Origin of the sequence: Streptomyces sp. AK08-02, assembly GCF_033795085.1 — a bacterium.
GTDB classification, from domain to species: domain Bacteria; phylum Actinomycetota; class Actinomycetes; order Streptomycetales; family Streptomycetaceae; genus Streptomyces; species Streptomyces echiniscabiei.
In genome coordinates this window covers 114,681-172,351 of the sequence record NZ_JARAZV010000012.1, presented here as the reverse complement: position 1 = coordinate 172,351, position 57,671 = coordinate 114,681, and the positions used below count along the sequence as shown (strand labels likewise).

The window sequence follows — 57,671 nt, the reverse complement described above, 5'->3', positions numbered from 1 at the left end:
GAGGGCATTCGGGTTGTAGGGGTCATACAAAGCCCGCACGGCGAGACCCCTGTCGCGCCGGATGAGGCTGCGACACAAGGAGTAACCGGTCGAGTACTCTACCGACAAGGTTGAACATTGAACGGAATAGAACTATGGTTACTCCCGTTGAACTGTTCAAGATTCAACAAAACGTCCCCAGGGAGTCATGTCATGAGCATCTTCGGCCGCAAGAACACCGCTGACAGCGACACCGCCACCTCGTCCGTGGCGACCGCGGAGGCCCCCGGGCTCGCCGCGCTGACCGGCGAGTACACGATCGACCCGTCCCACACGACGATCGGCTTCGTCGCCCGGCACGCCATGGTGACGAACGTGAAGGGCAGCTTCCAGGAGTTCGAGGGGACCCTGCACCTCGACGGCACCGACCCGGCCAACTCGACGGCGTCCCTGGACATCAAGATGGAGAGCATCGAGACGGGCTCGGCCGACCGTGACGGCCACCTGAAGAGTGCGGACTTCTTCCGGACGGACGAGTTCCCGACGATGACGTTCCGTTCCACCAAGGCGGAGTCCCTGGGCGGCGACGACTACCGCATCACCGGTGACCTGGAGATCCTCGGCACCACCAGGCCGATCTCCATCGACATGGAGTTCAACGGCGCGGCGAAGGACCCGTTCGGCAACGAGCGCGTGGGCTTCGAGGGCAAGGCGGAGATCCTGCGCTCGGACTGGGGCCTGACGTGGAACGCGGCGCTGGAGACCGGCGGGGTGCTGGTGTCGGACAAGATCAAGCTGAACTTCGACATCTCGGCCATCAGGAACGCGTGACGCGACGCGCGCCGCTCCGGATGCCACGACATCGGCTTCGCCGTCGGCATCCGCGGAACGTACGGAGCGGAAACGAACCGCCCGCCCGGTCAGGACAGTCGCTCCTCGACCGGGCGGGCGGACGTGTCTCCCGGACCTGTCGCGCCGTCCACCAGTCCGGCGACGGCCGCCGCGAGGCGAGCGGCCCGGCTGTCGGGCGTACGGGCCTTGAGCAGGGGCAGTACGACCTGGTACCGATCCGTTCTGCCGAGCGCCTCGAAGGCCGCCCTGGCGCGAGGGTCGCGCTCCAGCGCGGCGACGAGGTCGTCCGGGACGGAGGCGTTGCGCTGGGACTCGTACGCCGCCGCCCATCGGCCGTCCGCCTTCGCGGCGTCGACCTCCGCGAAGCCGCCGGGCCGCATCAGCCCGGCCGCCGCCAGCTCGGGCACCCTGCGCACGTTGACCATCGACCACTGGCTACCGGGTCGGCGCGGGGTGATCTTCTGGAGGTAGTGGGAGGCGTCGAGGCCCTTGCGATGACCGGTGATCCACCCATGGCAGAGCGCCACGTCATTGACCTCGGCGGCGGTGACCGAGGACAGTCCCGAGCCCTTCTTGGCGACCTTCACCCAGAGGGCGGAGTGCTGCGGCGCCGGGTGAGCGGTGAGCCAGCCGTCGAGGGCGGACGCGTCGGCGAAGGGCTCGACGGGGACGCCGTCGAGAGTGTTCTCGGGTTGGGTTGTCGTGTCGACGGGGTTGGGGCGCATGGCACCACGATAGGAGCGGTATAGGCCAGAAACTGGCCTATAGAGTCCTGATGGAGGCCTCTGTGGCATGCTCGGGGAGGGCGGCAACGGCCTCGCCGTCGCCCTGGCACCTGGGCCGCGTCCTGGAGTCCTGGATCTGGATCGGACGCCTGGATCGGATCTGGAGAGCAGAGAGCATGGATGACACCGAGTGGGTCATCATCGCCTCGTACGAGAACGCTCCCGGGCGGCCCGTCCCCCTTGCCGCCGTGCGCGCTTGACTGCGGGAGCGCGGCATCGACTGGATGCCGTTCGCGCCGGACGAGATTCGGTACGACCTCGCGTGCGGGCCGGGTGCTGATGGGTGCTGGCGCGGATGGTTCACCGTCTACGTGGCGGCGGACGCCCTGCGCGGGCTCGGGCTTCATCCCGCGCAGGCGACCTCGACCCGTGACGGGTTCTCGCCGCCCGCCTGGTGGCATGCCGCCGGGGAGCGGTACGGCCGGCGGTGGCCCGTTCGCCCCGCGCCGGAATAACCCGGTGCGACGGCCCCACCCGCGGGTTAGCCTCCGTCCATGACCTGGCTCCCCCGCGACTTCGCCCACCCGCTGCACGTCGACGTACCCGGCGGGTATCACCTGCGGCCGATTCGCGGAACCGACGCCGCCATCGACTACCCGACCGTCATGGGCTCGCGCGAGCGGCTGTGGAGCATCTTCGGGGAGGCCTGGGGATGGCCGGCCGCGACCATCACGTACGAGGCCAATCTCGCCGACCTGGAGCGGCACGCGGCCGAGGTCGACGCCCACGAGTCGTTCAACTACGTGCTGCTCAACGACGACGAGACCGTCGAACTCGGCTGCGTGTACATCGATCCGCCCGAGAAGGCCGGCGCCGACGCCGAGGTGTCCTGGTGGGTGGTGGACAGTGCCGTGGGCGGCGCGGTCGAGCAGGACCTCGACGCTCTCGTACCTCGGTGGATCGCCGACGACTGGCCGTTCGTCAAGCCCCGGTTCATCGGGCGGGATCTGTCCTGGGCCGAGTGGCTGCGGTTGCCCGACGCGTCCGCGTGATCCCGGCGCGTCCGATCGGGGCCGCCCGGCCGGCCCGACGACCGGCCTCACGAATGGCCCGATAGGGGCGGCCGGTTTTCGCCCCTTGTGGGTGCGCTCACAGCGTTCCCATAATCCTTCAACAGATTTTGACCAGCTCATGCCATCAAAAGCACGAGTTCTTTCTGTTTACTTGGCATGACCCTGACATTTCTGCGTATGTCCAACCCCCCACGGAAGGCATCACGTTGAAGAAGCTCATCACCGCGCTCAAGAGAACCGCGGCCGCCGGCGCCGCCGCGCTCGCGATCATCAGCCTTCAGCCCCTCTCCTCCGCGCAGGCCGCTCCGGCTCCCGTCGTCGGCGGAACCCGTGCCGCGCAGGGCGAGTTCCCCTTCATGGTCCGGCTCTCCATGGGCTGTGGCGGCGCGCTCTACACACAGCAGATCGTGCTCACCGCCGCGCACTGTGTGAACGGCTCCGGCGCCAACACGAGCATCACGGCCACCGCCGGGGTCGTGGACCTCCAGTCCACCTCCGGCCGGGTCCAGGTCAGGTCCACCCGGGTTCTGCAGGCCCCCGGCTACAACGGCACCGGGAAGGACTGGGCGCTCATCAAGCTCGCCACACCGATCAACCTGCCGACCCTGAAGATCGCCACCACCACGCAGTACAACACCGGTGACTTCACCGTCGCGGGCTGGGGTGCGGCGCGTGAGGGCGGTGCTCAGCAGCGCTACATGCTCAAGGCCACGGTGCCGTTCATCAGCGACGCCACGTGCAAGGCGTACGGCGGTCTGTACAGCGGCCTTGTCGCCGGCGACGAGATCTGTGCCGGGTTCGCGGCGGGCGGCGTCGACACCTGCCAGGGTGACTCCGGTGGCCCGATGTTCCGTAAGGACAACGCCGGTGCGTTCGTCCAGGTCGGGATCGTCAGCTGGGGTGACGGGTGCGCCCAGCGGAACGCGCCCGGTGTCTACTCCGAGGTCTCGACGTTCGCCTCGGCCATCGCCTCGGCGGCGTCGACTCTCTGACGCGCGTCGGCGGTATCTTCCGTACGACGTCCACGGGTCCGGCGCTTACCGGCGTCGGGCCCGTGCACGTGCCGCCGAGTGGATCGCCCCCGCCTCCCCTACCCGTCCCGTCCTCGGGGGCGCCGCCCCCGAACCCCCGCTCCTCAGACGCCGGAGGGGCTGGGTTTTCCCCGAGGTCGCTGGATCAGAACCCCCCGCCGAAGTCGCCGCCGCCCCCGAAGTCTCCGGGGTCGAAGTCCGCGCCGGACATGTCGCCGCCGTCGTAGCCGCCGGAGTCTCCGGGTCCGGCGCCGTAGTCGGCCGCGTAGGACGGGGTTGCCATCATGCTGCCGAGCATCGTGCCGACGAGGAGGCCGGGGAGGATGCCGCCGCCGAAGTAGCCGCCCGCCCAGGGGCCGTACGCCGGGCCCGCGTCCCAGTAGGGGCGGGGGCCCGAGGCGGTCTCCACCTCGCGGAACGCGGGGTCCAGGCCGTCGGCCAGGAGGGCGCGGTCGGCGGCGCAGACCGGAACCTCGCGGGGTGCGCCGCCCGTCGGTGTCCAGGTCGCGCCAGCGACCGAGGGGCCGTGGCGCGGGTCGAAGAAGCAGGGGCCCCGGCGTTCGGGCAGTGGGCGGCCCTCGCGGCGCGCGGCCAGCTGCGCCAGCGAGAACCGGCCGTCCTCCAGTGTCCGCGTCACCGCGCGCACCTCTTCCGGCCGCCGGGCGGCCGCCATCAGCGACTTCGCCTTCTCGTACGCGTCCAGCGCCCGCTCGTAGTCCGCGCGCATGGCGTCGTCGGCGCCCGCTTCGGCGGGGTGGAAGTCGAGCCGGTCCAGTTCCTCGCCGAACGCGGTGATGTCCTCTTCGACGACGACCGCCAGCTTGGCGAGCGCCGCCCGCCGCTCCTCCTCGCGCCGCCGCCGGTTGCGTCGGACCAGTGCGTACGCGCCGGCGCCGCCGGCCGCCAGTACCGCGCCGGTGGTGATCAGCACCCCCGCGTCCACGCCTCCACCGCCCGAGCCGCTCCAGGTGGCGGGCCCCGAACCGCCGACGTTGCCGCGCAGGGCCGCGTCGACGAAGTCGTTGAGCTGGGCCTTCGTGTCGCCGGCGGTCCCGGCCGCCGTCACCAGGTTGCGGACCGCCGACCGGCTGAGCACACTGCCGTCGGCCCGCGCGCCGAGACGGTCACCGACCCGAGCGACGTACAGGCCGGTGACGCCTGTCTCCGTGCGGAGGTTCGTCCAGAAATCCCGGGTCGGGTAGCCGGCCGGGAGGACGGCCACGAACACGGGTTTGTCCGCGCCCTTGATCTTCGCGGCGAGCGCGTCGGCGTCGGACGCCGACAGCAGGTCGGAGGCGGCCGGATCCACGTACACCGGGCTCGCCCTCAGCGCCTCGGCGACTCTGGAGAGGTCGGTGGCCGCGTGCGCGCCGGGGGCGGCCGTGAGCAGGGCGAGTACCGCGAGTGTCACGACGAAGGGCACCAGCAGCAGGCGTACGAGAGGGCGGACCACTACGGCCTTCATGTCTTCGAAGCTACCCGACAGGGGGAGGAAAGGGCACCAAAGGGATACGAAGCGGACATCGGTGCTGGTGAGGTGCCCTTCCCTCCCCCGCTCAGACCGCTGCCCGGTACGCGGCCCTCAGCTTCCCCACGGCCGCGCCGTACCGCCCGGTCAGCAGCAGATGGTCGGCGTCGGCGAAGGGTTTGGCGGCGGCCGAGGTGATGCGCTGCCCGATCTTCGCCTGCACGATCAACCGCGCCTCGGTGACGACCGCGCGACCGGCCTTCCCGTCGTGGGCCCGTTCGGCCGCGGCAGCCGCGACCGCCAGCGCCTTCAGGGTCTTGTCCCCACCTGTCGCCACCTTGGTCCTCGTCGTGAGTCCCCAGCCGTACGGGAACTGCGGATCGTACGTCGTGTCACCCACGTTGATCGGCAGCTGGGCCTCCGACTTCGGCCAGGTGAGCGGGAGTTGGCCGGTGAACGACCGCCTGCCGTAGAGGACGTCGGCGATGCCCTCGCCCTCGCTGCCCGGCAGCCAGGAGGCGACCAGGGCGTCGATGTCACCGAGTCGGTCACCGATGAGCTGGGGGCGCCCGGCGACCACCAGCACCGCGCACCTCATCGCCGCGCACACCTTGTCGACCGCCGCCTTGTCGGTGTCGCTGAGCTCCAGGTCGTTGCCGTTGCCGACGTCTCCGACGCCCTCGGCGTAAGGGGTCTCGCCGACGACCACGACGCCCACGTCATAGCCGGCTGTCGGGGCGGAGGCGTCCTTGGAGTAGGTGATGTCCCCGCCCGCCTTTCGCATGCCCTCCAGGATCGTCGTGCCCTGGGTGATGTTCCCCGAGGAGCCCTGCCAGGTGACGGTCCAGCCGCCGGTCTGGTTGCCGATGTCATCGGCGTTGGACCCGGCGACGTACACCTTCTGGGACTTGCCGAGCGGCAACAGGCCGTGCTCGTTCTTCAGCAGCACCTGGGACTTCGCCGCCAACTGCCGTGCCACCGAGCGATGTTCGGCCGAGCCGATGTCCGCCGCCCCGCTCGTGTCGGCGTACGGCTTCTCGAAGAGGCCGAGTTCGAACTTCTGGGTGAGGATGCGGGAGACGGCGTCGTCGATCCGCTTGCCGCTGATCCGGCCGGCGTTCACCTCGGCGACGAGGGTGGTGCGGAAGTCCTGGTAGGCGTACGGGACCATGATCATGTCGAGGCCCGCGTTGACGGACGTACGGACGTCGGAGGCGTGGTCGCCGGGGATCTGGTCGATGGCCTGCCAGTCGCTGATCACGAAGCCGTCGAAGCCCATACGGCCCTTCAGCACACCGTTGATCATGTCGGCGCGGGCGTGCATCTTCACCGGTCCCTGGCCGTCCCCCGCGATGTCGAGGGAGGAGTAGGACGGCATGACCGTGCCGACTCCCCGGTCGACGGCGTCCTGATAGGGGGCGAGGTGGATCGCCTCCAGTTGCTTCCGGGTGACCTGGGTGACGCCCTGGTCGATGGTGTACGAGCCGGTGGTGGAGGAGCCGTAGGTCGTGCCGCCGTCGCCCACGAAGTGCTTGGCTGTGGCGAGGACACGGTCGTTCCTCTTCAACTCCTTGCCGTTCGCGGGCCCTTGGAGACCCTGGATCACCGTCTCCATCGACTCGACGAGCGCCGGGTCCTCGCCGAACGACTCGTACGTCCGCCCCCAGCGTTCGTCACGGGCCACGCAGAGACAGGGCGCGAAGTCCCAGGGGATGCCGGTGGCACGGACCTCGGCCGCCGTCACCTTTCCTGCCCCGTAGGCGAGTTGGGGGTCGCGGGCGGCCCCGATGCCGATGTTGTGCGGCAGGATCGTGGCGCCGACCAGGTTGTTGTGGCCGTGCACCGCGTCCACCCCGTAGATCAACGGGATCTGGAACCGCGTTGCCTGTGCCCGGAGTTGAAAGCCGTCGATCATCTTCGCCCAGGCCGCCGGGGTGTTGGGCGTGGGCGTCGAACCGCCGCCCGAGAGCAGCGAACCGAGGTCGTAGGAGGCGATGTCACCGGGTGTCGCCGCGACAGCTCCGCGCTCGGCCTGCGTCATCTGACCGGCCTTCTCCGCGAGGGACATCCTGGAGAGGAGGTCGGCGACCCGCTGCTTCACCGGCAACTTGTCGTTCAGATACGGGAGCCCGTGGGCGTCGATGACGATCCGCGGGGTCTCGGCCGGGGCCTTGGCGCCGGTGACCGTGAGCTTGAGGGGGACTGTCTCCGCCGGCTCCGCCGACCTGTCCTTGCGGGTGGGGACCTGGATCGTGCGGGAGGTGCCGGAGACGGTGCCCGCCGGGAAGGTGAACTCGCCGCGGACGGGCGTGTAGTCGGTCCCCTCCGATGCCGTGCCGCCGGTCGTCGTCTCGTACGTGACCGTCACGGGGTCGGTCAGCGGGGCGGAACCGGTCGTGCCGATGCTGACGCCGACCTTCGCCGTGCCGCCCTCCTTCACCGGGTACACGGCGGAGTCGGTGGTGACGGACGCGCGCAGCGTCTGGTCCGCCCTGCCGTACAACTCGACGCCGTCCATGGCGAATCGGCCGCTGATTCCGACGGGGAGGGTGAGTGCGTATCCCCAGGTCTCGGTGAGGCCGAGGAGCTGGTCGATACCGCCGACCGGCTGGTAGTCCGTGCGGTAGACGAAGTCGGTGAAGGGGAGTTCGATCCGCTTCCAGCCGGTGAAGTCGTCCGTGAAGGAGGTCGTCCAGAGTTCGGAGGCCTCGCCGTTGGCACCGCCGTCCTTCAGCTCGAAGTTGACCTTCCTGCCGTTGTTCCGGCCGTCCCACCAGAAGCGGATGCCCTTGCTCGCCGACCAGTCGTGGGCCGGTTCGGCGAACGCGAAGTCATGGGTGAAGCCGCCGTAGCCGCTGATGTCGTAGGTGCCGGTGAGAACCTTGGTGCCCTCGGGGGCGTCCGCCCTCTCGGTGAGGGCGAGTTGGGGCGGATCGTCGCTGTCGCCGCCCCAGGTGAAGATGCCGCCGGCGGGCGGGGACGCGAAGGGGACCTCGCCCTCGAAGCGGTCCACCGGGACGGGGGTGGGGTCGTCGGCCCCGGCCGCCGATCCAGCGGCGGCCAGGGGCAGCAGCCCGGTGAGTAAAGTGGCGCAGACGAGCAGGGCGGTTCGTCGCATGGACCTTCCTCGGCTCTCGGGGTCCTTGGGGCCTCGAGTCCACTGGGGCACCTCGCGTGTACTCGCGGCTTGGAACACGCCGCGAGTCAACAAGCGCCCCTGTGAGCCGTCAAGGTGCCGAACAGGCCTCGCGCCACTTTGCCCGGATCAGGTCTCCCTACTTCGCGGGTTCCACGCCCGCCCGCAGCAGCCCGTACGTGTAGGCGTCGGCCAGCGCCTCCCAGGACGCGGCGATCACGTTGTCGGCGACGCCCACCGTCGACCACTCGCCCTTGCCGTCCGAGGTGGAGATGAGGACGCGGGTCGTGGACTGAGTGCCGTGCTTGCCCTCCAGGATGCGGACCTTGTAGTCGACCAGCTCCAGCTTGGCGAGCGGCGGGTAGATCTTCTCCAGGGCCACCTTCAGGGCGCGGTCGAGGGCGTTGACCGGGCCGTTGCCCTCCGCCGTCGCGACGATGCGCTCGCCCTTGGCGAAGAGCTTGACCGTGGCCTCGTTGGCGTGGCTGCCGTCGGGGCGGTCCTCGACGATCGCGCGCCAGGACTCGACCTCGAAGTAGCTACGGGCCTTGCCCTCGGCCTCCGCGCGCAGCAGCAGCTCGAAGGACGCGTCGGCCGCCTCGAACGTGTAGCCCTGGAGTTCACGCTCCTTCACCCGTGCCACGACCCGGCCGACCAGGTCGCGATCGTCGCCCAGGTCGACGCCGAGTTCCTTGCCCTTGAGCTCGATCGAGGCGCGGCCCGCCATGTCGGAGACCAGCATCCGCATGGTGTTGCCGACCTGCTCGGGGTCGACGTGCTGGTAGAGGTCGGGGTCGACCTTGATGGCCGAGGCGTGCAGGCCGGCCTTGTGCGCGAAGGCCGAGACCCCCACGTACGGCTGATGCGTGGACGGCGTCAGGTTGACGACCTCGGCGATGGCGTGGGAGATGCGGGTCATCTCGCGCAGGGCGCCGTCGGGGAGGACCTTCTTGCCGTACTTCAGCTCCAGGGCCGCCACGACCGGGAACAGGTTGGCGTTGCCGACGCGCTCGCCGTAGCCGTTCGCCGTGCACTGGACGTGGGTCGCGCCCGCGTCGACGGCGGCGAGGGTGTTGGCGACCGCGCAGCCCGTGTCGTCCTGGGCGTGGATGCCGAGGCGGGCGCCGGTGTCGGCGAGGACCGTGGCGACGACCGCCTGGACCTGGGCCGGGAGCATCCCGCCGTTGGTGTCGCAGAGGATGACGACATCGGCGCCGGCCTCGGACGCCGCGCGGACGACGGCCTTCGCGTACTCGGGGTTCGCGCGGTAGCCGTCGAAGAAGTGCTCGCAGTCGACGAAGACGCGGCGGCCCTGGGAACGCAGGTGGGCGACGGTGTCGCGGACCATCTCCAGGTTCTCGTCGAGGGTCGTGCGCAGCGCCAGCTCGACGTGCCGGTCATGGGACTTGGCGACCAGGGTGATGACGGGCGCACCGGAGTCCAGGAGGGCCTTGACCTGCGGGTCCTCGCTCGCCTTGGCGCCGGCCCGGCGGGTGGCGCCGAAGGCCACCAGCTCGGCGTGCCGGAAGTCGATCTCCTGCTGGGCACGGGCGAAGAACTCGGTGTCGCGTGGGTTGGCGCCCGGCCAGCCGCCCTCGATGAAGCCGACGCCGAAGTCGTCCAGGTGCCGTGCGATGGCCAGCTTGTCGGCGACGGTGAGGTTGATGCCCTCGCGCTGGGCGCCGTCGCGCAGGGTGGTGTCGAAGACGTGGAACGAGTCGTCGAGCTCGCTGGGTTCGCTGGGTTCCGTCATGATCTCAAGGCTCCTGAGGATGTCGATCTCGGTCTGTACCGGAATGACCGGCTCCACCGTCCCCCAATGATCCCGCGCGCTCCTTCTCCGGCTGAAGGTGGGCCAGAAAAGCGAAAAACCCCTCGCGGGTGCGAGAGGTCTGCGCGCGGGTCGAAGACGACGATGGCCGCCCGTACCGGGTAGTACGAGGCGGTCACTGCGGACCGGCGCGCCTGCTGCCAATAATCGTGGCGAACGAGAGCACGGAGGCAGTCTGGCACAGACCGCCCCCGTGCTCACCCTCCGTCTCAGGATGCGAGCACTGGGCTGATCACCGCAGGTGCCGTACGAACGCGTCGGCGCCGTCGTTGGTGTCGCCGGCCGGGATCAGAGTCGGGTCGGACGACTGGAAGGCGATTCGGCGGGCGCCGTCGGCGATCCGGCCGGGCAGGACCTCGGCGGTCGCGGTGCCGCCGGTGGTGTCGGGCGTGACCAGGGTGGTGGTGCCCCTCTTCAGGTCCCGCAGGTAGACGGGGTACTCCTTGCCGTACTGGCTGCCGGGTTCCGTCACCTCCGACGTGAACGTGAGATAGCGGCCGTCGGCGCTGATCGCGGCGGACCGGGTGTAGACCTCGCCGGGACCGCCCTGGGTGCCGTGGACTCGGCGGTTCCTGCCGGTGCGGATGTCGTGCACGAACACGTTCCAGCTGGCGTCGGTGTCGCCGGGGACCAGGTGGGTGTCGCGGGACTCGAAGACGACCGTGCGGCCGTTGCCGCTGACGGACGGGTTCAGGGATTCCTTCTCGGTCGGCGAGCCGTCGTGGGAGCGGTCGATCTGGGTGTGCTCGCGGGTGGTGCGGTCGTACATCCAGACGTCGCCCCAGTCGTCGCCGCGCGGGCCGTTCATGTAGTTGTACTGGTAGACGACGCGGCGTCCGTCGTCGCTGACCGTCGGCCGGAAGGCGTTGCGTGCCTCCCAGGTCGGTTTGGGGTGGCTGATCCGCTGGGTGGTGCCGGCGACCCGGTCGCGCAGGAAGACGACGCTGCTGTTGTTCTGCGCGGTCTCCTGGAGCGTGTAGACGGCGTAACGGCCGTTGGGGCTGACAGAGACCTCGGCGGGCTGCCCGGTGAAGCCGTCGGGGATCTCGATACCGAAGCCGACCCGCTTCGACGTGCCGATCTTCTGGATCCACACGTCGGTGTCCTCGGCGGACGGCGCGTACTCGACGTCGACGTAGCGGCCGTCGTCGAGGACCGCCACCAGGTCGCCGAATCCCGCGAAGCGGAGCTTGCCGGTGTGCGGATCGCGTACGAACATACCGCCGTGCGGCATGTTGGGGTCCAGATCCTCGGCGTCCGAACTCAGCGCGATATAGCGGCCGTTGCGGCTGATGACGAAGACGGGCGTGGCGCCGTTCCCCGCCTTGCCCGCAGGGGTGACGCTGATCGGCTCGGTGTACGGCACCCTGGGTGCGGCGCCCGCCTCGGGTGCGGTGAGAGCGGCCGAGGCGACGGCCGCGACGACGGCGACCGCGAGCGCGGCGCGACGACGCGCTTTCCCATAGGTGTTCTCGTACCTGTTCTCGTACGTGTTCCTGTGACTGGTCCTGTACGTGTGCATGGTTGATCCCCCGTGATCGAGCGTTCTCAGTGAACTGTCCAGAGGGAGACGCCCGTTACCCCACCGGTGTTCCCGTTCACCGTTCCCGTTCACCGGATCGGATGACGCCGGCTCGAACACCGTGCCGGTGCCGGACGGGGTCGCCGCCTCAGCGGGTGTCCCAGAACGCGCAGTGGTGACGGAGGCTCCCTGTGGAGGTGGGGACGACGTGGTCCGGTGCCAGGCTCAGTACCGCGTGCCGGGGCCAGTGCGGCGACGACGGGCCGTTCGGGTCGGCGGTGCGGGCGAAGCGGGTCCAGTAGTCGATCATGGTGTCGGCGAGCCGGTGCTGTGCGGCGGTCAGGTGACCGGGGCGGCCTCCCAGGTCGAAGAGGTAGGCCAGCTCGGTCGCGTGCGATGCGCCGAGCGGGAAGGGCGGTGTGCCCGAGGTGAGCTGTGGGGCGTGCTCGTCGGCGAACTCGTAGCGCCAGACCGGTACATGAGCCCGGAGCAGGCTGTCGGCACGCGCTGTCGGGCAGGCGAAGTCGGCGTCTCCGATGACCGCGCCGAACACCGGGCCCCCGTCGGTGCGGTGCACCGGGTACTCGCGCACGATCGCCCGCGCCTCCCCCGGCGCGGGGAAGAAGGCGGACACGATGTCGGGCCAGGTGTCGGGGGTCACGGGATGGCCGGCCTGGACGATCCCGGCTGCCCAGCCGTTGCCCTCGTCGTGGTTGTTGCCGATGAGGACGGGGACGTGGTGGAAACGGCCGCCGGCGATCGCCCGCGCGGGGTCGCTGGGCAGCAACGGAGTGGTGTGAGCGGGGTGTTGGTCGACGTCCTGGGCGGCGAACAGCTGGGAGACGTGCACGCGCCGCAGGCAGGACAGGACGTCGCGGGCGGATCCGCAGCCGACCTTCGCCGCGAGGTCCGCGCCCGTGGCGCGCGCCGTGGACAAGGGGACGGAGGACGGTGCGAACGGCCGGTCCAGGCGGCCTGTGCACGGGCCGCTCTCGATGATCGCCCGGTCGAAGAGCCCCGCCGCCGAGGGTGAGGTGAGCTGGGCGCAGACGCTGTAGCCGCCCGCCGACTCACCGGCCAGCGTCACGTTGCGCGGGTCTCCGCCGAAGGCGCCGATCTCGGCGCGGACCCAGCGCAGCGCCGCCTGCTGGTCGGCGAGGCCGAAGGTGCCGGAGCCGGGCAGTCCGCCGTACGCGAGGAAACCGAGGGCCCCGAGACGGTAGTTGACGGTGACCACCACGACGTCGCCCCGGGTCGCCATGCGGTGGGCGTCGTACGAGCTGCCCGCTCCGGTGGTGAAGCCGCCGCCGTGCAGCCACACGATCACCGGCCGGGGGTGTGCCGGGGCCGCGCCGTCGGGTGTCGTCACGTTCAGGTGGAGGCAGTCCTCGTCGGTGCTGCCGCCGGGCACCTCGCCGGACGGCTGCGGGCAGGCGCTCGCGGGCCGGGTCGCGTCCCGTATCCCGCGCCACGGGGTCGGGCGGTGCGGTGGCGTCCAGCGCAGGCCGCCGACCGGGGGCGCCGCATAGGGGATGCCCTCGAAGGTGCGGTAGCCGTCGTGGGCGGCGCCGCGCACCAGGCCGTCGTGGGTGCGAACCGTCGTGGCGGCGACAGGTGTGGTGGGCTCTGTCGGTGGCGCCGCGGACCAGGCCGTCGCGAGCACGGCGGTCAGAACGCAGCCCAGCATGGTCAGGACACGGTGCATGCTCGTCATCTCCCCGTCGGGTCGGTCAGCTGCCGCCCATGCCGCCCTTTGCGGCGATCATGGTCATCGGTAGATCGCGTACGGCTTTCTCCAGGCCGGGTGCGAGGTCGGTGAGACGTCCCGTGCAGGCGTCGATGCGCGCCCGGAAGGTCTTCTGGTCCTGCCGGGACACGACCGGGCGGACGGCGCCCGCCGCCGCCAGCGCCAGCAGCACGGCGTCGGCGAGGGGCATGTCCCGCACCGGGCCGTCCCCGTGCAGCGCCGTGGACACGCGGGTCCGGAGCGCGGCGGGCACGGCTCGGTCCGTCATGGTCAGCCGTCGGCGGCCGAAGGGGGTGCGGGGTGCCTTCACGGTGAGGAGTCCCGCCTCGGCGAGCCGGTCCTCCACCTCGGTCAGTGTTCGCCCGCGGTGGCGGCGTATGAGGTGCTTCCAGCTGTGTCCGCCGGCGGCGTCACGCAGAACGCAGTCCAGGGCGGGGATCCCGACCGGCTCCGTGCCGGACACGGTGACCGTGCCGCCCGTCTCCTCCAGCCGCCCGCGGGACGCGAGGTCGGTCAGGGCCGCGGCACGGACCAGAAGCTCCGTCCGGGAACGGTCGTAGGGGCCCTCGGCCGCGTCGTCGTGGGCGAGGAGATACATGAGGCAGGGCAGGTCGTCGGTCACACCTCGACGCTACGGCCGGCGGCCACGACCACGGATCGGCCGAAAGAACGGACCGGCCCTGGGAACGCGGGGGGATGGCGGCCCCGGCCTCCTCCTTACGGATGAGGCCGGGAGGGTGCCGGGCCGGTCAGGTTCCGCGTGCCCGCACGAGGCCGTGGTCGTAGGCGGCGACCACTGCCTGGACGCGGTCCCGCAGGCCCAGTTTGCGCAGCACAGCGGTGACATGGTTCTTGACGGTGGCCTCGGACAGCCGCAGGCGCTCGGCGATCTCCGCGTTCGACAGCGCCTGCCCGATCAGGGTGAGCACCTCCCTCTCGCGACCGGAGAGGCCGTGCAGCGAGGGCGCGGGCGCCGGATCGGGTGCGGTGCGCAGGAACCGGTCGAGAACGCGGCTCAGCACGGTCGGCGCCAGCAGTGCGTCGCCTCGCGCGGTGAGACGGATCGCGTCGACGAGTTCGGCGGGCCGGATGTCCTTCAGCAGGAAGCCACTCGCCCCGGCCCGGAGAGCGTCGACCACATGCGCGTCCACGTCCCAGGTGGTCAGCACGAGCACCCGGGCTCCACTGGCGGACTCCGCGATCCTCCGGGTCGCCTCGATGCCGTCGAGGACGGGCATGCGTACGTCCATCAGCACCACGTCGGGCGCCAGTTCCCGCGTCAGCCGCACCGCCTCCTGGCCGTCCGACGCCTCACCGACCACCTCCAGGTCGTCCCGGGCGTCGATGATCATGCGGAATCCGGTACGGACGAGGACCTGGTCGTCGGCCACCACCACGCGGGTCGTCATGGTGCGTCCTCCACCGGTAGTCGCGCCGCCACCTCGAAACCGCCTCCGGCCCGCGAACCGGCACGCAGGCTGCCGCCCACCAGCCGCGCGCGCTCCTTCATCCCCACCAGGCCTCGCCCCTCTCCCGCCGTGGCCGAACGCCCCTGCGGCGCACGCCCGTTGTCCACCACCGTGACCTGCACGCACCGCGCTTCGGCCGTCACACGCACGCTCACCTCGTCCGCGCCGACCGCGTGCCGCAGCGTGTTGGTGAGGGCCTCCTGGACGATTCGGTACGCCGCCAGATCCACCGCGGCCGGCAGCCCGTCGGTGGTGCCCTCGCGCCGCACACGCACGGTCATCCCGGTCGCGCGCACCGTATCGGCCAGTTCGTCCAGACGTGTGAGCGACGGCCCCGGCTCCCGCTGCTCGCCGGCCCCGTCCGGTTCCTCGCCTGCCCCGTCGTGCTCGTCGTCGGGCCTGAAGGCGCGCAGCAGCAGGCGTAGTTCGCCGAGCGCCGAGCGGGCGCCCGTCTCGATGGCCCGCAACGACTGACGGGCCTGTTCGGGCCGCTCGGTGAACACGTCGTCGGCGGCGCCCGCCTGAACGACCATCACCGACAGGGTGTGCGCCACGATGTCGTGCACCTCGCGCGCGATCCTCGCGCGCTCCTCCACCACGGCCCGGCGCGTCTCCGCCCTGGTCCGTTCCCGCTGCGCCCTGCGCCACTGACCCGCGGTCCACGCCAGGACGACCGTCAGCAGAAGGATGATCAGACCCGGGGCCCCGCCCGCCCCGAACGCGAGCGGGGCGGGCAGGCACATCGCCGCGAGCGCCCGCACGGACACCCGGCGCGGTCCGGTGGCCGACAGCACACACAGCGTGATCTGCGCGGCGAGCAGCGCCCCGGTCAGGGTCACCGCCGGCAGCAGCGCCCAGACCGCGAGCCCCGTCACCGCGTTCACGGCCAGGACGGCGACCGGGGCCCGCGTCTGCCGATTCAGGGCGCAGACCTGGGCGAGCACCAGAGCCAGGGCCACGGGCAGCCGTCGGCCGTGCTCCACGCCGACGACGATCACCGGGGTGCCCAGGACGGCGAGCACCGCACCGGCCGACCCCCACCACAGCGCCCGCGCGACCCGCAACGACAGTTCGCCCTGGGATTCCCCCGGGAACACGGCGCCGGGCCGTCCACTGCTGCGATCCACGCCCCGAGCCTAGTAGTGCGGCGCGGGGCGGGACCGTCCGGGAGACACCCGCCCGGCGGATCGTTCGCCCGGACAGGTGGGCGAGCAGGGGGCGGGTGGGCAGGTCCTAGCCGAGCCGGTGCATCCAGCCGTGCTTGTCCTCCGCCGTGCCGCGCTGGATGTCGAGGAGTGCCTCGCGCAGTCGCAGGGTGACCTTGCCGGGCTCGCCGCCGCCCTGCTGCCACTCGGCGCCGGTGCGCTTGACCGTGCCGACGGGGGTGATGACGGCCGCCGTACCGCAGGCGAAGACCTCGGTCAGCGTGCCGTTCTCGGCGTCGCGCTGCCACTGGTCGACGGAGACGCGGCCCTCCTCGGCGGTGTACCCGAGGTCGCGGGCGACGGTGAGGAGGGAGTCGCGGGTGACGCCCTCCAGGATGGAGCCGGTGAGGGAGGGGGTGACGATCCGGTCCCCGTACACGAAGTACAGGTTCATCCCGCCGAGTTCCTCGATCCACTTGTGCTCGACGGCGTCGACGTAGCAGACCTGGGCGCAGCCCTGCTCCGCAGCCTCGGCCTGGGCGAGGAGGGAGGCCGCGTAGTTGCCGCCGGTCTTGGCGTCGCCCATGCCGCCGGGGACGGCACGGACGCGGTCCTCGGAGAGCCAGATGGAGACGGGCTTGACGCCACCGGGGAAGTAGGCGCCGGCGGGGGACGCGATCACCAGGAACAGGTACTCGTTGGCGGGCTTGACGCCCAGGCCGACCTCTGTGGCGATCATGAAGGGGCGCAGGTAGAGGGACTCCTCGCCACCGTGCGCGGGCACCCAGTCGGTGTCCTGGCGGACCAGCGCGTCGATGGCCTCGATGAACGTCTCGACGGGCAGCTCGGGCATCGCGAGACGGCGCGCGGAGTGCTGGAAGCGCAGGGCGTTCTTCTCCGGCCGGAAGGTGGCGACGGAGCCGTCGGGCCGACGGTAGGCCTTGAGGCCCTCGAAGATCTCCTGCGCGTAGTGCAGGGTCATGTTCGCGGGGTCGATGGAGAGCGGGCCGTACGGGACGAGCTCGCCGTCGTGCCAGCCGCGGCCCTCGGTCCACCGGATCGTCACCATGTGGTCGGTGAAGTGGCGGCCGAAGCCGGGGCTGGCCAGGATCGCCTCGCGCTCCGCGCCGGAAAGTGGCGAGGCCGAGGGCTTGAGCTCGATCGTGGGCGTCGTCATGAGTGGGTGTCCTTCACCGGTTCGTGTGTGACGGGCCGCGCTCACGCCCGTACGGCCGCCGTACCGCGGCGGCCGGTATGAGGACGTCCGAGCATTCCCTCGGTCCGTGGCTCCGCGTTCGATTATCACGCGAAAGGGGCCATGGACGAAAAGGGCGTGAATGCGACCCAGGGGATGATGGTGACACCCGGCGGGGACATAAGAGAAGCCGCCGGGTGCATGTGCGACCCGACGGCTTCGAGAGGTTCTGGTTCGAGGAGCGCCGCGGGTCAGCCGGCTACTCGTACGGCGAGGGCGTCGCCGATCTCCTCGGTCGTACGGGTCGTGGTGCCGCGCTCCGCGAGGTCGGCGGTGACGGCGTCCTCGATACGGACGGCCTCCGCCTCGTAGCCGAGGTGGCGCAGCAGAAGGGCGACGGACAGCACGGTGGCGCTGGGGTCGGCCTTGCCCTGACCGGCGATGTCCGGGGCCGAGCCGTGGACGGGCTCGAACATCGAGGGGTACTCGCCGGACGGGTTGATGTTCCCGCTCGCGGCGACGCCGATGCCGCCGGAGACGGCCGCAGCGAGGTCCGTGATGATGTCGCCGAACAGGTTGTCGGTGACGATCACGTCGAAGCGCTCGGGCTGCGTGACGAGGTAGATCGTCGCCGCGTCCACGTGCATGTACTCGGTGGTGACGTCGGGGAACTCCTGGCCCACGGTGTTGAAGATGTCCGTCCACAGGTGACCGGCGTGCACGAGCACGTTGTTCTTGTGGACGAGCGCCAGCTTCTTGCGGGGGCGGGCCTGGGCGCGGGCGTAGGCGTCGCGGACGACCCGCTCGATGCCGAAGGCGGTGTTCAGCGACACCTCGGTGGCGACCGCGTGCGGGGTGCCCTGGCGGATGGTGCCGCCGTTGCCGGTGTACGGGCCCTCGGTGCCCTCGCGGACGACCACGAAGTCGATCGCGGGCTGTCCGGCCAGCGGGGTGGCGACACCGGGGAGCAGCTTCGACGGCCGCAGGTTGACGTGGTGGTCGAAGGCGAAGCGGAGCTTCAGCAGGAAGCCGCGCTCCAGGACACCGGAGGGCACGCTCGGGTCACCGATCGCGCCGAGCAGGATGGCGTCGTGCTTCTTGAGGGCGTCCAGGTCGGCGGCGGTGAGGGTCTCACCGGTGGCGTGGTAGCGCCGGGCGCCGAAGTCGAACTCCTTGGTCTCCAGCTTCACATCCTGCGGAAGGACGGCGGAGAGCACCTTCAGCCCCTGGGCCACGACCTCCTGGCCGATGCCGTCACCGGGAATCACTGCGAGATTGAGGCTGCGAGACATAACGGCACCGTACTCCTGGTCCCATGGGATGACATGCCGTGTCCGCGATACGGACAGGGCCGGGACCTGGCACGCACCGCACCGTCCGCTCTTCGACCGGCGTTCACCTGCGCGTATGGCGGACGTTGGGATTTGCTGGGAAGTTCCCTCCCATGGACAGTCCTCCGGACACCCCCGACGTCGGCATTCCGCCTCAACCGGCCCGCCGGATGAGCATGGCGGAGCAGTACGAGTATCTGCGCACCCGGCTCACCCGGCGCCGCGCGCTGGTGACGGCGGGCGCGCTGGCCGGCGGCGGTCTGCTGACCGGCTGTTCGTCGAGCACGGGTACGGCGAATCCGGCGACCAGCAAGGTCCCCGGTGCCGCCGTCACGCCCTTCGGCCGCCATCTCGCCTTCGGCGCCGACCCCAAGACGCAGATGCGGATCTCCTGGCAGGTCCCGTTCGCCGTCAGGAAGCCGTACGTCCGCGTCGGACCGACGCCCGGCGACCTGAGCCGCCGCATCGAGGCCGAGCTCCGCCCACTGCACACGCCGGGCGTGACGGGCGTACGCCTGGACCTGGACCAGTACTACCTGCACGCGGCCCTCGACGGACTGCGCCCCGGGACGACGTACTACTACGGGGTCGGTCACGAGGACTTCGACCCGGCGACCCGCGCGCACAGCTCCACCCTCACCACGTTCCGCACCGCGCCCGCGACCGCCCCCGCGAGCTTCGTGTTCACGGCCTTCGGCGACCAGGGCGTCACCCCCGACGCGCTGGCCACCGACCGGGGGCTCCTGGGCCGGAACCCCGCCTTCCATCTGCACGCGGGAGACATCTGCTACGCGGACGTCACCGGCCACGGCGAGAAGTCGGACAGCTACGACCCGACCGCCTGGGACCTGTTCCTGAAGCAGACGGAGACGGTCGCGAGGTCGGTGCCGTGGATGGTGACGACCGGCAACCACGACATGGAGGCGTGGTACTCACCGAACGGGTACGGGGGCCAGTCGGCCCGCTGGTCGCTGCCTGACAACGGGTTCGACGCCGAGAACACCCCGGGCGCCTACTCGTTCGCGTACGGCAACGTCGGCGTCGTGGCGCTGGACGCGAACGACGTGTCGTACGAGATCCCCGCGAACCTCGGGCACACGGACGGCCGCCAGACAGCGTGGCTGGACCGGCGGCTGACCGAGCTGCGCGCGTCGGACGCGATCGACTTCGTCGTGGTCTTCTTCCACCACTGCACGTACTCGACGTCCACCCACGCCTCCGACGGTGGCGTACGGGACGCCTGGCTGCCGCTCTTCGACAAGCACCAGGTGGACCTGGTGATCAACGGCCACAACCATGTCTACGAGCGGACCGACGCTCTCAGGGGAGGCCGGGTGGGCCGGCGGGTACCGGTCGGCGCGTCGACCGACCCGACGCGGGACGGCACCGTGTACGTCACGGCTGGCGGCGCGGGTCAGAGCCTGTACGGCTTCCCCTACGGGGTGAAGGACAGCTTCGAGGGGAAGGTCGCCGACCGGGAGTCGGTGGAGACCTTCCACTGGACGAAGTCGCAGGACCGGCACGAGGACACCGTCGAGTGGTCGCGCGTGCGCTACACCGGCTACTCGTTCCTCTCGGTGGAGGCGGCGGCGGGTGTACCGGGCACGGCTCCCCGGCTCACGGTCTCCGCGCTGGCCCAGAGCGGCCAGCGAATCGACCACTTCGAGGTGCGGCGCGGATAGCGAGCGGCCGGCCGACCGCCCTCAGTGACCTGTCTGGCCGCCGTTGTCCCGGCGGTCGAGGGCGCGCTGGAGGGCTGCGGCGGCGTTCTTGCGGTCGGACTCGCTCGTCGGGGAGACGTGGCGGACTCGGCGGCGGACGGTCGTCTCGGCCATGGGAAATCGACTCCTTCAAGGAATCCGGGAGTACGGCAGGGGGATTCGAGACGCCGGATTGGACGGGGAGCAGCGGTACCGCAGGGGTTGCCTGTACGGGGTATCGGCTCACGGCCGTCATTCGCCTGGTCTGGCGAGACGTTCGGCTCCTACAAAGCTAGGCGAGGACAGGGCATCTGTCTCCACAATTACTCGGACTTCCTACTATCTGAGACGGCGAATTGGGTCACACCCGGCTGACCTGGCCTTTTACCTTTGGAGCACTTCGCCGTCCCGACCGGCTCCGCCGGCGGGCCCGGTGCGGCGCGCGATCAGGGTCCGAACCATCTAGCCCAGATTGATCCGACCTAAAACAGGCCCAGAGACCTGCGCGACACCTTGACAGCCCAATCCTCACCCACCAGCCTCACAGTCATCGGATGACTGACGGCTGAAGGGGTACTTCATGTCGATCGCGCTGACCCTCTGCTCCGCCCTGCTCGCCACCGCCGTGACAGCACTGCCCGCCGAGGCAGCGGCGGCGGGGCATCCAGGGACGGCGGCGGCCTGGGAGGTGAAGGCCTCGCCCGGCTCCCCCACGGCCGTCGTCGCGCTGGACCCGGCCGACAACCACCCGACCCTCACGGTGAGACGCGGCGGAGAGCAGGTACTCGCGCCCTCCCCCCTGGGCCTGGTCACCGAACAGGCCGACTTATCCGTGGGGCTGGCGTTGTCCGGCCGCACCACCCGCACGGTCACCGAGCACTACACGTCCACAACCGGCAAGTCCCGCAAGCGGGTTGCCCGGATGACCGAGTCCCGCTTCCGGTTCCGGACCGCCGAGGGCGCCCGCCTCGACCTGGTGGTACGGGTGGCTCCCGACGGCGTCGCCTACCGCTACACCCTGCCGAGCACGACCGGCGACGTCCTGCGCGAGGCCTCCGCCTTCACCCTCCCCCCGGCCACGAGTGCCGTCGTCAACGCCTACCGCGCCGACAACGAACTCCCCTTCAAACGCTACGAGTCGGCGGCCGCGGCCCCGGCGGGCGGCTACTCGATGCAGGCCCTCTTCAACACCCCCGGCGGCTACGCGCTGATCGCCGAGTCGGACCTCGACGGCACTTACGCGGGCGCCCACCTGACACACGAGGCCGGCTCACCGACGTACCGGGTGGGTCTCTGGAACGACGAGCCGATCAGGACGAGCGGCACCCTGACCACCCCCTGGCGCACCATCGTCACCGGCGACCTGGCCACGGTCACCGAGTCGACCCTCGTGGACGACCTGGCCGCACCCTCCCGGGTCCGGGACACCTCGTGGATCAAGCCGGGCCCCGCCCTGTGGACCTGGCTCGCCGGCGGCAAGACCGCCGGGCAGAGCCTGGCGGCGCAGAAGGAGTACGTCGACTACGCGGCCGAGCGGGGCTGGCCGTACGAGGTCGTGGACGCGGGCTGGTACTTCAAGCCCGGGGAGTGGGAGGTCATCGACCCGGACTGGCAGACGAACAACTGGATGCCGGAGCTGGTTCGTTACGGGGCGGCGAAGGGTGTGGGCATCCAGGTGTGGCTGCACTACAGCCTGCTCACGGACCCGGTGGAGCGCGAGAAGTGGCTCGGCACGCTGGAGAGTTGGGGCGTCAAGGGCGTGAAGATCGACTTCATGGACTCGGAGTCGCAGGACCGGATGCGCTGGTACGACGAGGTCCTGGAAGCGACGGCCCGGCACCATCTCCTCGTCAACTTCCATGGCTCGACGATCCCGAAGGGCATCCAGCGCACCTGGCCGCAGGTCATGACGTTGGAGGGCGTGGGCGGCGAGGAGAAGCGCAACAACACCGCGGAGCAGCTCGCCTCGCTCCCCTTCACCCGTAACGTGATCGGCTCGATGGACTTCACCCCGGGCGCCTTCCACCGCCCGGCCCGCCCCAACGTGGCTTCCGACGCGGGCGAGTTGGGCCTGACTGTGCTGTACGAGTCGGGCATCCAGAACCTCTCCGGGACCCCGGAGTCGTACGAGGCGCGTCCCGAGGCCCGCCGCTATCTGGAGCAACTGCCCCGGCGCTGGGAGGAGACACGGCTGCTGGCCGGCGACCCGGGCCGCTCCGCCGTACTGGCCCGACGGGCGGCGGACGGGCGGTGGTTCCTCGGCGGCACGTTCGCGGGCGCGGCACGAACGGCGGACGTACCGCTACGCCTCGGCACCGGCCGCTGGCTGGTGGAGACGGTGACGGACGGCCCGTCAGGGCTGGTCCGCGAGGCACACCTCGTACCGGGCGGCGCCACGCTCGCCGTACCGGTGGTCGCGGACGGCGGCTTCGCCGCGCTGGCCTGCCGCTGGCAGCCGGGCCGTACGACCTGCGAGAAGCAGCCGAAATGACCGACGCCGGGCCCGTGTGGGTGCGGGCCCGGCGTTCAACCGTCATCCATTGTCCGTGCGGCGTCAGCCCATGTGCGGGTACGTGTAGTCGGTCGGCGCGACCAGGGTCTCCTTGATGGCGCGGGTGAGGGTCCAGCGCATCAGGTTCTGCGGAGCGCCCGCCTTGTCGTTGGTGCCGGAGGCACGCCCGCCGCCGAACGGCTGCTGCCCGACGACCGCGCCGGTCGACTTGTCGTTGATGTAGAAGTTGCCGGCCGCGTAGCGCAGCTTCTCCATCGTGTACGCGGCTGCCGCGCGGTCGCCGGAGATGACCGAGCCGGTCAGCGCGTAGTCGGACACGGACTCCATCTGGGTCAGCATGGCGTCGTACTTCTCCGCCGAGCTGTCGTCGTACACGTACACGGCGAGGAACGGGCCGAAGTACTCGGTGGTGAAGACCGGGTTGGCCGGGTCCGTGCACTCCACGACCGTCGGGCGGACGAAATAACCGACCGAGTCGTCGTAGGAGCCGCCCGCCACGATCGTGCACGTCGGGTCGGACTTCGCACGGTCGATGGCGGCCTTGTTCTTGGCGAAGGCGCGCTCGTCGATGACCGCGCCGACGAAGTTGCCGAGGTCGGTGACATCACCCATGGTCAACTGGTCGACCTCGGCGGCGAACTCCTCGCGGAAACCGTCGTTCCAGATGGAGGCCGGGATGTAGGCGCGGGAGGTCGCGCTGCACTTCTGGCCCTGGTACTCGAAGGCGCCACGCGTCAGGGCCGTCTTCAGGACCGCCCGGTCGGCGCTCGGGTGGGCGACGACGAAGTCCTTGCCGCCGGTCTCACCGACGAGCCGGGGATACGAGCGGTACTTCTCGATGTTGGCGCCGACCGTCTTCCACAGGTGCTGGAAGGTCTTCGTCGAGCCGGTGAAGTGGATGCCGGCCAGGTCCCGGTGCTCCAGGGCGACCTTGGAGACCTCGATGCCGTCACCGGTGACGAGGTTGATGACGCCCTTGGGGAGCCCGGCCTCCTCCAGCAGCCGCATGAGAAGCACGGCGGAGTGGGTCTGCGTCGGGGACGGCTTCCACACCACCACGTTGCCCATGAGGGCGGGTGCGGTGGGCAGATTCCCCGCGATGGCCGTGAAGTTGAAGGGGGTGATCGCGTAGACGAAGCCTTCGAGCGGGCGGTGGTCGAGACGGTTCCAGACGCCCGGGGAGTTGGCGGGCGGCTGCTCGGCAAGCAGGTCGCGCGCGTACTTGACGTTGAAGCGCCAGAAGTCGATCAGCTCGCAGGAGGAGTCGATCTCCGCCTGCTGGGCGGTCTTCGACTGGCCGAGCATGGTGGACGCGGCGAGGGTCTCGCGCCAGGGGCCGGCCAGGAGTTCGGCGGCGCGCAGGATGATCGCGGCACGGTCGTCGAACGCCATCGCACGCCAGGCGGGCGCGGCGGCGAGGGCCGCGTCGATCGCGTCCTGGGCGTCCTGCCCGGTGGCGTTGGCGTAGGTGCCGAGGCGGGCCTTGTGGTGGTGGGGCTGCACGACGTCGAACCGCTCGCCGCCGCCCATGCGCCGCGCGCCGCCGATGGTCATCGGCAGGTCGACGGGGTTCTCGGCGAGTTCCTTGAGCCTGGTCTCCAGACGGGCCCGCTCGGGCGACCCGGGGGCATAGCCGTGCACCGGCTCGTTGACGGGGGTGGGGACCTGGGTGACGGCGTCCATGCTTCCGTGACTCCTTAACTGAGCGGGGTGGTTGGTGTCAGCCCTTGGTGAGGATCGAGCGTCCGAAGAAGAGGAGGTTGGCGGGCTTCTCCGCCGGCCTTCGCATGCTGTGCCTTCCCGGGGGACAGCCCCCGGACCCCCGGCCGAAACCTTGAGCGACTGCCGTTCGTCAACCTCGGGTGAGCATGCTGCGGGCGAAAAAGCGAAGGTTGGCGGGCTTCTCGGCCAGCCTTCGCATGAAGTAGCCGTACCAGTCCGTCCCGTAGGCGGTGTAGACGCGCATCCGGTGGCCTTCGGCGGCGAGCCGCAGATGCTCGTCGCTTCTGATGCCGTACAGCATCTGGAACTCGTACTCGTCGGGTTTGCGGTTCGCGCGCCGGGCGAGTTCCTGGGCGATGGAGATGAGTCGCGGGTCGTGGGACCCGATCATCGGGTACCCCTCGCCGTCCATCAGGATCCCCAGGATGCGGACGTACGCCTTGTCGGTCTCGGACTTCTGCTGGTAGGCGACCTCGGCGGGCTCGTCGTACGCGCCCTTCACCAGCCGTACGCGGCTGCCGCTCTCGGCGAGGCGGCGGGCGTCGGACTCGGTGCGGTACAGGTAGGCCTGGATGACACAGCCGGTCCGCGGGAAGTCCTTCCGGAGTTCCTCGTGGATCGCGAACATCGAGTCGAGGGTGGTGTGGTCCTCGGCGTCGAGCGTGACCGTCGTCCCGATCGCGGCGGCGGCCTCGACGACGGGCCGGACGTTGGCGAGGGCCAGCTCGTGCCCGCCCTCCAACGACTGGCCGAACAGCGACAGCTTGACGGACATCTCGGCGCGGGTGCCCAGTCCCAGTTCGCCGAGCCGCTCGACCAGCTCCAGATAGGCGTCCCGCGCGTGGGAGGCCTGCTCGGGGGTGGTGATGTCCTCGCCGACCACGTCCAGGGTGACTTCCAGCCCCCGGTCGGTGAGGTCGCGGACGATCGGTACGACGTCGTCGACGGTCTCGCCGGCGATGAAGCGGTCGACGACCGGCCTGGTCACCGGGGCGGCCGAGATCAGTCGGCGCAGCCGGTCGCTGCGCGAGGCGGCGAGAATCACGGGACCCAGCACGGGGCACCTCCACAAAAGGCCGGTAAACGGAGAACCACCGTGAAACCTAGGGATCTCTCCGATCGTGGGCCATCGACAGCTGTCACGCATCCGTGCCCCAGATCTCATACAGATGTCTGAAGGCGGCGTGGGTATGCGCGAGAATGCCCCCATGAGCCAGGCGAGCGGCGACCACCACGGCGACTACCAGGAGCTGGTGGACGACATCTCGGAGCTTCTCGGCGCCCCCGCGACGCTGGAGAACCGCGACTTCGAGCTGCTCGCCTTCGGCGCCTACGACAGCGAGGGCGAACTCGACGCGTCGGCGCTGGACCCCGTCCGCACCCGCTCGATCCTGACCCGGCGCTCGACGTCGGCGGTCCGCGCGTGGTTCGAGGGCTTCGGCATCACACGCGCGAGCGGCCCGGTCCGTATCCCGCCCACCCCGGAGGCGGGGGTGTACCGGGGACGGATCTGTCTCCCCGTACGCCATCGGAGTGTCGTTCTCGGCTACGTCTGGCTGCTCGACGACGATCCGGGCCCCTCGGCGGAGCAGCTCACGGCGGCCATGGAGGTGACGGAGCGGATCGGCGCGCTGCTCGCGGACGACGCGCAGGCGGGCGCCGACCTGACCCGCGAGTTCCGGACGGTGCTGACCGCCGAGCGCGGCTGGCAGCGGGACATGGCGGTGGCGGCGTTGCGTACGGCCCTGGGGGCGCGCGGCGAGGGCCCGCACGCGGTGGTGTGCGTGGCGCCCTGGCCCTCGGCGGATCCGGACGACGCCCCCTCGGCCCGTACGGTGCCGCACGCGACGGCGGTGTGCACGGTGCCGTGGGGCACGGCGTCGCAGTACCTGGCCCTGCTGATCCGGCTGCGTGCGACGGATGTGCCCGCCCCGGCGCTCACGGCGGCGTCAAGGCTGCTGAAGGAGACGGAGGGCGCGGTCGCGGCCGGCGTCGGCGCACCGCGCACCGGCCTCGCCGGTCTGGGCACCGCCTGGCAGGAGGCCTCGTCGGCGGCCCGCGCGGCCCTTGCCCAGCCGCACCTCGGCCCGGTCGCGGAGTGGGGCGCCATCGGCCCGTACCGCCTGCTCACGGCGCTGCCCCCGGACACGGCCCAGGACCCGGCCGTACTCGCCCTGCTCGCCCCCGCCCACCAGGAACTGGCCCGCACCGCCGAGGTCTACCTCGACCGCGCGGGCCAGGCCGGCCGCACCGCGGCGGAACTGGGCATCCACCGCCAGACGTTGTACTACCGCCTGTCCCGGGTGGAGCGGCTGACGGGCCTGGACCTGGACGAGGGCGAGGACCGCCTGCTGCTGCACATGGCATTGAAGGGCGCGCGGCTCCAGGGCGAGCGGGCCTGGAACCTGCCCGACTAGGGCTTGGCCGCCGCGATGACCCGGCGGAACCCTTCCGTGAGCTGCTGCGCGGTCGGTGCCGTCGTCGGGTCGAAGACGTGCTGGCAGATGAGTCCGGTCACCAGGGCGTTGTAGAACTGCCCGACGGTGTCGACGTCGTCCTCCGGCACGTCCTCCTCCCTTCCGCCGAGGAACAGCGGGATGATGCCGCGTCCCGCCTCCCGCTGGGCCTCCGCCAAGTGGTCGCGGACAGTGGGCAGTTGATCCCCCATGGCCACGATCTCCATGCTCAGGCGCCACAGGGAGTCCGGCTGCTGCATGGTGTCGATGATGTTCGACCAGACCTCCTGGAACCGGTCGAGCGAGCCGGGCTCGGTCGCGCCGGCCGTCCCCGCGGCGGGGGTGAAGTCGTCGGAGAGCCCCTCCACCAGGGAGACGTACGCCTCCGCGAGGAGCTTGTCCTTCGAGCCGTAGTGGTAACCGATCGACGCCAGATTGGTCCCCGACTCCTTGACGATGTCGCGCGCGGTCGTGCGCACGAAGCCCTTGTCCAGCAGGCAGCGCTTGGCGCCTTCGAGCAGATCCTCGCGATGTCCCATGCGGCCACCCTACCCGCGATCCATACGAACGTCCTAGACAAACGAATTACACGAACGTTCTAGACAACTGTTTAAGACGCCCGTACATTCACTGCCATGACCAACTCGACGAACCCGACGAGCTCGACCGCTTCCCCCGGCCCCCGTGCCGGCCGCCGCGAATGGACCGCGCTGGGCGTGCTGATGCTGCCGCTGCTGCTGGTCTCGATGGACGTGTCCGTTCTCTACTTCGCGGTCCCCTCGATCAGCGCCGACCTGGAGCCGACCGGCACCCAGCAGCTCTGGATCTTCGACATCTACGCCTTCGTCCTGGCCGGCCTGCTGATGACGATGGGCTCGCTCGGCGACCGCATCGGCCGCCGCAGGCTCCTCCTCATCGGCGCCGCCGCCTTCGGCGCGGGCTCGCTGCTCGCCGCCTACGCCGACAGCGCCGAGACCCTGATCGCGGCCCGCGCGGTCCTCGGTATCGGCGGCGCGACCCTGATGCCGTCGACGATGGCGCTGATCCGCACGATGTTCCGGGACCCCGGACAGCGCGCCAGGGCGATCGGCATGTGGTCCGGCGTGATGACCGGCGGCGTCGCCCTCGGCTCGGTGATGAGCGGACTGCTCGTCGAGTACTTCTGGTGGGGCTCTGTCTTCCTGGTCAACCTGCCCGCCATGGCGCTGCTGCTGGTCCTGGGCCCGGCCCTGCTCCCCGAGTCGAGGAACCCGAACCCGGGCCGCTTCGACCTCCTCAGCGTCCCCCTGTCGATGGCGGCCGTGCTCCCCGTGATCTACGGCCTCAAGGAGATCCCGTCGGAGGGCTGGCACACGGAGTACGTCCTGTCCGTCACCGTCGGCCTGTTCTTCGCGTACCTCTTCGTCCAGCGCCAGCGCACGGCGGCCTCGCCCCTCATCTCCCCCGCGCTGTTCCGGGGACGCGGGTTCGGTCCGGCCGTCTTCCTGAACCTGCTCTCGGCGTTCGCGATGATGGGCTCGGCGTACTTCACCACGCAGTACCTGCAGTCGGTGCTCGGCAAGAGCTCCCTGGAGGCCGCGCTGTGGAGCCTGCTGCCGGCCGTCCTGGTCGGCGCCGCCGCACCGCTCGCCGCCGCACTGGTCCAGCGGGGCGTGCAGCGCGCCCACGTCGTCGCCGGCGGCTTCGCCACGGCGGCCTGCGGGTACGGTCTGCTGGCCCTGGTCGGAACGGACTCGATGTGGCTGGTGCTGGGCGGCGCGGGCGTCCTCGCGGCCGGCATCGTCACCGTGATGTCCCAGATGATGGACCTGGGCCTGAGCACCGCCCCGGTCGACAAGGCGGGCGCCGCGTCCTCCCTGCTGGAGACGGGCGCGGAGTTCGGCGGCGCGCTGGGCATGGCCGTACTGGGCTCGATCGGTACGGCGGTCTACCGCCACGACATCCCGGCCTCGGCACCCGCCCCGGCCCACGAAACCCTGGGCGGCGCCCTGGCGGTGGCCCACCAGCTCCCGGCGCGCACGGGAGACGCGCTGGTCACGGCGGCCAGGGAGGCGTACACCCACGGGATGCAGGCGGCGGCCGTCGCGGGGGTGGTGGTGTCACTCGGGGCGGCGATCCTGGCGGCACGCGCTCTGCGCGGGGTGACTGTGCGGGAGCCGGCTGTGGAGGTGGCGGAGGACTGCAACGTCTAGGGCGACACGAAAACGCCGGGTGGACTGGGATCAACCAGTCCACCCGGCGTTCACGCTCTCAGCCCGTCTGGGGGTCCCCCCTCTGGGGGACTTTGAGGACGAGGCCGTTCAGGCCGAAGCGGGGGCCCGAGGGCGGCAGCCCCCGGGCGACGGTCACCTCAGACCAGGTTGACCGATCGAGCCGACGTCGCCCCGATCTCCTCGGCAACCTCCGCCAGCACGCCAGGGGCAACCGTGTCGTCGACGGTCAGGACAGCCAGCGCCTCCCCGCCCGCCACCGACCGGGAGACCTGCATCCCGGCGATGTTGATCCCGGCCTCGCCGAAGATCCGGCCGACCGTGCCGACGACACCGGGACGGTCCGCGTACCGGTACACGACCATGTGGTCGGCGAGCGCGAGGTCGACGTCGTACTCGCCGACCGCGACGATCTTCTGGTGGTTCTTGGGGCCGGCCAGGGTGCCGGAGACCGACACCTCCTCGCCGCTGCCGAGCGTGCCGCGCACGGTGACGACGTTGCGGTGGTCGGCCGACTCCGAGCTGGTGGTCAGCCGTACCTCGACGCCGCGCTCCTGCGCGAACAGCGGGGCGTTGACGTAACTGACGGTCTCGTCGACGACGTCCTCGAACACGCCCTTGAGCGCGGAGAGTTCGAGCACCTTGACGTCGTGCTGGGTGATCTCGCCGTACACCTCGACGTCGAGACGGACCGCGACCTCGCCCGCGAGCGCGGTGAAGATCCGGCCGAGCTTCTCGGCGAGCGGCAGACCCGGCTTGACGTCCTCGGCGATGACCCCGCCCTGGACGTTCACCGCGTCCGGGACCAGCTCACCGGCGAGCGCCAGGCGCACCGAGCGGGCGACGGAGACACCGGCCTTCTCCTGCGCCTCGTCCGTGGAGGCGCCGAGGTGCGGGGTGCAGACGACCTCGTCGAGCTCGAAGAGCGGGGAGTCCGTGCAGGGCTCCTTCGAGTACACGTCGAGGCCGGCGCCGGCGACGCGGCCTTCCTTGAGCGCCGAGTACAGCGCCTCCTCGTCGACGATGCCACCGCGTGCGGCGTTCACGATCCGCACCGACGGCTTGACCTTGTGCAGTGCCTCGTCACCGATGAGACCGACCGTCTCGGGGGTCTTGGGCAGGTGCACGGTGATGAAGTCGGAGACTTCCAGCAGCTCGTCGAGGGTGAGGACCTTCACGCCCATCTGCGCGGCTCGCGCGGGCTGGACGTACGGGTCGTAGGCGACGACCTTCATGCCGAACGCCGACATGCGCTGGGCGACCAGCGCGCCGATACGGCCGAGGCCGACGACACCGAGGGTCTTCTCGGCCAGCTCGACGCCGGTGTACTTCGAGCGCTTCCACTCACCGTTCTTCAGCGCGGAGTTGGCCTGCGGGATGTGGCGCGCGGTGGCCAGCAGCAGACCGCAGGCCAGCTCGGCGGCGGTGACGATGTTCGAGGTCGGAGCGTTGACGACCATCACGCCGGCCTTGGTGGCGGCGGCGACGTCCACGTTGTCCAGGCCGACGCCGGCTCGTGCGACGACCTTCAGTTTGCGGGCGGCGGCGACGGCCTCGGCGTCGACCTTGGTGGCCGAGCGGATCAGGATCGCGTCGACGTCGGCGATGGCGGGGAGCAGTTCGGCTCGGTCCGCTCCGTTGCAGTGCCGGATCTCGAAGTCCGGGCCGAGCGCGTCGACGGTCGCGGGCGACAGCTCTTCGGCGATGAGTACGACAGGTTTCGAGCTCACGTGTGTCCTCACTCAGTCCTATGCGGACGGCCGTCCCGACGGCCGCAGGCGGTGGAGGGTGCTACCGCGTGGAAGACGCACGACGCTGTGGGCCTGACGCGAAGGTAGTACGGCAGTGTAGTGGCGCGGCGAGGGCGTCCTCGCGCCTGTGCGAAAGGATCACCCGCACGTGCGGGGCCCCGGACAGACAGCCGGGCCGTGACACCGGTCGACACCGGCGGCACGGCCCGGCCGGCGGCGTCACGCCTCGTCGTTCACCCAGGACATGAGCTTGCGCAGCTCCTTGCCCGTGGTCTCCAGGAGGCTCTGCTCGTCCTGCGACTTGTACTCGTTGTACTTCTTCAGACCGCCGTGGTACTCGGCCATCCACTCACGCGCGAAGGTGCCGTCCTGGATCTCGGCGAGGACCTTCTTCATCTCGGCCTTGGTGGCGTCCGTGATGATCCGCGGGCCGGTGACGTAGTCGCCCCACTCGGCGGTCTCGGAGACCGACCAGCGCATCTTCTCCAGGCCGCCCTCGTACATGAGGTCGACGATCAGCTTCAGCTCGTGCAGGCACTCGAAGTACGCGATCTCGGGCTGGTAGCCGGCCTCGGTCAGCGTCTCGAAACCGGCCTTGACCAGCGCGGCCGTACCACCGCAGAGGACGGCCTGCTCACCGAACAGGTCGGTCTCGGTCTCCTCGGTGAACGTCGTCTTGATGACGCCGGCGCGGGTGCCGCCGATGCCCTTGGCGTACGACAGCGCCAGCGCGAAGGCGTTGCCGGTCGCGTCCTGCTCGACGGCCGCGATACACGGGACGCCGCGGCCCTCCTCGTACTGGCGGCGCACGAGGTGGCCCGGGCCCTTGGGGGCGACCATGCAGACGTCGATGCCGGCCGGGGGCTTGATGAAGTCGAAGCGGATGTTCAGGCCGTGGCCGAAGAACAGCGCGTCGCCCTCGCTCAGGTTGTCCTTGATGGACTCCTCGTAGACCTGGGCCTGCAGCGGGTCCGGGACGAGGATCATGATGACGTCGGCCTCGGCGGCGGCCTCGGCGGGGGTCACCACGCGCAGGCCCTGCTCCTCGGCCTTCGCCTTCGACTTGGAGCCCTCGTGCAGACCGACGCGGACGTCGACACCCGAGTCGCGGAGCGACAGCGCGTGGGCATGGCCCTGGCTGCCGTAACCGATGACCGCGACCTTGCGGCCCTGGATGATGGACAGGTCGGCGTCGGCGTCGTAGAACAGCTCGGCCACTTTGGGTTCTCTCCTTGAGTGCAGGTGTTGCGTCCCACCGTATGACGGCGGGCGGAAGTGAGGTTCGGGGGTCTCGGTATACGGGCGGCCGGTATCACCCGACCGCCCGCGTCCGCCGACCGTGACGCCGGCTACGCCGACCGGTCGAGGGCCCGCAGCGACCGGTCCGTGATCGAGCGCGCGCCGCGCCCGATCGCGATCGTGCCGGACTGCACCAGTTCCTTGATGCCGTACGGCTCCAGCATCTTGAGCATGGCGGACAGCTTGTCGCTGCTGCCGGTGGCCTCGATGGTCACCGCCTCCGGGGAGACGTCGACCGTCTTGGCGCGGAACAGCTGGACGATCTCGACGATCTGGGAACGCGTCTCGTTGTCGGCGCGCACCTTCACCAGAACGAGTTCACGCTGAACGGCCGAGCCGGGTTCCAGTTCGACGATCTTCAGCACGTTGACGAGCTTGTTGAGCTGCTTGGTGACCTGTTCGAGGGGAAGCGCGTCGACCACGTTCACCACGATGGTGATGCGCGAGATCTCGGGGTGCTCGGTGACACCGACGGCGAGCGAGTCGATGTTGAAGCCGCGCCGGGAGAACAGAGCCGTGATCCGGGCGAGGACACCGGGCTTGTTCTCGACGAGGACGGAGAGGGTGTGCTTGGACATGTCTCTGGGGTCTCTCTCGCTCAGTCGTCTTCGTTGTCGCCGAAGTCGGGGCGGACGTCCCGGGCGGCCAGGATCTCGTCGTTGGAGGTGCCGGCGGCGACCATCGGCCACACCATGGCGTCCTCGTGGACGATGAAGTCGATCACGACGGGGCGGTCGTTGATCGAGTTCGCCTCCTCGATGACCTTGTCGAGGTCGTCCGGGGACTCGCAGCGGATCGCGTAGCAGCCCATCGCCTCGGACAGCTTGACGAAGTCCGGGACGCGGGTGCCCCTGGCCGCCGGATTGACGTCGTCGGGCCCGGAGTGCAGCACCGTGTTGGAGTAGCGCTGGTTGTAGAACAGGGTCTGCCACTGGCGGACCATCCCGAGGGCGCCGTTGTTGATGATGGCGACCTTGATCGGGATGTTGTTGAGCGCGCAGGTGGTGAGTTCCTGGTTGGTCATCTGGAAGCAGCCGTCGCCGTCGATCGCCCAGACCGTACGGTCCGGGGCGCCGGCCTTGGCGCCCATCGCGGCCGGGACCGCGTATCCCATCGTTCCGGCGCCGCCGGAGTTCAGCCAGGTCGCGGGCTTCTCGTACTGGATGTAGTGCGCGGCCCACATCTGGTGCTGGCCGACGCCCGCCGTGAAGATCGTGTCCTCGGGGGCGAGCTGTCCGATGCGCTCGATGACCCGCTGCGGCGAGAGCGAGCCGTTGTCGGGCTGCTCGTAGCCCAGCGGGTAGGTCTCGCGCCAGCGGTTGAGGTCCTTCCACCACGCGGTGTAGTCCCCGGTCTGGCCCTCGCTGTGCTCCTTCTGCACGGCCTGGACCAGGTCGGCGATGACCTCGCGGGCGTCCCCGACGATCGGGACGTCGGCGGCGCGGTTCTTGCCGATCTCCGCCGGGTCGATGTCGGCGTGGACGATCTTGGCGTGCGGGGCGAAGCTGGACAGCTTGCCGGTGACACGGTCGTCGAAGCGGGCTCCGAGGGCGACGATCAGGTCGGCCTTCTGCAGCGCGGTGACGGCGGTGACCGCACCGTGCATGCCCGGCATTCCCACGTGCAGCGGGTGGCTGTCGGGGAATGCGCCGAGCGCCATCAGGGTGGTGGTGACGGGCGCTCCGGTGAGCTCGGCGAGAACCTTGAGCTCGGCGGTGGCGTGTGCCTTGAGGACACCGCCGCCGACATACAGGACGGGCCGCTTGGCGGCGGTGATCAGCTTGGCGGCCTCGCGGATCTGCTTGGCGTGCGGCTTGGTCACCGGGCGGTAGCCGGGCAGGTCGTGCGCCGGCGGCCAGGAGAACGTCGTCTGCGCCTGCAGGATGTCCTTCGGGATGTCCACGAGGACGGGGCCCGGCCGGCCGGTCGAGGCGATGTGGAACGCCTCGGCGATCGCCTTCGGGATGTCCTCCGCCTTGGTGACGAGGAAGCTGTGCTTGGTGATCGGCATGGTGATGCCGACGATGTCCGCCTCCTGGAAGGCGTCCGTGCCGATCGCCTTGGAGACCACCTGGCCGGTGATCGCGACCAGCGGCACGGAGTCCATCATCGCGTCCGCGATCGGTGTGACCAGGTTGGTCGCCCCGGGGCCCGAGGTGGCCATGCACACGCCCACCTTGCCGGTGGCCTGCGCGTAACCGGTGGCCGCGTGACCGGCGCCCTGCTCGTGCCGGACGAGCACGTGCCGCACCCGCGTGGAGTCCATCAGCGGGTCGTAGGCGGGAAGGATCGTGCCGCCGGGAATGCCGAATACCGTCTCGGCCCCGACCTCCTCAAGCGAGCGGATGAGGGACTTCGCACCCGTCATGTGCTCGGGGGCGGACTGCTGTCCTCCGGAACGGGGCCGCGGCTGCGGGTGACTGGCCCCGGTGGCCTGCTCGGTCATCGGCATTCTCTTCTCGATGCTGAGGGTTTTTGCGAGTTTTGTGCGGTCTGCGTTGCTGTCCGACCGGTGCCGGTGCAACAAAAAACCCCTCGTGCCGTGAGGCAAGCGAGGGGAGCGCGCCGGGTGCGGTCGCTGGAAGTTCCGGGTCCGTCCGAAACGTTCACCAGCGTCAGCCGACGCGCTTTCCAAGTACGAGAATTCGGGTGCGCATGAGGTCGACCCTCCCCCCGGCACACACCGACTGTCAAGTGGGTGGGACGGGAGTCTCATTATGTGAACGGAGGGCTGTTCCGCCTCCGAAAACAGCGGGCACACCTGTACTTGTGTACACCCCGGAACCGCCGCCCGCGAACGCGGGCTCGGCCGGACCGTGGGGCACCGGATAGCGGCCGGTGGACAGGGCCCGGCGCAGCCGGTACTCGTCCAGCGGCCCGGAGAAGGCCATTCCCTGGCCGTGTGTGCAGCCCATCGCGCGCAGGGCGACCACCTGCTCCGGCAGATCCACCCCGTCGGCCACGGACGGGAGCCCGAGGTCGGTGGCGATTCTGAGCAGCCCACTGGTGATCTTGCGCAGCCGCACGGACTCCACGACACCCTCGACCAGACCGCGGTCGAGTTTCAGTACGTCGACAGGGAGCCGGCGCAGCGCGGTGATCGGCGCGTAGCCGCTGCCGAAGCCGTCCAGCGCGATCCGTACGCCGAGCAGCCTGAAGGCGTTCAGCCGGCGCTCCAGCTCGTCCAGGGAGACCCGGGGGTCGGTGTCCGTCAGCTCGATCTCCAGGGCGCCCGTGGGGAGCCCGTGGCGGGTCAGCAGGGTCTCGATCGACCCCAGGGGCAGGGAGCGGTCGAGGAGTCGCCGGGCGCTCATCCGGACGGCGACGGGTACGGCGAGGCCGGTCGCGGCGCGTTCGGCGGCCTGTTCGACGGCCTCCTCCAGCATCCAGCGGTCCAGCTCGGCGGTCTTGTCGCTGTCCTCGGTGACGCGCAGGAACTCGGCGGGCGTGAAGAGGACGCCCTGGGAGGAACGCCAGCGCGCCTGGGCGGAGACCGAGGTGATCCGGCCGCTCTCCAGCGCGACCACGGGCTGGTGCAGCAGTGCGAACTCGCCGTCGTGCAGAGCGGCACGCAGCCGCGTGGCCAGCTCCGCCTTCCGTACGACGTCCTGCTGCATCTGGGGCGCGTAGAGCTCGACGCGGCCCTTGCCGGAGGCCTTGGCCCGGTACATCGCCAGGTCCGCGTTGCGCAGCAGCTCGCCCGCGCCGAGGCCGGGTTCGGCGAAGGCGACGCCGATGGAGGCGTTGACCCGGACATCGTTGCCGCCGATGTCGTAGGGCTGCGAGAGGGTGAGCCGCAGCCTGTTGGCCAGTTCCCCTATCTGGCGTTCGCGCGCGGCTCGGTCCCGGGTGCCGTCTCCGACGATCAGGGCGGCGAACTCGTCACCGCCGAGGCGGGAGGCGGTGTCCCCGTAGCGGACCGCGTCGTGGAGCCTGCGGGCGGCCTGGACGAGCAGTTCGTCCCCGGCCTGGTGCCCGATGGTGTCGTTGACGGCCTTGAAGCCGTCGAGGTCGATGAAGAGGACGGCCGTGCCGCGGTCGGTGGAGCGGCGGCCGGACAGGGCCTGCTGCACGCGCTGGGTGAAGAGGGCGCGGTTGGGCAGGTCGGTGAGGGGGTCGTGTTCGGCGTTGTGCTGCAACTGGGCCTGGAGGCGGACCCGTTCGGTGACGTCTCGGCTGTTGAAGATGAGGCCGCCGTGGTGCCGGTTGACGGTGGACTCGACGTTCAGCCAGCCTCCGTCGCCCGACTTGAAGCGGCACTCGATGCGGGTGGTGGGTTCCTCGCCGGGGCTGGCGGCGAGGAAGCGGCGCACTTCGTGCACCACGCAGCCCAGGTCCTCCGGGTGGATGAGATGGGCCAGCTCGGTGCCGACGAGGTCCTCCGCGGACCGTCCGTAGACCCCGGCGGCGGCCGGGCTGACGTACCTGAGGATCCCGCTGGGGGCGGCGATCATGATGACGTCGCTGGAGCCCTGCACCAGGGAGCGGAAGTGGTTCTCCTTCTGGGCCAGTTCCTGGGTGAGGGTGATGTTGTCGAGCAGCATGATGCCCTGGCGCACGACGAGCGCGAGCACGACGCCACCCGCCGTGATGAGCACCACGCGGTCGGGGCTGCGGCCGTTGAGCACGTTGTAGAGGACGCCCAGCGTGCACACGGCGGCGGCCAGATACGGCGTGAGCGCGGCCAGCGAGCCGGTGATGGGCCGGGTGGCCGGATACCGGCTGTGATCGCCTCCCGGTGCGGGCGGTTGCCCCGGCCCGGGTGTGGCCGTCCGGCTCTGACGGGGTACGGGCCGGGGTCCCCCGGGCCCGCCCGGGTGCTGCCGCGCGGGGCGGTGTTCGTGCACCACGCGCGTGTGCCCGTCGGTGCCGCCCGGCCCGCCGGGGCCGGACCGGACCCACGGCGCGTACGCCAGGAGCAGCGAGCCCGCGAACCAGCCCGCGTCGAGCAGCTGGCCCGAGTGGTAGTTGCTGTGCATCAGGGGCGAGGTGAACAGGGCGTCGCAGCCCACGGTCAGGGCGAGCGCGCCGATGGCGGTGTTCGCGGCGGAGCGGTTCACCGTGGAACGCCGGAAGTGCAGCGCGAGCACCATGCTCACGAGGGCGATGTCGAGCAGCGGATAGGCGAGCGACAGCGCGGCGTGCGCGACGCTCGGCCCGTCGAACCTCGCCGCCTGGGCGAGGGCCAGGCTCCACGACAGGGTGAGCAGCGAGCCGCCGATCAGCCAGGCGTCGAGGACCATGCAGACCCAGCCGGCCTTCGTCGCCGGCCGTTTGGCCAGGACCAGGAGTCCCACGATGGCGGGCGGGGCGAAGCACAGGAAGAACAGGTCGGCGAGGCTCGGGCTGGGCACCTCCTGGTCGAGCACGATCTCGTACCAGCCCCAGACGAGGTTGCCCAGGGACGCCATGGCGGACGACAGGGCGAACAGCAGCCAGGCGGGTCGAAAGCGGATACGCCGGCGGGCGTAGAGGAAGCAGGACACGGCCGCGATGGCCGCCGCGGCGCTCAGCCCGAAGTCGCCCATGATGAGAGCGAGTCGCGGAGAGCCCCAGCCGAGCGCGGAACCGACGGCGTATCCCGCGCACACCAGGGCCAGCACGAGCTGCGTGACCAGGCTCGTCCCTTCGCCGGAGACCGGTCGGCGGGCCAGCAGCGCCCCGGGGGAACTCACCGGACGCTCCGGATCCGCGGCGCGCCGGTGTCCCGCGCGTCCCACTGTGCCGGGTGCGTGCCGGCTGCCGGGGGCGCGGTGTGCGCGTGCCTCGGGCGACCGCTGTGCCGGCGGTGCTGATGATGGCTGCCGTGGCCGCGTCTGCACGCGGCCGTGCGCCAGGGTCGCCGTCGGCGGCCCCGCCGCGTCGGATCGTTCGTCCATTGGCCGTGCATCGCCCGTCGCCCCCCTCACAGTCTGAAATGTCCGTCCCCGGCGCCGAACGGTTCGCGGCGCAGCCCCTGTCGGGACGATACACCAGTCTCGTCACTCAGGGACATAGTTCCTCTACTCTCCGTGACGGCCGACGGCGGCAGCGACACACCCCGCATACGGGGGAATGCGGAGGGTGCCCGAACCGGACTACGCGTCGACCGCTCCCGTCGTAAGGATCACGTTGCGCAGCGGCTCCTGGTTCATGAATCGACTCAACTGGGCCACCAGCAGCCTCTCGGCGCGTGGCCGGAACGCGGATGTCGGACCGCCGACATGGGGGCTGATGAGCACGCCGGGCGCCTGCCACAAGGGGTGTCCCGGAGGCAGCGGCTCCGGATCGGTGACGTCGAGGGCGGCCGTGAGGCGCCCCGACTCCAGCTCGGCGAGCAGCGCCGAGGTGTCGACGACGGGCCCGCGGGACACGTTCACGAGCAGCGCTCCGTCCTTCATCCGCGCCAGGAACCCGGCGTCCACCAGCCCTCTTGTCTGATCGGTGAGGGGCGTGGCGAGGATCACGATGTCGGCCTCGGGCAGCAGGGCGGGCAGTTCGGTGAGCGGATGCACCGGTCCGCGCGCCGTGGTGCGCTCAGAGCGCGCGACGCGCGCCACCCGCGTGAGCTCGAAGGGCGCGAGCCGGTCCTCGATCGCGGCACCGATCGCGCCGTAGCCGACGATCAGGGCGCTCTTGTCGGCGAGCGCCGGCCGGAAGCCGCCCAGCCACTCCCCCTTGTCCTGCGCCCGCACGAAGTCGGGGATGCCGCGCAGCGAGGCCAGGATCAGGGCGAGGGTCAGCTCACCGGTGCTCGCCTCGTGCACACCGCGCGCGTTGCACAGTTGTACGCCGGGGCGCAGCTGTCCGAGCCCGGGCTGCACGTTGTCGACGCCGGCGGACAACGTCTGCAGCACCTGGACGCGGGTCATCTCGGGCAGGGGACGTACGCATACCTCCACGGACTTCATGTACGGCACGACGTAGAACGCGCAGTCGGCCGGGTCCCCGGGGTAGTCCTGATCGCCGTTCCAGAACAGGTAGTCGGGACCTTCGGGCAGGCCCTCGATCTCCTTGGGCGGGATGGGGAGCCACACGTCAGCAGTCATGGTCACGAGCGTAGGCGAACCCCTGTGCGTACAGAGGTTAGGTTTGGGGTGCAAGGAGAGAGAGGTTCACGACCACGTGGAGCGCAGGACGATCGGCGCGGCGGCGCTCGAAGTGGGGGCCGTCGGCCTCGGGTGCATGCCGATGAGCTGGGCGTACAGCGCGTCTCGGCGGCGTGGCGAGGAGTCGGTGCGGGCCGTGCACCGGGCCCTGGACGAGGGCGTGACCCTGCTGGACACGGCCGACATGTACGGCCCGTTCACCAACGAGCTGTTGGTGGGACGGGCGTTGCGGGAGCGGCGCGGGGACGCCTTCATATCGACGAAGGTCGGTCTGCTGGTGGGTGACCAGCACATCGTGGCCAACGGCCGCCCGGGGTACGTGAAACGGGCGTGCGACGCCTCGCTGCGGCGCCTCCAGACGGATGTCATCGACCTCTACCACCTGCACCGCGCGGACCCTGAGGTGCCCGTCGAGGAGACGTGGGGCGCGCTGGCGGAGCTGGTACAGGCGGGAAAGGTAAGGGCGTTGGGGCTGTCGGCGATGGGCGCGCCGCCCGGACGCCGGTCGGAGGCACGGCCGCACGACGCGACGATCCGTCAACTGGAGCGGGTGCAGCAGGTGTTCCCGGTCAGCGCGGTGCAGGCCGAGCTGTCGGTGTGGTCGAGGGAGTCGCTGGACGCGCTGCTGCCGTGGTGTGCGGCGCGCGGGATCGGCTTCCTGGCGGCGATGCCTCTGGGCAACGGCTTCCTGACCGGGACGCTGGTGCCGGGCGAGGGTTTCGAGCGAGAGGACATCCGCGCCCGCCATCCCCGTTTCACCGCCGAGATGACGGCCGCGAACCAGCCGATCGTGGCGGGTCTGCGCCGGGTGGCGGCACGGATCGGGCCGGATGTCACACCGGGTCAGGTGGCGCTGGCCTGGGTTCTCGCGCAGGGGCGGCACGTGGTGCCCGTACCGGGGGCGAAACGGGAACAGTGGGTGGCGCAGAACGCCGGGGCGGCGCGGCTGCGGCTGACGCCGACGGACCTGGCGGAGGTGACGGGGCTGCCGAAGGCGCGGGGATCGTGGGACTGATCCCTGAATCAGGGTTCCAGGATCGGGAACTCGTGGAGCGCGAGCGGTGTATGACAAGGAGAACCCGTCGCGTCGAAGGGACCATGATCGTGCAACGTAGAGCTGTGACGGCCGTACTGGCCGCGGCCACGCTTCTGCTCGCGGCCGGCTGCTCCTCCGACGAGGCAGGGGGCGGTGGCTCGGACAGCGCGGCGCCGGAGCGCAGGAGTCCGGGGTCCTCCCCCTCCGCGCGGGCCACCGAGGAGGCCCCACCGGCCAAGGGCTCGGTGAAGGTGGTGCGCACGGTCACCGAGGGCCTGAAGTCCCCGTGGGGTCTGGCCCCGCTGCCGGACGGCGATCTGCTGGTCTCCTCCCGTGACGAGGGCACGATCACGCGGGTGGACACGGAGACCGGCAGGAAGACGGAGCTGGGCGAGGTGCCCGGCGTCTCCGCGGCCGGCGAGGGCGGGCTGCTGGGCCTCGCGCTGTCCCCGTCCTTCGCGTCGGACCACATGGTCTACGCGTACTTCACGACTGAGTCGGACAACCGCGTCGCACGCATGCTGTACGAGGAGGAGAAGCCGGCGGGCGAGCAGTTGGGCGCCCCGAACACGATCTTCCGCGGCATCCCGAAGGGCTATATCCACAACGGCGGCCGGATCGCCTTCGGCCCGGACAGGATGCTGTACGCGGGCACGGGCGAGAGCGGCGACACGGGCCTCGCGCAGGACAAGTCGTCGCTGGGCGGCAAGATCCTGCGCCTGACCCCGGAGGGCGAACCGGCCCCGGGCAACCCCTTCCCCGACTCCCCCGTGTACTCGTACGGGCACCGCAACGTGCAGGGCCTCGCCTGGGACGCGAAGCAGCGTCTGTTCGCCTCGGAGTTCGGCCAGGACACCTGGGACGAGCTGAACCAGATCAAGCCGGGCGACAACTACGGCTGGCCGGAGGCGGAGGGCGACAGCGACGACGGCGCGTTCCACAACCCCGTCGCCACCTGGCACACGGACGACGCGTCTCCGAGCGGCATCGCCTACGCCGAGGGCTCGGTGTGGATGGCGGGGCTCAAGGGCCAACGCCTGTGGCGGGTCCCGCTGAAGGGCACGGAGACCGCGGCCGACCCGCAGGCGTTCCTGAAGGGCGAGTACGGAAGGCTCCGTACGGTCGTGTCGGCGGGCGGCGACAAGCTGTGGCTGGTGACGAGCGAGACGGACGGGCGGGGGTCGCCGGGGGCCGGGGACGACCGGATTCTGGAGCTTCAGGTGGCCTGAGGAGGGTCGGGCTCATCCGGCTCGCCCGGCACCCGCGGATGCTCGTGCGGACGTATGACGACCTTCCCGGACGTGAGGTCTATCGGCCCGTGTCCGGGATCGCCGTCACCGACGTCCTCGCGGGTCAGCTCCAGGCGGTTCTGCTCGTCGCGGGTGTGTTTGCGTCCCGGGGCGAAGAGTTCCTCGAACATGTTGAACACGGGGCCTCCCACGGTCCTGGGTCCCCTGCAGCGTAACTCCAGGCCTCACCCGGCGGTCCGGGCCGGGACCGCCTCCGGCGGGTACAGCCCGAGCCGGTGGGCCACCGCCGCCGCCTCACCGCGCCCGGAGACGCCCAGCTTGGCCAGGATGTTGGAGACGTGGACGCTCGCCGTCTTCGGGGAGATGAAGAGTTCCTCGGCGATCTGCCGGTTGGTGCGGCCGGCGGAGACCAGACGCAGGACGTCCCGTTCACGGCCGGTGAGGCCCAGGGACTCGGCCGGGTCCGCCTCGGGCCCGGGCGGGGTGCCGGGCGGGGTGAGACGGGCGCGCCGGGAGAGGTGGGCGACGGCGTCGGCGAGGGGGCGGGCGCCCAGGTGGTCGGCGACGGTGGCGGACAGCCGGAGCAGTTCGGTCGCCCGGTCCCGGTCGTCGGGCTCGGCGCCGTCCGTCAGCAGTGCCTCGGCGAGGCGGTGGCGGACTCGGGCCAGGTCGTAGGGGCGGTCCAGTGCCTCGAAGGCGGTGACGAGCCGGGACCAGGTGTCGGGGGTGGCCGTGCCGTCGGCGCGCTGGAGTTCGGCGCGGACCCACTGCTCGTGGGCGAGCCAGACGGGGGCGCCGGTGGTGAGTTTCTTGGCGGTGTCGAGGATGCGGGCGAGGGTCTCGGGGCGGCCCGGTGCGGCGGCGGGCAGGGCGCGGGCGTCGGCCTCGGCGGTGGCGGCGGCCAGCAGCAGCGGCCAGCCGTAGCGATGGGTGCCGGGCGGGAAGCCGGTGTCCAGGGCCTGGCTCAGTACGGTGCGGACGTCGGAGAAGCGGCCCTCGGCGGCGGCGACACCGATGGTGACGAGGGCGAGCAGCAGCTCGTGCTGGGGCATGGGGTCGTGGGTGCCGAAGTGCTCGTGGGCGGTGGCCAGTTGGCGCGCGGCCTCGGGCAGGTCGCCGCGGCCCAGGGCGAGCCGGGACAGGCAGATGGCGCCGGCACCCTGCGGTTTGGCACTGTGGCCGCGCCGGAGGGCGTTGATCGCGGCGTCGGCGGCGGTGTCCCAGCGGCCGAGCGAGTACAGCGACTCGGAGAGGTTGCCCCACACCCAGGCCTCGGAGTCCAGCAGCCCGAACCTACGGGTGTAGGCGAGACCCTCCTCCAGGATGGGGACGGAGTCCCGGGAGCGGCCGACCGCTTCGAGTCCGTGGGGGAGGTTGGTGTAGGCGCGTCCGGCGACGAAGAAGATGTTCTCCGCGACCGATCTCTCCTTGACCGCGCGCATCTCCGCGAACCCGGCCTCCGTGTCCCCCGCGTCGACCAGCAGGCCGCCGTGGGTGAGGCGGGCGTGCAGCTCGGTCTCGGCGGCGCCCACCATCCGGGCGTACTCGACCGCCTGTTCGGCGGCGGCGAGGGCCTCGGGGCCGGGGCAGTGCAGCATCGACCAGGCGGCAGCGTTGGCGAGGACCTCGGCATGGACCTCGGAGGGCGGCAGGCCGCGTACGAGTTCCTGCGCGGTGCCCAACTCCTTCCAGCCGTCGCCGCGGGACTGGGCCTGGACCAGGCGGGAGCGCTGGCACCAGAACCAGGCGGCGCGCAGGGGGTCGCCGTCGTCCTCCAGGAGGTGCAGCGCACGCTTGATGATCTTCAGCGCGCGTTCGCGTTCCCCGCACAGCCGGCCCGCGACGGCGGCCTCGGCCATCAGGTCGAGGTAGTGCAGGGGGGTGGTGGCGGGGTCGCAGCCGCAGGGTGGGTACACCTCGGTGTAGTCGACGGGGCGGAGGGTGTCCCGTACGTCTTCCGGGGCCGCGTCCCAGAGCTCCATCGCCCTTTCCAGGAGCCGTAGTTGCTCGGAGTAGGCGTACCGGCGGCGGGCGGTGACCGAGGCGTCCAGGACGGCGGGCAGGGCCTTGGCCGGGTCGTGGGCGTGGTACCAGTAGCTGGCCAGGCGCATGACGCGTTCGTCGGCGGGAACGAGCGTCGGGTCGGCCTCCAGGGCCTCCGCGTAGCGGCGGTTGAGGCGGGAGCGTTCGCCGGGGAGCAGGTCGTCGCCGACGGCCTCGCGGACCAGGGAGTGGCGGAAGCGGTAGCCGTCACCGGCCGTGGTGGCGAGCAGGAGGTTGGCGCCGACGGCCGCGCGCAGTGCCTCGATGAGGTCGTCCTCGGCGAGTCCGGCGACGGCGGCCAGCAGCCGGTACTCGACGGTGGAGCCGCCTTCGGCGACGAACCGGGCGACCCGCTGGGCGCTCTCGGGCAGGCTTTCGACGCGGACGAGGAGGAGGTCGCGCAGGGTGTCCGTGAGCCGGGTGCGGCAGCCCTCGTGGGCGGCGACGGCGAGTTCCTCGACGAAGAAGGCGTTGCCGTCGGAGCGGCCGAAGATCTCGTCGACCTGTGCCGGTTCGGGTTCGGCGGCGAGGATGCCGGCGATCTGGCGGCCCACCTCGGCGCGGTTGAAACGGCTCAGTTCGATCCGGCGGACGGTGCGCAGCCGGTCCAGTTCGGCGAGCAGGGGGCGCAGCGGGTGGCGGCGGTGGACGTCGTCCGCGCGGTAGGTGGCGAGGACGACGAGGCGGCCGGTGCGCAGGGTGCGGAAGAGGTACGCGAGGAGGTGGCGGGTGGAGGCGTCGGCCCAGTGCAGGTCCTCCAGGGCGACGACGACCGTGCGGTCGGCGGCCACGCGTTCCAGGAGGCGGGCGGTGAGCTCGAAGAGGCGTGCCATGCCCTCCTCGTCGTGCCGTCCGGCGCCGGTCTCGCCCAACTCCGGCAGCAGTCGGGCCAGTTCCTCCTCCTGCCCGGCAGCGGCGGCGGCCAACTCCTCGGGCAGGGCACGTCGTAGGGCGCGCAGGGCGGTGGAGAAGGGCGCGAAGGGCAGCCCGTCGGCGCCGATCTCGACGCAGCCGCCGAGGGCGACGACGGCACCCCGGCCGGTGGCCGCGTCGGCGAACTCCTCGACCAGCCGCGTCTTTCCGACTCCGGCCTCCCCGCCGAGCAGCAGCGCCTGCGGCTCACCGGAGGCGGCGCGGGCGAGCGCGTCGTGCAGCACCCCCAACTCATCGGTACGACCGACGAACACCGGACAGACGGACCTGTTCTCCACGGGCCAGAGCATCGCACAGGGCTCTGACATCGCGGGACTGGTTATCGAGCCGATGAACGGAACGAGGGGCGACGTACCGGACGGGCCGGTCACCGAAGCGGCGACCGGCCCGTTGCGGGTCGTCGGGCGGACGGCCGCGGCGTGCGCGGGGAGGAGCGACGCCTTGGGAGAGCCGTCCGCCCGTCCCGCGGTGTTCACGCGGCCCGGGTGAACCAGTGGCGGCGCGTGTCGTCGGGATGCACCTCGCCCTCGGCGGCACGGCCGGCTGCCTCGCGGCGGGCGGCACGGGCGGCGCGGACCGCTTCCCGGGCAAGGCGCTCGTCAGCGGCCTCGCGGCGCAGCTGGGCGGAACGGGTCAGCTGGATTTCGTGCTCGAACATGTGATGCCCCTCGGGACTCTGATCTCCGACGAGATCGGTTGGTCTTCGCTCTCTGCGATGTCTCAACCTTCGTCTCCCAGGGGGGTCCGCCACATCGGGAGAGTTCCGCATCTTCCGAGGGGGTGGGGGCCTTAGGAACAGAGGAAGGGCCTCAGACGGGCCGTAAGGTGCTTACGACCGGCCTAAGGCCCCTCATGAACTGCGGTGATTCCGCCTCCGGGTCAGGTCGCGGAGGGCAGGCCCAGCAGTACGTCGGTGTACTTCAGGACCGCGATGAGCAGCCCGAGGACGCCGAGGGCGACGCCCGCCCAGGAGACCGACCTGATCCAGGCGGCCTGCGGCCTGCCCGGGGTGCCGAACGCGGGCCGGGCGAGGGCCGCGACACCGACGAGCAGCGCGGCGAGGGCGAAGATGCCGCCCCACAGCGCGGTGGTCTGCCAGGCGTCGCCGTAGACCTCCTTGATCTGGGTGGCGACGCTCGCCGACGACGCGGTCCCCAGCTGGCCGACGAGCGTCTCGCGGGCCCCGGCCACCGTGCCCAGCCAGCTGCCGGTGAGCGAGACGAAGCCGAGGACGGCGGACACGACGGCGGCGGCGCCCTGGCCCACGCCGGAGGACTCCGCCCGCTCGGCGGCGATCTCCGCGTCGTCCAGGCCGTCGAGGTCGTCGCCCTCGTACTCGTCGGCGTCGCCCAGGACCTCGACCTCGGTGTCGGCCACGGCCTCGGTGGGCTGCTCGTCCTTGGTGATGTCCACCGTCTCGTTACCGCTCTTCACGTCGTCGCTCTTCGCCTCGGTACCGGTCTCGGCGCCGGTCTCGTCTGCTGTCTTGGTTCCCATGCCCCGCACCGTACGGATGTCGTCTGAGAAGTTCCTTAATGATCCCTGTGCGCGGCACGCGCGCGTGCGGCACGCCACTCGGGCGCGAGTACCGACCAGATCTCGGTGTCCGCGCGGACCCCCCGGTGCGGGTAGTTCTCCCGCAGCAGGGCCTCACGGCTCATGCCCAGCCGTCGCGCCACGTTGATGCTCGCTTCGTTGACGGACGACGCGTGCCACTCCACACGGTGCATGCCGCGTACGTCAATCGCCCAGTCGATCAGGACACGCATCGCGCGCGTGATCAGTCCGCGTCCGGTGCCCGCCGGTTCCAGCCAGCAGCCGACCTCGCAGTTGCCCAGCTCCGCGTGGAAGTTGAGGAACAGCACCCCGCCGACGAGCTTCCCGTCCAGCCAGATCCCGTGCAGCGACCCGGTGTCGGCGGCGCGCTGGTCGGCGTAGCGCTGGAGTTGCTCCCGCGCGGAGTCGAGGTCCGTGGACTTCATGCCGAAGGGAATGTGCCGGGTGATGAAGTCCCGCCCCCGGTCGAGGTGCGCGAGGAACTCCTCGGCGTGCCAGGGCTCCAGGGGCCGAAGTTCCGCGCCGTCGTCACCCAGGGATATCGCGTACATCCTGCGGTCGCTCCTTCACCAGTACGTCCATGACGTCCACGTCGAGTGCGTCGAGTACGTCCGGAATGCTCGCACGGGCGGCGGATCCGGCGCCCGGGATTCGAGCGGCGGTGCTCCGGCACTCGGGCGGCTCGATGCTGATGCGCGGCAGGCGCCGGTCCAGCCAGCGGGGCAGCCACCAGTTGGCGCCGCCGAGCAGATGCATCAGCGCGGGCACCAGGAGCGTACGCAGCACGAAGGCGTCGAGGGCGACGGCGGCGGCCAGCGCGATGCCGAACATGGCGATCACTCGGTCGCCGCTCAGGACGAACGCGAGGAAGACGGAGATCATGATGACCGCCGCCGAGTTGATCACGCGGCTGGTCTCGGCGAGGCCGACCCGTACGGCACGCCGGTTGTCGCCGGTCTCCAGCCACTCCTCGTACATCCGGCTGACCAGGAAGACCTGGTAGTCCATGGAGAGCCCGAAGAGGACCGAGACCATGATGACCGGCAGGAAGGGCTCGATCGGGCCGGCGCTGCCGAGGCCCAGCAGTTCGCTCCCCCAGCCCCACTGGAAGATCGCGACGACGACACCGAACGCGGAGGCGACGGCGGCGACGTTCATCACGGCGGCCTTGAGCGGGATGCCGATCGACCGGAAGGCGAGCAGGAGCAGCAGACAGCCCAGGCCGATCACGACGCCGACGAACAGCGGAAGCTTGCCGACGATCACATCCGCGAAGTCGTCATAGCTCGCCGTGACCCCGCCGACCTGCAGGTCGAGCGCGGTGCCGGTCTCCGCGCGCGGGAGCACCTCTTCGCGCAGCCGTTCCACCAGGTCGCTGGTCCGCGCGGACTGCGGGGAGGACTCCGGTACGACGGTGAGGTATCCGGTGGAGCCGTCCGCGCTGTAGGTGACCGGGGAGGACGACGCGACGCCCTCGGTGGTCCTGAGGGTCGCGGCGAGGTTGCCGAGGACGAGCTTGTCCTCGGCGTCGGACACGGGCGTGACGAGGGTGAGCGGGCCGTTGACGCCGGGGCCGAAACCGTCGGCGAGAAGGTCGTAGGCCTGGCGTGTGGTCGTCGCCTTCGGGTTGTTGCCCTGGTCGGAGGTGCCGAGGTGAAGCGAGAGGGTGGGCAGGGCGAGCAGTGCGATGACGACCACGGCGGCGGCGCCGAGCGCCTTGGGGTGGCGCTCGACGAACGCGGACCAGCGGGCGGCGAACCCGGTGGGCAGCTCCGGCTCGGGCCCGTGCTCGGCCAGCCTGCGCCGCTCGCGCCTGCTGAGGGCGCGCGGCCCGATGAACGACAGCAGGGCGGGCAGCAGGGTCACGGAGGCGGCGACGGTCAGGACCACCGTCAGGGAGGCCGCGACGGCGACCCCGTTGAGGAAGCCGAGGCGCAGGATCAGCATCCCCAGCAGGGCGATGCAAACGGTCGCACCCGCGAAGACGACGGCTCGTCCGGTGGTCGTGACGGCGTTGACGGCGGCCTCGGTGACCGGCCGACCGCGCTTCAGGCCTCGCCGGTGTCTGGTGACGATGAACAGGGCGTAGTCGATGCCCACCCCGAGCCCGACGAGCATGCCGAGCATGGGTGCGAAGTCGGCGACGGTCATCGCGTGCCCGAGGAGCACGATCCCGGCGTACGCCGTACCGACGCTCACCAGGGCGGTGGCGATGGGCAGCAGGGAGGCGGCGAGCGAGCCGAAGGCGAGGAACAGCACGACGGCGGCGACGATCACCCCGACGGTCTCGGCGAGGTGCCCGCCGGACGACTCGGTGAGTGCGATGGCGCTGCCGCCCAGCTCCACCTGGAGCCCGTCGGCCCGCGCCGCCTCGGCCGTGTCGACGACGGCCCGGGCCTCGCCCTCGCCGATGTCCTCGGCAGACCTGTCGAAGGTGACGGTGGCGTACGCCGTACGCCCGTCGCCGCTGATCCGCCCGCTGCCGCCGCCCTCGTAGGGGCTGACGACGGAGGCCACGCCGGGCAGGTCCGCTATCCGGTCCAGGGTGCGGGTCATCGTCTGCTCGACGTCGGCGGCGCGGACCGTGCCGGACCCCGTGCGCCAGACGACGGTGTCGGTGTCACCGCCGAGCCCGGGGAAACCCTCCTCCAGGAGCTGGGTGGCGCGACCGGACTCGGTGCCGGGGGCCTCGTAGTCGTTCGAGTACGCCGAGCCCATGACAGCGGCGGTGGCGGTGACGCCGGCGAAGGCGGCGAGCCAGATCAGTACGACGACGAGGCGGTGCCTGACACACCAGCGTGCGAGGGCTGCCACAGACGTGCTCCCTGGATGACATGTGGATCTTTGACCGGGAGCAGTCGTGAATGAACAGAACGGCCCGCAAAGAAACGAAAAACACAAGGGCGATGCCGAACCACTGTTACAGGCGTCAGTGATCGTTTGAGCCGTTAGTGCCCTTACTCACAAGACTGCGAGTCACATCACAGGACAATCACATGAACTCTGTCACCTCGGGAAAGACGGCTGCGGAGTTCAGTCGAACTGGTCGCCGAGCGCCATCACCATCACACCGACGATCAGCAGCCAGAGGGCCCGCCGGGTACGCCCTCGCGCCCCCAGTACCGACGCGAGCGCACAGACGGCGGCGCCGAAGGCGTAGGCGCCGGGTACGAGGGCGGGCGCGGTGAGCCGGAGCGTCGAGGCAGCGAGCCCCACGAGAGCCAGCAGGGCCCCGGTCCCGGTCGCCGTCCAGCGGGCGCGCCGCGCGTCCAGAGCCGCGTCCTCGTACTCCTCCTCGCCCTCCCCGTCCCCCTCGTTCACGTCGGTCGCGTCCTTCTCGTCCATGGCGCGGGAGCGTACCCCGCCCTGCTGAGAATTCGGATGCGGCCGACGGATGCCCACTGCTAGCGTCCGGCCGTCGACTGTCCGTACCCGGCTTTTCGCCGCCTCTCCGAGCAGGTGCGTTGTTTGAAGGTCCGACCGAGCTCCGACGTATTCCGTTCTTCCTCACCGCAGAACCCAGGGAGCCCGTTCACCGATGTCCGACATCACCTCCAAGACCTCGAACAAGTCATCGAGTAAATCCTCGGACGACCATCTCGCCGGCCGTCTGACGCACCCCGGCTATCCGCGCAGCAGCCGGTACGACGCCCGCTGGAACATCGACAACCAGATGGGCCCGAACGCCCTGTGGCTGTTGGAGTGGCTGGCCCCCGCACTGGGCCTCGACACCCTTCCGCCCGGCGCCCGGGTGCTCGACCTCGGCTGCGGCAAGGCCATGACGTCGGTCTTCCTCGCCAGGGAGTACGACCTGCAGGTCACCGCCGCCGACCTGTGGATCGAGCCCGCCAAGAACGCGCGCCGCGTCGCCGAGGCGGGCGTCACGGACCGGGTGCTGCCCGTGTACGCCGAGGCGCATCAACTGCCTTTCGGCGACGAGTCGTTCGACGCGATCGTGAGCATCGACGCGTACCAGTACTTCGGCACGAACGACCTCTATCTGCCGAGCCTCACCCGGCTGCTGAAGCCGGGCGGGCGGATCGGTGTCGTCGTGCCTGCGCTGCGCGAGGAGCCGGACGGCGTGGAGCCGCCGGAGCATCTGAAGCCGTTCTGGGACCCGCAGTTCTGGGCGTTCCACTCCGCCGACTGGTGGCGGCGTCAGTGGACGCGCAGCGGGGCCGTGACGGTGGAGACCGCCGACTGGCTGACGGACGGCTGGCGGGACTGGCTGCTGTGGAGCGAGGTGTGCGCCGAGGAGAGCACCGAGGAGTTCATGGCGGGCATGGCCCGCGACCAGGTCGAGCTGATGCACGCCGACCAGGGCCGGTCCCTGGGCTTCGTACGGGTCGTGGGACGCCGTACGTGATCACTCGGTGAACGCCACAGGGGCGCATCGGAAACCCGATGCGCCCCTGTGGCCTGTGGAACCCTGCGGAACTCAGCCCTCGCTGACGCCGAGCTGCTCCAGGATCAGTTCCTTGACGCGGGCCGCGTCGGCCTGACCGCGGGTCGCCTTCATGACCGCGCCGACCAGGGCGCCGACCGCGGCCACCTTGCCGCCGCGGATCTTGTCGGCGATGCCGGGGTTGCCGGCGATGGCGTCCTGGACGGCCGTGTTGAGCGCGCCGTCGTCGGAGACGACCTTCAGACCGCGCTTCTCGACGACCTCGTCCGGAGAGCCCTCGCCCGCGAGGACGCCCTCGATGACCTGACGGGCCAGCTTGTCGTTCAGGTCGCCGGCGGTGACCAGGGCGGTGAGCCGGGCGACCTGCTCGGGCGTGATGGCCAGCGCGTCGAGCGGGGTGCCCGACTCGTTGGCGCTGCGCGCGAGTTCGCCCATCCACCACTTGCGGGCGGAGGCGGCGTCGGCGCCGGCCCCGATGGTGGCGACGATCAGGTCGATGGCACCGGCGTTGAGCATCGACTGCATGTCGGTCGCCGTGACGCCCCACTCGGCGAGCAGCCGGTTGCGGCGGGCCAGCGGCAGTTCGGGCAGCCCGGCGCGGATCTCCTCGACCCACTCGCGGGAGGGGGCCACCGGGACCAGGTCCGGCTCGGGGAAGTACCGGTAGTCCTCGGCCTCCTCCTTCACTCGGCCCGAGGTCGTCGACCCGGTGTCCTCGTGGAAGTGCCGGGTCTCCTGGATGATCGTCCCGCCCGCGTTCAGCACGGCGGCGTGCCGCTGGATCTCGAAACGGGCGGCACGCTCCACGGAGCGCAGCGAGTTGACGTTCTTCGTCTCGCTCCGGGTGCCGAACTTCTCGCGGCCGTGCGGACGCAGCGACAGGTTCACGTCGCAGCGCATCTGCCCCTGCTCCATGCGGGCTTCCGAGACACCGAGCGCCTTGATGAGTTCGCGCAGCTCGGCGACGTACGCCTTGGCGACCTCGGGGGCACGCTCGCCGGCGCCCTCGATCGGCTTGGTGACGATCTCGATCAGGGGGATGCCGGCACGGTTGTAGTCGAGGAGCGAGTGCGAGGCGCCGTGGATACGGCCCGTCGCGCCGCCGACGTGCAGCGACTTGCCGGTGTCCTCCTCCATGTGGGCGCGTTCGATCTCCACCCGGAAGGTCTCGCCGTCCTCCAGCTGGACGTCGAGGTAGCCGTTGAAGGCGATCGGCTCGTCGTACTGGGAGGTCTGGAAGTTCTTCGGCATGTCCGGATAGAAGTAGTTCTTCCGGGCGAAGCGGCACCACTCGGCGATCTCGCAGTGCAGCGCGAGACCGATCCTGATGGCGGACTCGATGCCGATCGCGTTGACGACCGGAAGCGCGCCGGGCATGCCGAGGCAGGTGGGGCAGGTCTGCGAGTTGGGCTCGGCGCCCAGCTCGGTCGAACAGCCACAGAACATCTTGGTCCTGGTGCCGAGTTCGACATGGACTTCGAGGCCCATGACAGGGTCGTACGACGCCAACGCGTCCTCGTACGACACCAGTTCGATGTCGGTCGTGGTGGTCACGGTGAAAACTTCCCTCTCAGCCCAGCAGGACGTCGTCGTCGCCCAGCCGCTTCAGCTCGCGGTAGAGGATGGCGAGGCCGGTGACGATGGCGGCGGCGGACACGGCCGCGTCGATGAGGCGCAGCGTGTCGCTCTCCGAGCGGGCCTTCTTGGCCTGCTTGGCGACGCTCACGGCACCGAACGCGGTGGTCGCGATGGACAGGTACGTGCCGGACTTGGACTTCTTGAAGCCCTTGGCCTTCGAAAGAGCTTTGCTCACAGCGACGGTGCCTCCTCAAGCAGCGGGTGCCCCCACTTTTCCACGAAGGCGGCCTCGACAGCGGCTCCGACCTTGTAGAGACGGTCGTCCTTCAGCGCCGGGGCGATGATCTGGAGCCCGACCGGCAGCCCGTCCTCCGGCGCGAGGCCGCAGGGCAGGGACATGGCCGAGTTGCCGGCCAGGTTGGTCGGGATGGTGCAGAGGTCCGCGAGGTACATCGCCATCGGGTCGTCGGCGCGCTCGCCGATCGGGAAGGCGGTGGTGGGCGTCGTCGGGGAGACGATCACGTCCACCGACTCGAACGCCTTCTCGAAGTCGCGGGTGATGAGCGTACGGACCTTCTGCGCGCTGCCGTAGTACGCGTCGTAGTAGCCGGAGCTGAGCGCGTACGTGCCGAGCATGATGCGGCGCTTGACCTCGGGCCCGAAGCCCTCCGCGCGGGTCAGCGAGGTGACCTCCTCGGCGGAGTGCGTGCCGTCGTCGCCCGTGCGGAGGCCGTAGCGCAGGCCGTCGAAGCGGGCGAGGTTGCTCGAACACTCGCTCGGCGCGATCAGGTAGTACGCGGACAGCGCCAGGTCGAAGGACGGACAGTCCAGCTCGACGATCTCGGCGCCCAGCTCCTTGAGGAGGGCGACCGACTCGTCGAAGCGCTGGATGACACCGGCCTGGTAGCCCTCACCGCGGAACTGCTTGACGACACCGACGCGCATGCCCTCGACGCTGCCGTTGCGGGCGGCCTCGACGACCGGCGGGACCGGTGCGTCGATCGAGGTGGAGTCGAGCGGGTCGTGCCCGGCGATGACCTCGTGGAGGAGGGCCGCGTCCAGGACCGTACGGGCGCAGGGCCCGCCCTGGTCGAGGGAGGACGAGAAGGCGACCATGCCGTACCGCGAGACGGCCCCGTACGTCGGCTTGACGCCGACCGTGCCGGTCACGGAGGCGGGCTGGCGGATGGAACCGCCGGTGTCCGTACCGATGGCCAGCGGCGCCTGGAAGGAGGCGAGCGCGGCGGAGGAACCGCCACCCGAGCCACCGGGGATACGCGAGAGGTCCCAGGGGTTGCCGGTCGGCCCGTACGCGCTGTTCTCGGTGCTGGACCCCATGGCGAACTCGTCCATGTTGGTCTTGCCGAGGATGACCACGTCGGCGGCCTTCAGCCGCTTGGTGACGGTCGCGTCGTAGGGCGGGATCCACCCTTCGAGCATCTTGGACCCGACCGTGGTCGGAATCCCCTCGGTGGTGAAGATGTCCTTGAGCGCGAGGGGTACGCCGGCCAGCGGGCCGAGCGTCTCCCCGCGTTCGCGCTTGGCGTCGACGGCACGGGCCTGGGCGAGGGCGCCCTCCCGGTCGACGTGCAGGAAGGCGTGCACCTTCTCGTCGACGGCCTCGATCCGGGCCAGGTGGGCCTCGGTGACCTGGACGGCGGTGAGCTCGCCGGAAGCGATCTTCGCGGCGGTCTCGGCGGCGGTGAGCCGGATGATGTTGACGTTGATGTCCGTCATGGTGATTAGTCCTCCCCCAGGATCTGCGGCACCTTGAAACGCTGCTGCTCCTGGGCGGGGGCGCCGGAGAGCGCCTGCGCGGGGGTGAGCGACGGACGGACCTCGTCCGCGCGCATGACGTTCGTCAGCGGCAGCGGGTGCGAGGTCGGCGGTACGTCTTGGTCGGCGACCTCGCTGACGCGGGCGACCGCGCCGATGATGTCGTCGAGCTGGCCTGCGAAGTGGTCGAGCTCTTCGCCCTTCAGCTCCAGACGCGCCAGCCGTGCGAGGTGGGCGACCTCCTCGCGCGTGATGCCAGGCATGCAGCGATCCTCTGGGGTGAGTTGCGGTGTGGGTTTTGGCCCCAATCCTAGGGGGCGGGGAAGCCGACCCGCGCACGGGTTTGCTTCACCGCACCTGAGGCCACCGACGGCGAGAGCCCCCCACGGGCGAGGTCAGCCTCTTGACGGGCGGTAAACGGGCGGTGTGCGGGTGGGAGATCTCCCTCAGGAGTCCGCGGCGGGCAGGGCCGCCCGAGGACGCTGCCACCCACGAGTCCCCCGCGCCAGCAACCACGCCGTGGCCTCCTCGGGAGGCATCGCGGCGGCGACGAGCCACCCCTGCACCGCGTCACATCCCATGTCCCGCAGCCGCTCCCACGTCTCGTCGTCCTCCACGCCCTCGGCGACGACGAGCAGCCCCAGCGAGTGCGCGAGATCCACCGTGCACCGCACGATCTCCGAGTCCTCCGTGTCCACCGCCAGCCGTGCCACGAACGACCGGTCGATCTTCAGCTCGCTCACCGGCAGCCGCCGCAGATGCACCAGCGACGAGTACCCCGTCCCGAAGTCGTCCAGCGACATCTTCACGCCGTGCGCGGTCAGCGCGGCCAGCGTGTCCGCGGCCTTCTGCGGGTCCTCCAGGAGCACGTGTTCCGTTATCTCCAGCTGGAGCGCCCCGGGCGGGACCCCGTGCCGGGCCAGCCGCGCGGCGACGGAACCGGCGAAGCCGGGGGTGTGGACGTCTCGCGGGGACACGTTGACGGCGACCGGGACGAACAGCCCCTGGGAGCGCCACTTGGCGACCTGTTCGAGCGCCGTCTCCAGCACGTACTCCGTGAGATGGGGCATCAGCCCGGACGACTCGGCGATGGCTATGAACTCGTCCGGCGGTACCTTCCCGCGTTCCGGGTGCACCCACCGCACCAGCGCTTCCAGGCCGGCGACCTGCCCGTCGAAACGCACCTTGGGCTGGTAGTGCAGTTCGACCTCGTGCGCGTCGAGCGCGCGCCGCAGGTCGCCGAGCAGGCCCAGCCGGTCCGGGGTGTTCGAGTCCCGCTTGATCTCGTAGACCTCGACGCCCGTGCGGTCCCGCTTCGCCTGGTACATCGCGACGTCGGCGCGCCGCAGCAGGCCCTCGGCGTCGAGGGCGTGGTCGGGGAAGACGGCGAGGCCCGCGCTGGCCTCCAGGACGAGGGTGAGTCCGTCGAGGTCGAGCGGGGAACCCAGCACGGTGACCAGGTTGCGGGCGACGCGGGTGGCCGACGTCGTGGAGTCGACGACCGGCAGTAAAACGGCGAACTCGTCGCCGCCGAGCCGGGCGGCTTCCGCTCCTCGCGGCAGTGCGAGGCGCAGCCGGTCGGCTATCTGGAGGAGGAGGCGGTCACCGGCGAGGTGTCCCAGCGTGTCGTTGACGGACCGGAAGCGGTCGAGGTCTATGAGCATCAACGCGGCCCGTGCGTCGATGCGTTCGGCATCGTCGAGGGCCGTCCAGGTCCGTTCCAGGAGCCACTGTCTGTTGGGCAGTCCGGTCAGCGGGTCGCGCAGTTGTTCCTCGGCCCGCGCCCGGGCTATCCACAGCGTGGAGTCGAGGGCGATGAGGGGGATGGCGAACAGCGGTAGCAGGATCGGCAGGGCGACGGCGATGACGCAGATCAGCGGCGCGATGGCGAGCAGCGCTATCGCGACCAGGCCCTGTCTGACCAGGGCGGAGCGGGCGGCGGTGGGCAGTCCGCCGCGCGGGGTGTGCAGATACCAGAGCAGGGTGCGGGTGACCGCGAGGTAGGTGACCGCGATCAGCAGCACCTCGGGCGCCGTGTAGACGCTCCAGGTCTGCGGGTCCCACGGTGTCTCGACGGACGGGACCCTGCCGAACGCGGCCAGCACCAGCGCGCCGGCACCGATGCCGAGGATGTCCACCGCGCCGTGCAGGAGGCCCTGCCGCCAGCGGTGGCGCCGGGCCGCGCCGACCAGGACGACGACGGTGAGGCTGACCATGCCGGCCGGGATCCAGCCGTACAGCAGGAGTACGGCGAGGGTGAGGGCGGCGCCGGAGCCGGTGCCGCCCCACCAGCGGGCGCGGCCGAGGGCGACCAGGTGGCCGACGATGACCCCGGTGAGGACCGCGAGGGCCCAGCCCGCGGTGCCGGACGGGAAGAGCGCGCTGTGGCCGGTGAAGCCGCGGTAGAAGCCGGCGCCGAGGACGAACCCGGCCGCCGCGACGACCGCCGCGGGCAGCGCGGGCCAGGACAGCTGGCGTGCGGGGTCGTGGGCGTGCAGGTGGGCGACGCGTTCCTCGGCGGTGAGATGGGCCGACAGGGGGGTCGACACCCTGCTGTCGGCGACGATGCGCTGTCCGGTGCCGGTACCGCCTGTGCCGGTACTGCCTGTGCCTTCGATCCTGGTCGCCGGTCCGCTTCTCCCGACGCCGACGCCCGCCCGCTCCAGGAAGCGTGCCGTCCGGCGGGCCCGGCCTGGTTCCCGGCCGGGCTCGGGGCGGCCGGTGAGAAGGGCTGACCCTCGGCGCCAGGCGCCGGATATCCGGCCTCCGCGCAGCCTTGAGGGAGGGGCGGCGCTATCGGTCGGTTCCATTCCCGTCCCTCTCACAGCCGGCAGTGCCCACGCCACGCGGTCCGATGTCCGTCAACCGTCAACGGCACCGCGTCCGAAACCGCGTTCCGGGCACGGCAGGCGCATACCTCAACAGTAGGCCGCTGAACGCCTCCACGGGCAGCGGTCGTCGACGGTTGCCCGAATGCGACACCGGCACCCGTATGCATCTGGTATGCGCCGATCGGGTGGTCTTCAACCCCTACTCCTCGTTCGGGAGGGCCGCTTCGGCCGCTGCCTCGGGCCCCTGTTCGAGCAGTACGGCAAAGCCGTCCTCGTTCAGAACAGGCACCTTCAACTGCATTGCCTTGTCGAACTTCGAACCAGGATTGTCACCCACAACCACGAATGACGTCTTCTTCGAAACAGAACCGGTCACCTTTGCTCCACGGCTCTGCAGCGCCTCCTTCGCGCCGTCCCGGGTGTGGTGTTCAAGGGTGCCGGTCACGACGACGGTGAGGCCTTCGAGCGGGCGCGGCCCCTCGTCCTCGCCGGAGCCCTCCTCCTCCATACGGACCCCGGCGGCCCGCCACTTGCGCAGGATCTCCTGGTGCCAGTCGACCGCGAACCACTCCTTGAGCGAGGCCGCGATGATCGGGCCCACCCCGTCCGTGGTGGCCAGCTCCTCCTCGGAGGCCTGCTCGATCCGCTCGATCGAGCGGAATTCACGGGCCAGCGCCTCGGCGGCGACCGGGCCCACGTGCCGGATCGACAGACCGGTGATGATCCTGGCCAGTGGACGGTCCTTGGCGGCGGCGATGTTGGCGAGCATCGACACCGCGTTCTTCCGGGGCTCGCCCTCCTGGTTGGCGAAGACCGTGACGATCTTCTCCTCGCCGGTCTTCGGGTCCCGCTTGGGCAGCCCGCTGTCCTGATCCAGGACGTACGCCTTGATGGGCAGCAGCCGCTCGATGGTGAGGTCGAAGAGGTCGCCCTCGTCGACGAGCGGCGGCTCGGAGGGCTCCAGCGGCTTGGTGAGCGCGGCGGCGGCCACATAGCCGAAGTTCTCGATGTCCAGGCACT

The 57,671-nt window shown here is 70.7% G+C and carries 44 protein-coding genes (1 of these 44 only partly in view); 10 read left to right on the top strand and 34 right to left on the bottom strand.

Features of this window, described 5'->3' with window-relative positions; translation table 11 throughout:
* Positions 1-192 precede the first annotated feature (192 nt).
* On the top strand, positions 193-810 hold the full coding sequence (locus PV734_RS25470; protein ID WP_319095062.1) for a YceI family protein: 618 nt from the start codon (positions 193-195) through the stop codon (positions 808-810).
* A gap of 89 nt (positions 811-899) precedes the next feature.
* On the opposite strand, the gene PV734_RS25465 is transcribed toward PV734_RS25470, so the two are convergent.
* Positions 900-1,556, bottom strand: coding sequence for a YdeI/OmpD-associated family protein (locus tag PV734_RS25465; protein WP_319292073.1), 657 nt, complete (start codon positions 1,554-1,556; stop codon positions 900-902).
* A gap of 554 nt (positions 1,557-2,110) precedes the next feature.
* Between PV734_RS25465 and PV734_RS25460 the strand changes: the two genes are divergently transcribed.
* Together PV734_RS25460 and PV734_RS25455 are read left to right on the top strand one after the other, a co-directional pair.
* Positions 2,111-2,608 (top strand): N-acetyltransferase, encoded by a 498-nt coding sequence (locus tag PV734_RS25460; protein WP_319095060.1) that lies wholly within the window; start codon positions 2,111-2,113, stop codon positions 2,606-2,608.
* A 227-nt stretch (positions 2,609-2,835) separates the two neighbouring features.
* Complete coding sequence (locus PV734_RS25455; RefSeq protein ID WP_319095059.1) at positions 2,836-3,621, top strand: serine protease; 786 nt, start codon at positions 2,836-2,838, stop codon at positions 3,619-3,621.
* 184 nt (positions 3,622-3,805) lie between these two features.
* Here PV734_RS25455 and PV734_RS25450 read toward each other — a convergent pair whose 3' ends face one another.
* From PV734_RS25450 to PV734_RS25405, 10 genes are all read right to left on the bottom strand, one after another.
* Positions 3,806-5,125, bottom strand: coding sequence for a hypothetical protein (locus PV734_RS25450; RefSeq protein ID WP_319292069.1), 1,320 nt, complete (start codon positions 5,123-5,125; stop codon positions 3,806-3,808).
* 91 nt (positions 5,126-5,216) lie between these two features.
* The gene (locus PV734_RS25445) at positions 5,217-8,246 is read right to left on the bottom strand and encodes a glycoside hydrolase family 3 protein (RefSeq protein ID WP_319292066.1); all 3,030 of its coding nucleotides are present in this window, start codon (positions 8,244-8,246) and stop codon (positions 5,217-5,219) included.
* A 157-nt stretch (positions 8,247-8,403) separates the two neighbouring features.
* On the bottom strand, positions 8,404-10,017 hold the full coding sequence (gene cimA / locus PV734_RS25440) for a citramalate synthase (protein ID WP_319292062.1): 1,614 nt from the start codon (positions 10,015-10,017) through the stop codon (positions 8,404-8,406).
* Positions 10,018-10,327: 310 nt separating this feature from the next.
* On the bottom strand, positions 10,328-11,617 hold the full coding sequence (locus PV734_RS25435; protein WP_319292059.1) for a hypothetical protein: 1,290 nt from the start codon (positions 11,615-11,617) through the stop codon (positions 10,328-10,330).
* Positions 11,618-11,765: 148 nt separating this feature from the next.
* Positions 11,766-13,322, bottom strand: coding sequence for a carboxylesterase/lipase family protein (locus PV734_RS25430; protein WP_319292056.1), 1,557 nt, complete (start codon positions 13,320-13,322; stop codon positions 11,766-11,768).
* 25 nt (positions 13,323-13,347) lie between these two features.
* Positions 13,348-13,986 (bottom strand): GOLPH3/VPS74 family protein, encoded by a 639-nt coding sequence (locus PV734_RS25425; RefSeq protein WP_319292054.1) that lies wholly within the window; start codon positions 13,984-13,986, stop codon positions 13,348-13,350.
* 127 nt (positions 13,987-14,113) lie between these two features.
* Positions 14,114-14,773 (bottom strand): response regulator transcription factor, encoded by a 660-nt coding sequence (locus PV734_RS25420; protein WP_319095052.1) that lies wholly within the window; start codon positions 14,771-14,773, stop codon positions 14,114-14,116.
* On the bottom strand, positions 14,770-15,960 hold the full coding sequence (locus PV734_RS25415) for a sensor histidine kinase (RefSeq protein ID WP_319292050.1): 1,191 nt from the start codon (positions 15,958-15,960) through the stop codon (positions 14,770-14,772). Before PV734_RS25415 ends, PV734_RS25420 begins: the two co-directional genes overlap by 4 nt.
* 106 nt (positions 15,961-16,066) lie before the next feature.
* Positions 16,067-17,155: a branched-chain amino acid aminotransferase gene (locus PV734_RS25410; RefSeq protein ID WP_319095050.1), complete on the bottom strand. Its 1,089-nt coding sequence runs from the start codon at positions 17,153-17,155 to the stop codon at positions 16,067-16,069.
* 269 nt (positions 17,156-17,424) lie between these two features.
* Positions 17,425-18,465, bottom strand: coding sequence for a 3-isopropylmalate dehydrogenase (locus PV734_RS25405; RefSeq protein ID WP_006374891.1), 1,041 nt, complete (start codon positions 18,463-18,465; stop codon positions 17,425-17,427).
* A 152-nt stretch (positions 18,466-18,617) separates the two neighbouring features.
* On the opposite strand from PV734_RS25405, the gene PV734_RS25400 reads away from it, so the two are divergent.
* Positions 18,618-20,186 (top strand): metallophosphoesterase family protein, encoded by a 1,569-nt coding sequence (locus tag PV734_RS25400; RefSeq protein ID WP_319292047.1) that lies wholly within the window; start codon positions 18,618-18,620, stop codon positions 20,184-20,186.
* A 21-nt stretch (positions 20,187-20,207) separates the two neighbouring features.
* Here the strand turns inward: PV734_RS25400 and PV734_RS25395 are convergent, their stop codons facing one another.
* On the bottom strand, positions 20,208-20,339 hold the full coding sequence (locus tag PV734_RS25395) for a hypothetical protein (protein ID WP_006374903.1): 132 nt from the start codon (positions 20,337-20,339) through the stop codon (positions 20,208-20,210).
* Positions 20,340-20,784: 445 nt separating this feature from the next.
* Here PV734_RS25395 and PV734_RS25390 point away from each other — a divergent pair, with 445 nt between their 5' ends.
* Positions 20,785-22,695, top strand: a complete 1,911-nt coding sequence (locus PV734_RS25390; RefSeq protein WP_319292044.1) for a glycoside hydrolase family 97 catalytic domain-containing protein — start codon at positions 20,785-20,787, stop codon at positions 22,693-22,695.
* Positions 22,696-22,758: 63 nt separating this feature from the next.
* On the opposite strand, the gene pruA is transcribed toward PV734_RS25390, so the two are convergent.
* Both pruA and PV734_RS25380 read right to left on the bottom strand, forming a co-directional pair.
* Complete coding sequence (gene pruA / locus PV734_RS25385) at positions 22,759-24,399, bottom strand: L-glutamate gamma-semialdehyde dehydrogenase (RefSeq protein ID WP_319095047.1); 1,641 nt, start codon at positions 24,397-24,399, stop codon at positions 22,759-22,761.
* Between the two features lie 169 nt (positions 24,400-24,568).
* Positions 24,569-25,495 carry a proline dehydrogenase family protein gene (locus PV734_RS25380; RefSeq protein ID WP_319292041.1) on the bottom strand — a complete coding sequence of 309 codons (927 nt, stop codon included), beginning with the start codon at positions 25,493-25,495 and terminating at the stop codon, positions 24,569-24,571.
* Between the two features lie 133 nt (positions 25,496-25,628).
* On the opposite strand from PV734_RS25380, the gene PV734_RS25375 reads away from it, so the two are divergent.
* Positions 25,629-26,855 (top strand): helix-turn-helix domain-containing protein, encoded by a 1,227-nt coding sequence (locus tag PV734_RS25375; protein WP_319095045.1) that lies wholly within the window; start codon positions 25,629-25,631, stop codon positions 26,853-26,855.
* Here the strand turns inward: PV734_RS25375 and PV734_RS25370 are convergent.
* Positions 26,852-27,433: a TetR/AcrR family transcriptional regulator gene (locus tag PV734_RS25370; protein WP_319292038.1), complete on the bottom strand. Its 582-nt coding sequence runs from the start codon at positions 27,431-27,433 to the stop codon at positions 26,852-26,854. The genes PV734_RS25375 and PV734_RS25370 overlap by 4 nt on opposite strands.
* Positions 27,434-27,529: 96 nt before the next feature.
* Between PV734_RS25370 and PV734_RS25365 the strand changes: the two genes are divergently transcribed.
* Entirely contained in the window at positions 27,530-29,086 is a 1,557-nt protein-coding gene (locus PV734_RS25365) for an MFS transporter (protein WP_319292036.1), read from the top strand.
* Between the two features lie 158 nt (positions 29,087-29,244).
* Here the strand turns inward: PV734_RS25365 and serA are convergent, their stop codons facing one another.
* From serA to PV734_RS25335, 6 genes are all read right to left on the bottom strand, one after another.
* Complete coding sequence (serA, locus tag PV734_RS25360) at positions 29,245-30,834, bottom strand: phosphoglycerate dehydrogenase (RefSeq protein ID WP_319095042.1); 1,590 nt, start codon at positions 30,832-30,834, stop codon at positions 29,245-29,247.
* Between the two features lie 240 nt (positions 30,835-31,074).
* Positions 31,075-32,073 (bottom strand): ketol-acid reductoisomerase, encoded by a 999-nt coding sequence (gene ilvC / locus PV734_RS25355; protein WP_059073170.1) that lies wholly within the window; start codon positions 32,071-32,073, stop codon positions 31,075-31,077.
* Between the two features lie 131 nt (positions 32,074-32,204).
* Positions 32,205-32,732, bottom strand: a complete 528-nt coding sequence (ilvN, locus tag PV734_RS25350) for an acetolactate synthase small subunit (RefSeq protein WP_319095041.1) — start codon at positions 32,730-32,732, stop codon at positions 32,205-32,207.
* 20 nt (positions 32,733-32,752) lie between these two features.
* Positions 32,753-34,600, bottom strand: coding sequence for an acetolactate synthase large subunit (locus PV734_RS25345; protein WP_319095040.1), 1,848 nt, complete (start codon positions 34,598-34,600; stop codon positions 32,753-32,755).
* A 244-nt stretch (positions 34,601-34,844) separates the two neighbouring features.
* Positions 34,845-37,829 (bottom strand): putative bifunctional diguanylate cyclase/phosphodiesterase, encoded by a 2,985-nt coding sequence (locus PV734_RS25340; RefSeq protein ID WP_319095039.1) that lies wholly within the window; start codon positions 37,827-37,829, stop codon positions 34,845-34,847.
* A gap of 402 nt (positions 37,830-38,231) precedes the next feature.
* On the bottom strand, positions 38,232-39,182 hold the full coding sequence (locus PV734_RS25335; RefSeq protein WP_319095038.1) for a 2-hydroxyacid dehydrogenase: 951 nt from the start codon (positions 39,180-39,182) through the stop codon (positions 38,232-38,234).
* Positions 39,183-39,258: 76 nt separating this feature from the next.
* Between PV734_RS25335 and PV734_RS25330 the strand changes: the two genes are divergently transcribed.
* Positions 39,259-40,257, top strand: a complete 999-nt coding sequence (locus PV734_RS25330) for an aldo/keto reductase (protein WP_319292033.1) — start codon at positions 39,259-39,261, stop codon at positions 40,255-40,257.
* Positions 40,258-40,340: 83 nt separating this feature from the next.
* Positions 40,341-41,507, top strand: coding sequence for a PQQ-dependent sugar dehydrogenase (locus PV734_RS25325; RefSeq protein ID WP_319292030.1), 1,167 nt, complete (start codon positions 40,341-40,343; stop codon positions 41,505-41,507).
* On the opposite strand, the gene PV734_RS25320 is transcribed toward PV734_RS25325, so the two are convergent.
* The 7 genes from PV734_RS25320 to PV734_RS25290 all read right to left on the bottom strand — a co-directional run bounded on the left by PV734_RS25320 (position 41,495) and on the right by PV734_RS25290 (position 49,406).
* Entirely contained in the window at positions 41,495-41,707 is a 213-nt protein-coding gene (locus tag PV734_RS25320; RefSeq protein WP_319095035.1) for a DUF6191 domain-containing protein, read from the bottom strand. The genes PV734_RS25325 and PV734_RS25320 overlap by 13 nt on opposite strands.
* Positions 41,708-41,752: 45 nt before the next feature.
* Complete coding sequence (locus PV734_RS25315) at positions 41,753-44,794, bottom strand: helix-turn-helix transcriptional regulator (protein ID WP_319095235.1); 3,042 nt, start codon at positions 44,792-44,794, stop codon at positions 41,753-41,755.
* A gap of 182 nt (positions 44,795-44,976) precedes the next feature.
* Positions 44,977-45,162, bottom strand: coding sequence for a hypothetical protein (locus tag PV734_RS25310; protein WP_319095034.1), 186 nt, complete (start codon positions 45,160-45,162; stop codon positions 44,977-44,979).
* Between the two features lie 221 nt (positions 45,163-45,383).
* Positions 45,384-46,001, bottom strand: coding sequence for a hypothetical protein (locus PV734_RS25305; protein ID WP_319095033.1), 618 nt, complete (start codon positions 45,999-46,001; stop codon positions 45,384-45,386).
* Between the two features lie 35 nt (positions 46,002-46,036).
* A complete protein-coding gene (locus PV734_RS25300; protein ID WP_319095032.1) occupies positions 46,037-46,612 on the bottom strand; it encodes a GNAT family protein in 576 nt (191 codons plus the stop codon).
* Positions 46,590-48,875, bottom strand: a complete 2,286-nt coding sequence (locus tag PV734_RS25295; RefSeq protein ID WP_319095031.1) for an MMPL family transporter — start codon at positions 48,873-48,875, stop codon at positions 46,590-46,592. Before PV734_RS25295 ends, PV734_RS25300 begins: the two co-directional genes overlap by 23 nt.
* A 219-nt stretch (positions 48,876-49,094) precedes the next feature.
* Positions 49,095-49,406, bottom strand: coding sequence for a hypothetical protein (locus tag PV734_RS25290; RefSeq protein WP_319292026.1), 312 nt, complete (start codon positions 49,404-49,406; stop codon positions 49,095-49,097).
* 193 nt (positions 49,407-49,599) lie between these two features.
* On the opposite strand from PV734_RS25290, the gene PV734_RS25285 reads away from it, so the two are divergent.
* Positions 49,600-50,427, top strand: a complete 828-nt coding sequence (locus PV734_RS25285) for an SAM-dependent methyltransferase (protein ID WP_319095029.1) — start codon at positions 49,600-49,602, stop codon at positions 50,425-50,427.
* A gap of 72 nt (positions 50,428-50,499) precedes the next feature.
* Here the strand turns inward: PV734_RS25285 and gatB are convergent, their stop codons facing one another.
* The 6 genes from gatB to ligA form a co-directional block, all read right to left on the bottom strand.
* Positions 50,500-52,020 (bottom strand): Asp-tRNA(Asn)/Glu-tRNA(Gln) amidotransferase subunit GatB, encoded by a 1,521-nt coding sequence (gatB, locus tag PV734_RS25280; protein WP_319095028.1) that lies wholly within the window; start codon positions 52,018-52,020, stop codon positions 50,500-50,502.
* Between the two features lie 16 nt (positions 52,021-52,036).
* The gene (locus PV734_RS25275) at positions 52,037-52,279 is read right to left on the bottom strand and encodes a hypothetical protein (protein WP_006378318.1); all 243 of its coding nucleotides are present in this window, start codon (positions 52,277-52,279) and stop codon (positions 52,037-52,039) included.
* Entirely contained in the window at positions 52,276-53,781 is a 1,506-nt protein-coding gene (gene gatA, locus PV734_RS25270) for an Asp-tRNA(Asn)/Glu-tRNA(Gln) amidotransferase subunit GatA (protein WP_319095027.1), read from the bottom strand. Before gatA ends, PV734_RS25275 begins: the two co-directional genes overlap by 4 nt.
* Before the next feature lie 5 nt (positions 53,782-53,786).
* A complete protein-coding gene (gene gatC, locus PV734_RS25265; RefSeq protein ID WP_003966094.1) occupies positions 53,787-54,083 on the bottom strand; it encodes an Asp-tRNA(Asn)/Glu-tRNA(Gln) amidotransferase subunit GatC in 297 nt (98 codons plus the stop codon).
* A 183-nt stretch (positions 54,084-54,266) separates the two neighbouring features.
* Positions 54,267-56,630, bottom strand: coding sequence for a bifunctional diguanylate cyclase/phosphodiesterase (locus tag PV734_RS25260; protein WP_319095026.1), 2,364 nt, complete (start codon positions 56,628-56,630; stop codon positions 54,267-54,269).
* Positions 56,631-56,850: 220 nt separating this feature from the next.
* Positions 56,851-57,671, bottom strand: partial view of an NAD-dependent DNA ligase LigA gene (ligA, locus tag PV734_RS25255; RefSeq protein ID WP_319095025.1) — the 3' end only. Its footprint extends 1,375 nt past the window's final position; only the last 821 of its 2,196 coding nucleotides appear in the window; its start codon lies off the right edge, out of view; the stop codon is at positions 56,851-56,853.

Coding starts and splice junctions, on each gene's coding strand:
- PV734_RS25290 (WP_319292026.1), bottom strand. CDS start 49,406: ATGGACGAGAAGGACGCGACCGACGTGAACGAGGGGGACGGGGAGGGC.
- gatC (WP_003966094.1), bottom strand. CDS start 54,083: ATGCCTGGCATCACGCGCGAGGAGGTCGCCCACCTCGCACGGCTGGCG.
- PV734_RS25450 (WP_319292069.1), bottom strand. CDS start 5,125: ATGAAGGCCGTAGTGGTCCGCCCTCTCGTACGCCTGCTGCTGGTGCCC.
- cimA (WP_319292062.1), bottom strand. CDS start 10,017: ATGACGGAACCCAGCGAACCCAGCGAGCTCGACGACTCGTTCCACGTC.
- PV734_RS25375 (WP_319095045.1), top strand. CDS start 25,629: ATGCGCGAGAATGCCCCCATGAGCCAGGCGAGCGGCGACCACCACGGC.
- PV734_RS25260 (WP_319095026.1), bottom strand. CDS start 56,630: ATGGAACCGACCGATAGCGCCGCCCCTCCCTCAAGGCTGCGCGGAGGC.
- PV734_RS25405 (WP_006374891.1), bottom strand. CDS start 18,465: ATGTCTCGCAGCCTCAATCTCGCAGTGATTCCCGGTGACGGCATCGGC.
- PV734_RS25365 (WP_319292036.1), top strand. CDS start 27,530: ATGACCAACTCGACGAACCCGACGAGCTCGACCGCTTCCCCCGGCCCC.
- PV734_RS25315 (WP_319095235.1), bottom strand. CDS start 44,794: ATGCTCTGGCCCGTGGAGAACAGGTCCGTCTGTCCGGTGTTCGTCGGT.
- PV734_RS25325 (WP_319292030.1), top strand. CDS start 40,341: ATGATCGTGCAACGTAGAGCTGTGACGGCCGTACTGGCCGCGGCCACG.
- PV734_RS25390 (WP_319292044.1), top strand. CDS start 20,785: ATGTCGATCGCGCTGACCCTCTGCTCCGCCCTGCTCGCCACCGCCGTG.
- PV734_RS25420 (WP_319095052.1), bottom strand. CDS start 14,773: ATGACGACCCGCGTGGTGGTGGCCGACGACCAGGTCCTCGTCCGTACC.
- PV734_RS25400 (WP_319292047.1), top strand. CDS start 18,618: ATGGACAGTCCTCCGGACACCCCCGACGTCGGCATTCCGCCTCAACCG.
- PV734_RS25470 (WP_319095062.1), top strand. CDS start 193: ATGAGCATCTTCGGCCGCAAGAACACCGCTGACAGCGACACCGCCACC.
- PV734_RS25430 (WP_319292056.1), bottom strand. CDS start 13,322: ATGCACCGTGTCCTGACCATGCTGGGCTGCGTTCTGACCGCCGTGCTC.
- ilvN (WP_319095041.1), bottom strand. CDS start 32,732: ATGTCCAAGCACACCCTCTCCGTCCTCGTCGAGAACAAGCCCGGTGTC.
- PV734_RS25285 (WP_319095029.1), top strand. CDS start 49,600: ATGTCCGACATCACCTCCAAGACCTCGAACAAGTCATCGAGTAAATCC.
- PV734_RS25335 (WP_319095038.1), bottom strand. CDS start 39,182: ATGACTGCTGACGTGTGGCTCCCCATCCCGCCCAAGGAGATCGAGGGC.
- pruA (WP_319095047.1), bottom strand. CDS start 24,399: ATGGACGCCGTCACCCAGGTCCCCACCCCCGTCAACGAGCCGGTGCAC.
- PV734_RS25370 (WP_319292038.1), bottom strand. CDS start 27,433: ATGGGACATCGCGAGGATCTGCTCGAAGGCGCCAAGCGCTGCCTGCTG.
- PV734_RS25305 (WP_319095033.1), bottom strand. CDS start 46,001: ATGGGAACCAAGACAGCAGACGAGACCGGCGCCGAGACCGGTACCGAG.
- PV734_RS25465 (WP_319292073.1), bottom strand. CDS start 1,556: ATGCGCCCCAACCCCGTCGACACGACAACCCAACCCGAGAACACTCTC.
- PV734_RS25310 (WP_319095034.1), bottom strand. CDS start 45,162: ATGTTCGAGCACGAAATCCAGCTGACCCGTTCCGCCCAGCTGCGCCGC.
- PV734_RS25300 (WP_319095032.1), bottom strand. CDS start 46,612: ATGTACGCGATATCCCTGGGTGACGACGGCGCGGAACTTCGGCCCCTG.
- gatA (WP_319095027.1), bottom strand. CDS start 53,781: ATGACGGACATCAACGTCAACATCATCCGGCTCACCGCCGCCGAGACC.
- PV734_RS25460 (WP_319095060.1), top strand. CDS start 2,111: ATGACCTGGCTCCCCCGCGACTTCGCCCACCCGCTGCACGTCGACGTA.
- PV734_RS25445 (WP_319292066.1), bottom strand. CDS start 8,246: ATGCGACGAACCGCCCTGCTCGTCTGCGCCACTTTACTCACCGGGCTG.
- PV734_RS25345 (WP_319095040.1), bottom strand. CDS start 34,600: ATGACCGAGCAGGCCACCGGGGCCAGTCACCCGCAGCCGCGGCCCCGT.
- PV734_RS25435 (WP_319292059.1), bottom strand. CDS start 11,617: ATGCACACGTACAGGACCAGTCACAGGAACACGTACGAGAACAGGTAC.
- PV734_RS25410 (WP_319095050.1), bottom strand. CDS start 17,155: ATGACGACGCCCACGATCGAGCTCAAGCCCTCGGCCTCGCCACTTTCC.
- PV734_RS25395 (WP_006374903.1), bottom strand. CDS start 20,339: ATGGCCGAGACGACCGTCCGCCGCCGAGTCCGCCACGTCTCCCCGACG.